Origin of the sequence: Psychromonas sp. MB-3u-54 (assembly GCF_002836415.1) — a bacterium.
Taxonomy (GTDB): domain Bacteria; phylum Pseudomonadota; class Gammaproteobacteria; order Enterobacterales; family Psychromonadaceae; genus Psychromonas.
Genome location: NZ_PJBP01000183.1, coordinates 1 through 57671 on the forward strand (window position 1 = coordinate 1; position 57671 = coordinate 57671).

The following is a 57671-nucleotide window of genomic DNA, read 5'->3' on the forward strand; positions in this document are numbered from 1 at the left end:
GCGTAATAAATTATCCACGTTTTAAGTCAAATACCACCCAGCATTCTTAGCGTAATAAATTATCCACGTTCAAATTAAATACCATCCCGCATTCTTAAATCAATAAATCATCCATGTTCAAATAAAAATATTTTATTATTTATATTGCCATACTTGGGTTTATCCCCATCTGGAATTACTAATTTTTATTATCAAGGGCTTAGCCTTTATACAGCAAGCCATTTTACAGCCTTTATACAAGTCTACTCATTATATTGCTTTACGCTGTATTGTTAGTTTCTTTTCATAGAATATCGGGAAGTGCAGCAAGTCTGTCATTTTATTAGCGCCGTGATTTAAATTCATCCTTTGCATTAATCCTGATCTTTGTCATTTTTTTGTTGTTTCTTGTCAAAAACACCTGCAAAAATTTTGATATCTTTAAGGCATAAGTTAAAATCCGTTAAATTTTTTTTTGGGTCAACAATAGAGAATCAAATGGATTTAATACAAAATCACGTCACAGCCTTAGTCAGTAGTGCAGACACGTTATTTATTTTATTAGGTGCAATCATGGTTTTCGCCATGCATGCAGGATTTGCTTTTTTGGAAGTTGGCACTGTCCGTCATAAAAACCAAGTGAACGCGTTAGTTAAAATCATGTCTGATTTTGGGATTTCAGCTTTGGTTTATTTTTTCTTTGGTTATTGGCTGGCTTACGGTGTTACCTTTTTTGATAGTGCCGCAGTATTAGCTGAAAATAACGGTTATGAATTAGTTAAATTCTTTTTCTTAATGACTTTTGCTGCCGCAATACCGGCGATTATCTCAGGTGGTGTTGCCGAGAGAGCTAAATTTAATCCGATGCTAATTGCAGCTGCATTGTGTGTTGGTCTGGTTTATCCTTTCTTTGAGGGCCTGATCTGGAATGGTAATTATGGATTCCAAGATTGGTTGGCAGCGAACTTTGGTGCAGTATTCCACGATTTTGCCGGCTCGATTGTTGTACATGCAGTGGGTGGGTGGATTGCATTTACTGCCATTATTGTTTTGGGCAGTCGTAATGGCCGTTATCGGGCTGGTAAGCTCGTCGCTTTTGCGCCCTCTAATATTCCCTTATTAGCATTGGGTGCTTGGATTTTATCCATTGGCTGGTTCGGTTTTAACGTTATGTCTGCACAAGCTATTGAAGGTATTAGTGGTTTAGTCGCAATGAACTCTTTAATGGCAATGGTTGGCGGCATTATTAGTGCTCTCGTTATTGGTAAAAAAGATCCGGGGTTTATCCATAATGGTCCGTTAGCCGGACTCGTTGCCGTGTGTGCAGGTTCCGATATAATGCACCCGATGGGCGCATTGGCGACAGGTTTAGTGGCTGGTGCTTTATTTGTGTGGTTATTCACTTACGTACAAAAAAAATACACCCATTTTGACGATGTATTAGGTGTGTGGCCTTTACATGGTGTTTGCGGATTATGGGGCGGTATCTCCGCGGGTATTTTTGGTCTGGAAAGCTTCGGTGGTTTAGGCGGTGTCAGTTTTACAAGTCAATTAATAGGCTCGCTTGCCGGTGTATTAGTCGCGCTGATTGGTGGTTTTGCTGTTTATAAACTCGTCAATCGCTTTATGCCCCTTCGCCTCTCTGAAGAAGAGGAGTTCAATGGGGCTGATGTTTCAATACATAAAATTGGCGCAACTAATGTAAACAACCAATAGATTGATTGCTCTGCAGGCAATTATTGTTATAAGCATAGTCGGCTAATGATGGAGATTATGCCTAAAAAAGAGTGACCGAGACTCTTTGGTCTAGGATTCTGTACAAATATATTTTTATTTTATGATTAGGAATAAAGAACATGAAAGTAATTGAAGTAAAACATCCGCTAATTCAACACAAAATCGGCCTGATGCGTGAAGCCGATATTAGTACTAAACGTTTTCGCGAAATTGCGCGCGAAGTCGGCAGCTTACTAACCTATGAAGCAACCAAAAACTTGGAACTTGAAACAGTAACAATTCAAGGTTGGAATGGAGAGGTCGACGTTCAGCAGATTAAAGGCAAAAAAGCCACTGTAGTACCTATCTTGCGTGCTGGTTTAGGCATGATGGATGGCGTGTTGGAACACATGCCAAGCGCAAAAATTAGCGTTGTTGGTATTTATCGTGATGAAAAGACACTTGAGCCAGTGCCTTATTTCCAAAAATTAGTGGGCAATATTGATGAACGCTTAGCCATTGTTGTTGATCCAATGCTTGCGACCGGTGGCTCTATGATTTCCACTATTGATTTAATCAAAAAAGCCGGGTGCACTAGAATTGTTGTACTTGTTTTAGTGGCTGCACCAGAAGGCTTAAAAGCATTAGAAGCCGCTCATCCGGACCTTGAAGTTTACACTGCGTCTGTTGATGATCACTTAGATGAACAGGGTTATATTGTACCGGGTCTTGGTGATGCTGGCGATAAAATATTTGGTACAAAATAACTGATTAACTAATACCAACTTCACTCATTTATACGCATTAAACTGAATGCCAGACAGACATAAAACGCTGTTTTAGTCTTTGTCATCGATTTTATAATTAGAACATTCAGTTATTTAATCAGTGCCTTGCTTATCTGTTTTCCCCTGCGCCTAAATAGACAGCCTGATGAGTGGAATTGGTATAATTTAACCCTAGTCTGAACTTGATTGGGGTGATTTTTGAGTATTACGGAGAAATAGATGACTGCTCGTACAGGTTCTGAATTGGGATCACCAGAAAAAGAAACGGTTAAGGACGTGACTGCTGACTTTAATGTATTTCAGCAAGCTCTGGCGGGTTCACAAATGTTATTTGTAGCATTTGGCGCCTTAGTATTAATGCCATTAATTACCGGACTTGATCCAAATGTTGCCTTGTTTACCGCGGGTTTTGGTACTTTATTATTCCATTTAGTGACCAAAGGGCAAGTTCCAATATTTTTGGCATCTTCATTCGCCTTCATTGCACCCATTGCTTATGGCATTCAAACCTGGGGAATTCCCGGCACTATGTCGGGATTGTTTGTAGCCGGCCTTGTTTATATGCTGATGTCATACGCGGTTAAACTCCGCGGTGTTGATTTTATCCATCGCTTATTACCGCCTGTTGTCGTTGGACCTGTGATCATGGTGATTGGTTTAAGCCTTGCCCCTGTTGCTGTTAATATGGCTCTGGGTAAAGCGGGTGATGGCAGTTTTGTTTTAATAGAACAAAACACTGCAATGATCATCTCTTTCTCTTCACTTGCCTGCACTTTATTAGTGGCGACTAAAGCAAAAGGCGTTTTTAAACTACTGCCTATTCTCTCGGGTGTAGTGCTTGGTTATAGCTTGTCATTGTTCTTTGGCGTGATTGATTTTAGCCCCATCGGTAATGCAGCTTGGTTGAGTATACCCAACTTTGTCGCGCCGGAATGGAACTGGCAGGCGGTCTTATTTATGATTCCGGTGGCAATCGCACCTGCAGTTGAACATGTTGGTGATGTACTTGCCATTAGTAATGTAACGGGTAAAGATTTTCTGAAAAAACCAGGTTTACATCGTACTTTGTTTGGTGATGGTCTGGCGACCAGTGCCGCTTCATTATTTGGCGGACCGCCTAATACTACTTATTCAGAGGTAACTGGTGCGGTGATGTTAACCCGTAACTTCAATCCTAAAATAATGATTTGGGCGGCTGTTATCGCCATATTATTAGCTTTTATCGGAAAATTTGGGGCCATATTACAAACTATTCCTTCGGCTGTGATGGGAGGGATTTTGATCTTATTATTTGGGACTATTGCGTCTGTTGGATTAAATACCTTAGTGCGTCATCAAGTTGATCTCTCCAACTCGCGTAATTTATGCATTGTCTCTGTCGTTTTAGTTTTTGGAATCGGCGGAATGGCTTTTGATTTTGGTGATTTTAGCCTGCAAGGTGTCAGTTTATGCGCGCTTGTTGCGATATTTCTAAACATGGTTTTACCCAAGACAAAATCATAAATTAGATCTTATCCCTATAAAACGTAATATTCTGGAAACAGGATATTACGTTTTTTTTTAGATTATCTTTAAATAAAAAATATTGAATCAATCAGTTACGATTGTAAGCCAGGGTAATTCCTGCCCCTTATATTAAACCTGCCCTAAAAAGTCTGCAGCACTCCCTAACTGAACTATTATTAAAATATAGTGCAACTTCGGAGGGGTGGTAATGAATAAATTGCCTATCTTTTGGTTATTAATTTCAACCTTTTTTTGTTTTACTGCCAGTGCTAAAGAAGTTTGGGTTATTCCCATTCAGGGGGCTATTGGCCCTGCGACCTCTGATTATATAGAGCGGGAGTTTGAATTAGCGCAGCAGCAAGATATATCTTTACTGATCCTTAAAATGGATACGCCGGGCGGCTTAGATTCAGCCATGCGCAGTATTATTCAAAATATCACTTCCTCTACTGTTCCCGTTGCTACTTGGGTTGGTCCTAATGGAGCGCGCGCAGCAAGCGCGGGTACCTATATATTATTAGCCAGCCACATTGCCGCAATGGCAAATGCAACCAATCTTGGCGCAGCCACTCCCGTTGCTATTGGCATTTCCGGACCGGAAAGTTCGCCTGCAGGTGAAAGCTCACCGTCAAGCCAGAAAGACGCACAGGTCAGCGCCAAAACGACACTTGAGAAGAAAGCTATCAATGATGCAAGTGCCTATATTAAAGGCTTGGCAAAATTGCATGGGCGAAACGAACAATGGGCTGAGAAAGCCGTTAGAGAAGCTGCCAGTATCGATGCACAAACAGCATTAGTGGAACATGTTATTGATTTTATTGCAGATGATCTTGAACAAGTCATAAAGCTTGCCAATGGTCGGGAAATTTTATTATTGGGTAATAAACATAAACTTTCGTTAGATGAGGTAAACCTTATCGAGCGCGTGCCTGATTGGCGTTATAGTTTTCTGGCCACTATTACCAACCCTAATATCGCTTATATATTAATGTTAATAGGTATCTATGGATTAATACTTGAATTTTACAGTCCGGGTGTTGGTTTGCCAGGTGTCTTGGGCGGGATCTGTTTAGTGCTGGCTATGTACGCGATGCAGATGTTACCGATAAATTATGCGGGATTGGCGTTTATTTTACTGGGTCTTTTACTGCTTGTGGGTGAAGCCTTCAGTCCCAGTTTTGGTGTGTTAGGTCTTGGGGGGATTATCTCATTTATACTCGGTTCAATTTTTCTTATGGACAGTGATTTACCCGAATATCAAATTGCCAAACCCCTTATTATCGCCGTTTCTTTGTTATCGGCTGCCTTTATCCTGTTGATGATTGCGCTGTTATTAAAAATCAGGCGGAAAAAAGTCACGACGGGTATTGATTGTTTGGTGGGTCGATTCGCTATTGTAAAAGATGATTTTGATACCGGTCAGGGATGGGTTGAAATTGCCGGTGAAATTTGGCACGCATCCAGCACTGACAGTTTACTGGCAGGGCAGAAAGTGCAAATTCAACAAGTGTCGGGATTGAACCTTATCGTCTGCGCGAATGGGATCAAAAGCCGCGTGGAATAAAAGCAGCATAAAATGTGTGTCCATTAATAAGGAGAAAGGTAATGATGATTTATAGTATAACCGGCGCTTTTATTTCCATCTTGGTACTGGCATTACTCTTTAGTATGTTCAAAGTATTACGTGAATATGAGCGTGGTGTGGTTTATTTTCTTGGGCGTTTTCAGGAAGTAAAAGGCCCTGGGTTAGTTATTTTAATTCCTGTTATTCAGCAAATGGTCAGAGTTGATCTACGGACAATTGTTTTAGATGTGCCCACTCAAGATTTAATCACCCGTGATAACGTGTCGGTTAAAGTTAATGCAGTTGTCTATTTTCGAGTCGTTGATCCGCAGATGGCGATTAACAATGTCGAAAGTTATTTTGAGGCAACCAGTCAATTATCACAAACGACCCTAAGGTCAGTGTTAGGGCAACATGAGCTTGATGAGTTACTGGCCGAACGGGATCGTTTGAATAAAGACATACAAGTTATTCTGGATAAACAAACGGATAATTGGGGTATAAAAATAGCGACAGTTGAAGTTAAACATGTGGATCTTGATGACAGTATGATTCGTGCTTTAGCTAAACAAGCGGAGGCGGAGCGTGTCAGACGGGCAAAAGTTATTCATGCAACGGGTGAATTCGAAGCATCTGAAAAATTACAGCAGGCTGCAATGATTTTAAGTAAAGCGCCTAATGCGATGCAGTTAAGATATATGCAGACGTTAACTGAAATTGCTAATGAGAAAACCTCCACAATTATCTTCCCGATGCCGATTGATTTGTTGGATAACTTAAAAGAGATTGTTAAACAAAAAAACACTAATTAGAAAACCTCCACTATTATCTTCCCGATGCCGATTGATTTTTTGGATAACTTAAAAGAGATTGTTAAACAAAAAAACACTCATTAGGATCTGTTGACCTTTGGAGTACAAATTTCGTTCAATATAAAAGTGTTCTGAGCAAGGCATGCCTCGTTCACATAGTTATTCTATGTAAACGACGTATAACGCAGCGCAGGACGCTTTTAGATGAACCCGAAGGGCAGCATTTGTGGATACTCGTACGTTATCGCCTACTTATTTAGAATAACGACAGGGCGCAGGCTCTGCCTTGTATAAAGCACCCTCAAATTGCTGAAAAAATGCACACAAAAGGTCAACAGACCCTAGTCTACGAAGGGGAAAGCTCATTAAACAGCGTCTTTAATATTGAAATAGTTTAAAGACTGATTCATAGGGCAGTATGACATTACTTGTTTTTTATATTTTTATTGCCATTGGCATCTCATTTTTATGCTCGCTACTGGAGGCGGTGTTATTGTCCATCTCACCGACCTTTATTGCGCAGATTAAGGAAAATAATAACCGTGCCGGGGTGGTGTTGGAAAATACCAAGTTAAAAATTGACCAGTCCATTTCCAGTATCCTCATTTTAAATACTTTTGCCCATACCATGGGGGCGGCGGGTGTTGGCGCGCAAGCAATTAGGGTTTTTGGTGAAAAATGGGAATCCTTAGTGGCAGTGCTCTTAACCTTGGCTATTTTGTACCTATCCGAAATTATTCCAAAAACATTAGGGATCACTTTTTGGCGTCAACTTGCCATTCCTGCCGCCTACACTATTCGCTCTCTGGTTTATCTCATTTTTCCATTAGTGTGGCTGTCGACGCGATTAACTAGGCTGTTCAGTCGTCATGAAAATGAAAACATCAGTCGTGAATAGATCTTAGCATTTGCTGCGTTGAGTTATAAAGAAGGGGGGATTGAAACGCAAGAGAAGCTGTTGGTTGAAAATATTTTTAAATTACGCGATGCCAAGGTAAAAGATATTTTAACCCCGCGTACTGTGATGCATGCCTTGCCTGAATCCACTACGGTTAAGTACGCATTAGGGTTAGAGAAAACCGCTATTTTTACCCGGATTCCCGTTTACTCTGATACTATTGATAACATCACCGGCCTTATTCTTAAAGGACAACTTTATGAGAGTGAGCGGCACGGGCAGGGTGAAATAGCACTAAAGGCGATTAAATCTCCTATTTATCGAATATCAGGAGAGTTCCCAATTTTGAATCTATTTGATATTTTTATTAAACGCCAGGAACACCTTTTTCTGGTGGAAGATAACTTTGGTCAAACATCGGGTGTGGTTACGTTAGAAGATGCAGTAGAAAGTTTACTTGGGCGAGAAATCTTGGATGAAAGTGATCAAGTTGCAGATCTGCAGAAACTTGCCAAAGAAAATTACAGGCAAAGGTTAGATAACAAAAAGGGGGGTAAAGAGCGCTAAAAAAAATGCCTATTAGCATCTAAAGTAAGTCATTTTAATAACCACTTTTTTGTGTTATTTTACTGAAAAATTTAATATTTTACGTGGCCTTAGTGCTCAGGTAACAGCGATAATTCTGCAATAACTTTTGCTGTTACAGCGAGCATTAATAAAGTAAACGGGCAATTAATAGAACCCGCCTTTATGCTTAAAAATGCCAGAATAACAGCGTATTTTCAACAACTTATTTTGACTGACAATAAGTTGTCCTGTGCAAAACCTATGATTTTGAATATTGGCGATAAAGTATTCGATCATGCTGATCAACATTCATTAATCTGCCCGTAGGAATATTTATAATATGCTTAGACTATTTAAACTAGGTTGGAAAAGATTCGTAAAAGCTTTTCAATCTTATCAAGCGTTCCAACAGCGAATTTGGGTCGTTAGTATACAAAAAGGTGATCAACAGAAAAAAAGTGTTTTTAATGATACCTGTTTGGTAAATGAAGATTGTTTCGATACGCCGATGCATTGGATGAGTGACAAAGGCTATTCAGCAGAAAGTATTAAAAAAGTAGATAAGATGAAATGTTCACAGGTACTCATAATAGAGTTTGAAAATTATCGGCATAGTTTGATGCGTGTTAAGTAAGACCGGCAGATTTTTTTGGTGCCGGTTTGATTTGAACTGTCGTAAAGCTCACAGCGCTGCTTCTAAGATTTTACGCGATCTGCTTAAATCATTATTACCTTTTTCCCCTAACGCAACCATACCATGCTTCTTTAAGCTTTTTAAGAGTACTTCAATCGAAGCTCTTTCAAGCCCGGCATGATTCAGGGTTGTTGGGACATTCATTATGGTGAAAAAATGAATCGTTTGCGCAATTGCCTGGTCAATGCGTTGATCTATTGAACCTTCAGTAATAGCAAAAACTCTTTCACCATATTGTAATAATTTATCCTCTTTTTCGATTCTACATATATTCATTACTGCGGGTAGAATAATACTTAAGCTGCGCGCATGGTCAATACCGTAATGACCGGTAAGTTCATGGCCAATACCATGCGATGTCCAGTCCTGTGGTACACCGGCACCAATTAAACCATTTAAGGCTTGAGTTGCACTCCACATTAGATTCGATCTTACGCTCAGATCGTCCGGTGTTTTTAACACTCTGGGACCCTCTTCGATTAAATTCAATAATAAAGCCTCTGCAAAACGATCTTGTACTTTTGCATTAACCGGGTAAGTGAGGTATTGCTCCATGACGTGAACAAAGGCACCAACAACCCCATTAGCACTCTGACGTGGAGATAAACTTAATGTTGTTGTGGGATCCAAAATAGCAAAAGCGGGGCAAACGAGTGGGGAATTAAATGCAAGCTTGTCATGTTCTCGCATAACAACCGCGTTTCCGTTACTTTCAGATCCTGTTGCCGGCAAGGTTAATATACAGCCCAGCGTAAGTGCACAATTAACCGCCGCTTTTGTTTCTAAAATGTCCCAAGGATCAGCACCTTCAAATTTACAAGCCGCTGCAATAAATTTTGTGCCATCAACAACGGAACCTCCGCCAACGGCTAACAAATAATCAAAATTTTCCGCTTTGATGATTGCGACAGCTTTAAGTAAAGTATCATATTTAGGGTTAGGCTCAATGCCTGAGAATTCACTCCAATTATGATCCGCTAAAGCTGCTTTAACCTGATCATATACACCGTTTTTTTTAATGGATCCCCCACCATAAAGTACTAATACTTTCTTGTCTTTTGGTATTTCAGAGGTGATTTTACTAATCTGACCTTGGCCAAAATGAATACGTGTATTATTAAAAAAGGTAAAATTATCCATGCTTATCTCCATTTAATAACATTGAAACTTGAGATAACACCCGTTGAGGATTAATGAACATTAGCAGTTAAGATCAAATAGTGCTGCATTGTGCTCAATCCTAATAAGGACTTGTTAGGATTCAAATGTCTTAATTTATTTACTTTAAATTTTTTGACCATTTGATTAAGCGGAAATATCTCGCTCGTTGTATTATAGCAAAGACATAATTAAGTGATGATATTGTAAAACAGGAAAAACTATTTAGCTGTTGATTTAAATGGGATTATCAGATTTTAATTCAGTGAACAATTTTATTTATATTGGCATTAGCTGTTTATTCTGTCGAAATGTATATAACTAATTGGAATAGATTGTGGTGGAAAAAGGCTAATGAACAGATTTTTATCATTAACCTTTCTCTGCAAATTTACAAATTAATCAGTATGACGTTCCTGCAATTTATCCGCAATATCAGAAAGTTGTAAACCTTCATTTTGTAGTAAGACGGTTAGATGATATAACAAATCAGCACTTTCACAAGTTAATTCATCCATATCTTTGGCCATCGCAGCAAGTGCAACCTCAACACCTTCTTCTCCCACTTTTTGGGCTATGCGTTTTGTTCCTCGCGCATAGAGACTTGCAGTATAGCTACTTTTAGGTTCAGCATTCTTACGGCCCGCGATTATTTTTTCTAAATCGGCAATAAAAGTGAGTGCAGGCTGTAATTTACCCTTAAAGCAGCTTTCTGTGCCCAGATGGCAGGTAGGACCAACGGGATCAACTATTGCCAGCAGCGTATCATTATCGCAGTCGGTGCTTAACTCCAGCACATTTAAAAAGTTACCCGATTCTTCCCCTTTACACCATAAACGCTGCTTGGTACGGCTGAAAAAGGTCATTTTTCCGCTTGTAAGGGTGGCAGTTAATGCCTCTTGGTTTACATAGCCAAGCATTAATACTTTGCCTGAGGTGCGGTTTTGCACAATAACCGGCATCAAGTTATCAACTTTTTCCCAATCTAATGTTTTAAGCTGTTCTTCATTCATTAACGCTTTGTTCATAATCTTATCTCTACCTGCTGTGTTTTAAGGTAAGCCTTTAACTCACCAATATTAATTATCTGCTTGTGGAATACACTTGCAGCGAGAGCACCATCAACATCTGCCTGCTTAAAGACTTCGGCGAAATGGCCCATTTCACCGGCACCCCCCGAGGCAATCAGGGGGATGTGGCAAATTGCACGCGCTTGGCTTAGTTGATCTATATCGTAACCACCACGAACCCCATCTTGATTCATCATATTCAGTACAATTTCACCTGCCCCGCGAGATTGTACTTCTTTGATCCAATCAAAAGTATTCCATTTGGTGGTCAGGGTTGCCTTTTCATTACCGGTAAACTGTTTAACTTGGTATAAACCCGTTTCCTTGTCAAAGTAGGAATCAATCCCGATAACAATACATTGCACGCCGAACTTTTCAGAAAGGCGATTAATTAAACTGGGATCTGCAAGCGCCGGACTGTTAATGGACACTTTATCTGCGCCAAATTCCAAAATACGTCGCGCATCATCGATAGTTTTGATACCACCGGCCACGCAGAAGGGAATATCAATCACTTCGGCAACGCGGCTTACCCAGCTTTTATCAACCACACGTGCATCTGAGCTGGCCGTTATATCGTAAAAAACTAATTCATCCGCGCCTTCTTCTGCGTAACGTTTAGCGAGAGGAACAATATCACCGACAATTTCGTGATTACGAAATTGTACGCCTTTTACAACTTGCCCGTCCTTGACATCAAGGCAGGGAATTATGCGCTTTGCTAACATGATGACCTCTTATCTAGTAATTTTATATATTTCAAAGTGTTATCCAATATTTTTTGGTTTAATTTAAGTAGCATCATATTTGCATACAAAAATATTAGTTAGCGACAATATTATTGCTTAAGTATTTGTCCAGTATATAATTATTCATCATTGCTTTGTAGGCTTTTGGGGTACATTTAATGACTTATTTCTTTTAATCAGCACTGTTTCAGTTCTTTTATCAGCACCTTTTTAATTGTTAAAACTGCAAACGAGCCAGCTTCAAGTAATTGGGATGTAAATGTTTAGTTCAACAGTTAACCGAAGTGTATCAATGGTTGAGCTGAATTTCACGGTAATAAATTCACCCGGATAGTTTTTGGGGCTAGGATCTGTGATGTTTGATCATATACAAGGTGGGAATGGCTTTTTCTGTGATTACTTTGTCTTTATTAAAGAAAGGAAGCGTTTGCTTTATCAAAATTAAAGATTTGTTTCTGACTTAATGATTGATGGGATGTTGTTGTTTATCATTATTCTGCCATTATAAAAAATGAAAAATCCGTCGGCGAGAGACAAGCTAGCTTCAATATGAAGCTGGCTTGTCATTTCCTGTGTGATAACAAGCCTGTTTTAGTGATGATATGAGTTGTTATTTTGCATATCCGTTAATTGTTCTTTTTGCTGATTATTCAATAGTTGAAAGATTTGATGCTGCATTTTTAACATGGCAAGCATTCTTTCACCCATCTGTTTATGATGCTCTGCCATTAATGTTTTAGCTTTATTTTCATCAAAAACAGTATTATTGAGTAATGTCTGCATATCAGCATGATGCACTTGCATATACCCCATGTTCTGATGATTGCCATTGATTGAAGCTACTGTGATCGCTTGTATCTTCTGTTTCTGCTGGTCAGTCAGGTTTAGCTGTGAAAAATTCATCGACATTTCTCCCATACCCATATCCTCTCCATGCATATATTCCCCATGCATATCCTCTCTGTCCATATCTTCCCCATGCATATATTCCCCATGCATATCCTCTCTGTCCATATCTTCCCCATGCATATATTCCCCACGCATCTCCTCGCTATCCACACTCCCCATACCCATCATGCCCATCGAAGAGCCTTCTGATGCATGTTGCTGTGCATGTGCAGCAACATAAGAGGTGCCTGTTACTGAAACGGTTAGCACTAGTAGCATTGTTTTAATTATTTTATTGTTCATAATATTCTCCAGATTGATCAAAATAAGTGTAATGTGCAGGCTTTTTTTATAAATTTTTCTTTATTTTGTTAAATTGCTGTTCATCTATTTCACCTTGAGCGTAACGTTTTTTTGCAATGTCTATACTGCTTTCCTTTTTAGTACCATAGGGTTGATAATTAATAATCAACATAAATAAACCAACCCAAAATAGCATCATAAAAATGTGTCCCCAAAAAGGGATAAAGTGCCAAGAATAGATCATAATCATTCCCCTTTTAATCATTCATTCATTTGTTCGTTCCATGTTTATATTTAAGCACTGAGTTGTGTCAGAAGTTTGTCTAAAAAAAGGAAGTTTGTAATAGTTTGTGGCGAAAAGGCGCTTTGACATACTTTGATACAATTAAGATAAAAAATAACGTAATCTCTTATTTCATCATCAAGTTAAAGGAATCAGCATGGAACAGCCTCATCTATTAATTGTCGATGACCACTATGAAATTCGTGAATTATTACAGCGTTTTTTTATACAACATAACTATCGTGTCACTGTTGCCAAAGATGGTAAAGAGATGAAGCGTTGTTTAAGCCTTTCAAACATCGACTTGATAGTGTTGGATTTAATGTTGCCGGGTGAAGATGGTTTAAGTTTATGTCGCGGATTGCGTGCGTCATCTGATATCCCCATTGTGATGCTCACTGCAATGAGTGATGAAATGGATACCATTATAGGTCTTGAGATGGGCGCGGATGATTATCTGGCTAAACCTTTTAATCCTCGCGAGTTATTAGCGCGTATTAAAGCCGTCTTACGCCGTGTAAACAGTTTAAATTCCCCGCTCTCTGACATTAAACGTTACCATTTTTCACACTGGTCTATTGATCTTCATAAGCGTGAATTAACAGACAAAGAAGGTGTGATGGTGGTCTTAAGCAGTGCTGAATTTGATCTGTTACGGGTGTTTATTGCTCATCCTCAGAGAGTATTAAGTCGTGACCAATTGTTAGATTTAAGCAAAGGACGTGATGGAGGAGTCTATGACCGATCAATAGACACGCTTATTAGTCGCTTACGTAAAAAACTGGAGCTAGATGCCAAACACCCTGAAATAATTATCACCATTTGGGGCGGGGGATATCAATTTACCTGTGAGGTCACACATGATTAGGAAAATATCCCCTAAAAGCTTAGTCTCTCAGATCTGCCTGATTATGTTAATTGGGTTAAGTCTAGTGCTGTCGCTTTCTCTGCAAATTTATTCCGATGAACGCGAACAAGTACTTAATTATGTTTCTAGTGACAGCACACTTGATCGCCTCAGCTCTTTGATCTTTATATTAAACAAAACACCCTTCGATTTACATGAAGATATTATCAGCGCAAGTCAAGGCGTAGGCTTTGACTTGTCACTGGATCGCAAGCCGATAGTGATCGAAAATAAAAAAAACCTTTTATCAAAGAAGCTGCACGACTTGATTGCCCCGAGTCAAATAAAAGATATTCGTATTGTATCGGTTAAAAGTGAACGGCTAGATGCTGGCATGGCGGGCATGGGTAAAATGCATGCAATGGTCAGTGATAATCCAATGCATGCAAAAATGAACAATAGCTACAACTTACAATTAACCGGCTCTATTTTATTAGCCAATCAGCACTGGTTAAATTTTAATTCTGCCATTGATCAAGAGATAGTACAGCTCCCGCTAAAAGCAGTTATTTTAGTCTTTGTTTTCACCCTGCTAATTCTGATCAGTATGACCTGGACGGTAAAGCGCGCATTAAGGCCGATTGACGAATTAGCCGTTGCAGCCAACAAAGTCGGCAGCGAACGGAATTTTAAAGCACTCCCCGTTATTGGACCGAGTGAAGTGATACCCACTATTGTTGCGTTTAATCAAATGCAATTTAACCTCTCTAAATTCATTAATGATCGCACTAAAATGTTATCTGCAATATCACATGACCTGAGAACCCCTTTGACCAGTTTGCGTTTACGACTTGAGTTTATAGCGCCAGGCGAGGATCAGGCGAGAATGCTTGATACGGTGGCGCAGATGGAAGCAATGTTGAAAGCCACGCTCGAGTTTTCAAAAAGTAATTGGCAGAGAGAGGAGAAACAGGAAACGGAAATAGTGAGTTTATTAACCACTATTTGTGACGATTATCGTGATCGCGGCCTCAATATTCAATTAAAGAGTAATAACAAATTGGTTTTCCGTTTATGGCCTATCGCATTTCGCCGAGTGATTGAAAATTTAGTTAATAACAGTATTGCTCACGGGGAAGATGTTCAAGGTAACCTGTATATCTCTATTGAAGCTTTTTTGACCAGCGGAGTCTTGACAATTTATGTAAGAGATACTGGCAGGGGAATAGATCAAAGTCAGTTTGAAGAGGTTATTAAACCCTTTGTTCGTTTAGATAAAGCACGTGCTACCCACAATTCAAGTGTTGGTTTGGGGCTAGCAATTACCCACAGTATTATACAGGAACATGGCGGTAAATTAACCTTCAGCAACCAAGAAAAGGGCGGATTGGAAGTCAAAATTTCACTGTCTGAAAAGTGAGTGTATTTAGAATCACTTATTTAACTGTCTGAAAAGTGAGTGTATTTAGAATCACTTATTTCACTGTCTGAAAAGTAAATGTATTTAGAATCACTTATTTCATGAAATATTTTACTTTTACTTTTGACATTACCCTAGGGGGAGGATCTATGATTCTGATAAATGACCTAATGTTGCAAGTTATGAAACGAACTTTAAGTAGTCTATTAATATTACCCTTGATGTTTGCTGTTTTTTCAGTTCAAGCTGAACTGGCAACTGAGCATTCGATGTCGGGAATTGAAAGTTGCTTGTGTAATGAGGTCGTCGATAATAGTGTGAATAACCCTTGTTCAACAGCCTCGGTTTTATTTTTTGCGTTGGAACCATTAAATGTTTCAAATGACACTCTCTTTTTTGATCGTGCCGCTTTTGTTGATTATAAAAGTTACCTGCTTAGCCAACATAAGTCGCGTTTATTTCGTCCTCCGATTATTTATCTCCGGGCATAACAATTTACAAAATATACGACTTATTATTAACATTAAAATGGACAATATGATGAATAAATTTAAAACACTTTTTATTACCCTTTCTCTGTTCGCGGGCAGTGCCTTGGCAACCGAAATGACCTTATACAAATCACCCTATTGCGGTTGCTGTAAAGCTTGGGCTGAACAAGTTGAAAAAGCGGGTTTTGAAATAACAGTGATAGAGCAAGCCAATAATAATGAACTGCACAAAGCTCATGGAATAACACGCCAGCTTGCAGCTTGCCATACCGCAACGGTCGACGGGTATGTGCTGGAAGGGCACGTGCCCGTTGATGATATTCAGCGCTTACTAAAAGAGAGACCGGGTATTACAGGAATAGCTGTTCCGGGTATGCCAGCTTCATCACTTGGCATGGACGTACCTAACAATACGGATCCCTATCAAGTTATCGCTTTTAGAAAAGACGGGAAAACGTCTGTCTATAGCCAGTATCATTTTCCTAATAAATAATAGCGTTGAACTGCAAAACAGCGCTTAGTGCGCTGTTTTCATTTATAACAGATAAGCATTTAACCGATAGAGCGCAATAGTTGCACAGGCCGGAGACAGTCAATATCTTAGGGTGATGCTGCTAATGCTCTGTTTATTTTTTTTTGGGGCTTCGGGCTGGTGGTCGACTGCAACAAGATGCTTTATGTGTGCTATTTTCTATCATATTTTGATCGACGAATTTATAATAACCTTGTTTAAAATTGTTCCTCCAACCCCCTGAGAATTCTGCACCATGCTTAACTACCAGGCGTTTAATAATGTCTAAATCGATATGCGTCACGTCATAAGCAATCTGCAGCAGGCCGTCTTTAATATCAAGTGTTACGTTCTCAATGCCAAAAGCTTCATCTATTTCTGAGACGATTTTAGCTTGGTTAAATTCAGTTAGTCCTTTTAGTTGAAGTTTTCGAATAACTAAATTCACTTCCGTAACACCTACTCGGTGCTCGAGATTATTCATGATTTCTTCCTTATCTTTTATATTTTACATAGAAAATACTGCAAATATTTCTTATTTATTACCCTTATTATTATGGCTCCCGTGCAGGTCAGACTATATGTCGATCATTTTAAGCTTGCGGACTCCGGCATCGGGTCACCTTAAGAACAAGTTTAACCATTACCCTTGGGGGAAGGTCAAGCTGGAAGGTGGATTGAAATTATTTAGAAAGATTTTTTCAACTTCTCTAAAGGGAAAATATTTCATCAGTTTTTGAGCAAGGATACCTCCCGCTAAAGCAGGAGGTATCCTTGCTCAAAAACTGATTACGTCGCTCCTTTAGGGGCGACGTAATTGACAAAAATCAATTCACAGAGACGCTTATATTATCATTTGGATTTGAGAAGACGATCAAATCAGGATTCTTTAAGGTATCAATGCAATCACTATTAAGTTTAATCAATGCTGAACTTAATGTAAATCAGGTAAAAAATGTCTTAGTTAACTTTTGAACTTGGAAAGCCCTTCAGCGTCATGTTAAGGCATCTGCAGCGAAAGCATTCGTAGGTTATAGCAGCTTGAAATCAGGCGAGAAAAGCCTGATTACTTAATATCTGTGTCTAGACTACAATAAATAATAGTCCTGTAGCATTACGTTGTTTGGCTTGTTTTTCAATGTGTCGTTCACTTTTGGCCTCTCACCGTTGATATGAGCTATCAAATCTTAAATCTATATTAGATGGTCTGGAAGTTTGAGCGAATAAGGGGCAACCAATATGTGAGTTGGTAAGGCGGTAAGTTATTGACTCAGTGTATTTTAAACATGCGGTTTTTGCTAAAAGAAAAGCTGTCTCCGTATACACAGCAGTGGGCAATGCATTGGCGCATTAAGCGACTTGCAGGGCTAAAATATCTCATCACTCTAAATGGCCTGTCGCTGTTTCAGATAAATTATTCGAGGCTATTTATGTGCTTTTCGGCAACAGCAAGTATCAGTCTGGGGTTGGTGTTAGTCCCCGTGGGTATCTACTCAATCAAAAGGGCAGGCGCGCTACCTGCTGGTTTTAGAGTGTTGGCGTTAACACCTTTACTGTTTGGCCTGCAGCAAACTTTAGAAGGTTTTGTCTGGCTAGGTCTCGCGTCGGGGGATGTATTCGCTACTCGATTATCAGCGCTGGGGTTTAATTTTTTCTCCCTTTTTTTCTGGTTGGTATGGATCCCTTTATGTTGTTATTCCATCGAACCAAGCGCACTAAAAAGAAAGCTATTTTCTCTACTGTTTATGTTGGGGCTAGCGCACGGTTTGTCTCTGTATGTACCATTACTCCTCTACAAAGATTGGTTGACGGTCGAGATTGTTGGTCATTCCATTAACTACAGCGCACGGCTGCTGCATGACGGTCATGTGCCGATTATTTTTCTGCAGATTTTGTATCCCCTGATTATTATTGCGCCTTTGTTATTGAGCAGCAATGGTCATGTCAAGATTTTGGGTGTTATTACTTTGTCCTCGTTATTACTGACCAGGCTGCATTTTGATTATGCACTTATTTCGGTGTGGTGCTATTTTGCTGCGGTATCTTCTATTTATATTCTCTTTATGATTATTCAAACCTTAAAACGTGCTGAAAAATCAGCCGTCGGCATCACCATCTAGTCAGGTCGTTCTGTTATAAGAAAAGCATTAAGTTTATGATCATTCGTTTCAAAGGATAAATTGACGCTAACAAAGCCGTCAGGATGAATTTGAAGAGTAAATATGATCACTTTATAATGCGTTTGGTATTATTGGTAGAGTGCATTCTACGCATCGCAAACAGGAAATAGGTGCACGGAGTGCACCCTACGGGTTATTAATAAATGTAGTCGAGCGTGGAATATTTTTATTTGTGATGTAGAGTGAATGTAAATACTCTGTTCAATGGATTGAGTCGACATGATAAGTTAATTAATGGAATTGCTATTATGTGATCGGTAGGGTGCGCTCCGCAAGCAGCGGCAATCGGTGCGCGGAGCGCACCCTACGGGCTATTTCATTGCCAATGTATTGCACCAGTCAGGCAATTACATTCGATAATCTAGCCAATTTTGTATTTAAAGATGATGAACATATAGTTGTTAAGGTTAGTCGAGAATAGAATAACTATCCTTCACTTATCCTGCCTTACTTAGAACGAAATTTTTACTCTAAAGGTCAACAGACCCAGTATTATGATGCACTATACAGTGCATCAACTTCTCCATTTTTAATGCCTTTATTGACGCGCAACAAACTACTTTGTGCAATCGATAATACTTCCTGCATATTCTCATAACAGCGTCGTTCATTTTTACCGTAAGCAAAAAAGGTCAAGGTCACTTGATGGCCGATACCGCCAGTATCAGGTTGATCACCCAAGACTAAATAACAGGTCGGTGATTGTGATAAACAAATAGCGCCGGCTTTAAATCCGGGTTTAGTTTTAGTTACATGCTGCAGTATATTTTCCACCAACCAATCAATACTTTTCGCCTGACAGTTCTCCGGGATATCACGAAACAAGATCATTAACCGTGCACTGCACTTTTTCGCGTAAGGATATTGTCGATCAGTATTGTCTTCCGCCGGATTAAACACGCAATCGTTACTTTCCAATAATGAACGCGGACCGTTTACCCATTCTATCAGCGCATAAAACTGTTCGACAAATTCCCATTTTTTAAAGGGGAGAAGATCTTCGATGGCGCTGCGGATAAGCTTAGGTTGTTGCTTAAAGTCGATATATACACTGCTATCATCGGATACCATACTCGTCCATGGGTGTGATCTTAATGCTGAATTATCAATCTTCTTGGAAATAAAAGCGTCCACAGTTTCTGCCTTTGTTGAGTTATGTACTAGGGTCTGTTGACCTTTCGTGTGCATTTTTGCAGCAATTTGTGGGTGCTTTATACAAGGCCGAGCCTGCAACCTGTCGTTATTCTACATAAGTAGGCGATAACGTAGTCGATCGTATCCACAAATGCTGCCCTTCGGGTTCATCTAAAAGCGTCCTGCGCTGCGTTATGCGTCGTTTACATAGAATAACTATGCTGCATTCCTGATGCCTTGTTCAGAACACTTTTAGATTGAACAAAATTTGTACTCCAAAGGTCAACAGACCCTAATGAGAGGGCTGATTAAAATGCCGATGGTTTTTGGTTTTTAATTTAAATATGGCTTGGTTATTTTTGTGTGTTATTCGCTAATTGGAGGTGGTTTGCGGAGTACCAATCCTGTCATAGAGCTGTGATCCCTTTATTTTAAAGGGATCACAGCTGTGCTGATAGTTAGTTACGCAAAAGGCAAAAAATTATGCGTTTTGCCAACAGGCGATTGCTTCTTTAACGTTAAATTTTCCTTCGAGCAGCGCGCGACCGACAATCATGCCCGATGCGCCGGAGCGGGCAACCGCTGCGATATCATTCAATGAGCCGATACCACCCGATGCCTGCCAAGCTACTTGCGGGTAGGCTGCGGCCATCTCTTTATAAAGAGAGACATTTGAGCCGCTTAAGGTACCGTCTTTGGAGATGTCAGTACAAAGCACATGTTTTAAGCCAACGGCTAAGTAAGTCTCCAGCAGAGATTCAATTGTTTGACCACTTGCTTCCTGCCATCCGGAAACGGCCACAATTTTATTACCTTGTGCGTCTATGTTGATATCCAGTGCGAGTACAATATGCTCCGCACCGTATTTTTTCATCCAACCAGCTACCATTGCTGGTGCTTTAACGGCCGTTGAACCGATAACCACCCGCTGTGCGCCGGCATCTAACAGATCTTTTACGTCCTGTTCAGTGCGTACTCCGCCGCCAATCTGAATTTTAGCGGGGGTGTTAGCAATCAGGCTGGCGATCACTTTTAGCTGGCGTTTAGTCACATCTTTCGCGCCGTCTAAATCAACCAGGTGTAACCAATCGGCTCCCTGCTGGTTATAAATAGTAAACTGGCTTTGCGGATCATCACCGTAAACTGTTTTTTGTGCGTAATCGCCTTGATATAAACGCACGACTTTGCCATCGATAAGATCGAGTGCTGGAATAATCATTTTAAAGCTCCAGGAAGTTTTTAATCAGTTGTGCGCCGGCTTTACCCGAGCGTTCAGGGTGAAACTGTACCCCGTAAAAATTATCTTTATTAACGGCCGCTGTAAACGGCGTACCATACTCGCAACTGGCGATGGTATGTTCATTGACCGGCAGGGCATAACTGTGCACAAAGTAGAAGTAACTGCCCGCAGGAATATTCTTAAATAAAGGTTCATCAAGTTTAGGGGTGATTTGATTCCAGCCCATATGGGGAGAGCGTAGCGGCGCAACATCCATCTTTTCGATATGGCCTTCAACTATTCCCAGTGTTTCAATAATAGGTTGATCACCAAAACCTTCTTCAGAAGCGGTCGCTAACATCTGCATGCCTAAACAGATCCCTAAAACAGGTTGGGTCAGGCTTTTAATTGGTTCAACTAAATTACGCTCAATTAAATTAGCCATGGCTTCTTTAGCGGTGCCGACACCGGGTAAAAAAAGCTTATCTGCCTGCTGTAAAATGGCCGGATCTTTACTGACGGTGACACTGTAGCCTAAACGTTCGATGGCAAACCTGACCGAAGAGAGGTTAGCGCAACCCGTATCAATAATGACTATGTTCATAAAACACCTTTGCTTGAAGGTAAGTCAGTTCCTACCACTTTTATACATTGGCGCAGGGTACGGCCAAATGTTTTGAATAAACCTTCAACCATATGATGCGCATTACCCTTTTCAACTTCAAGGTGTAAGGTTGCACCCATCGCTTGTGTTAGGGAATGGAAAAAATGTTGAACCATTTCCGTTGACATAGTGCCGACTAATTCACGCGGAAAATCCGCTTGAAATTTAAGGTACGGACGACCGGATAAATCCAAGGTACAACTGGCTTTTGCTTCATCCATGGGCAAGACAAATCCAAAACGGCCAATACCGCGTTTGTCTCCCAGGGCTTTTTTAAATGCTTCGCCAAGCGCAAGCGCAGTATCTTCAACCGTATGATGATCGTCTATGTGTAAATCACCTTTAACCTTTACATCCATTTGGAAACCACCGTGGGTGGCGATTTGATCTAACATGTGGTCAAAGAAGCCCATGCCGGTATCAATATGGTTTTCACCGCTATTGTCTAAATCTAAGGCGACATTAATATCGGTTTCTTTGGTTGTACGGGTAACGGATGCAGTACGGCCTTGACTGGTTAACTGTTTCACAATCTTATTCCAGCCACAGGTTTCTTTGTTGTATAGTATGCCGGTGATACCCATATTTTCAGCAAGCTGGGTATCGGTAATACGATCGCCAATAACATAGGAATGTGCAAAATCGATGCGTCCTGATTTCAGGTATTCACTGACCATCCCTAAATGGGGTTTACGGCAGCTGCAGTTATCCGTGGTGAAGTGTGGACAAAGCAGAGTGGCTTCGAATTTTACGCCTTGAGATGCAAAAATTTCGATCATTTTATTCTGCGGAATATCAAAATCAGACTGCGGATAACTGTCGGTTCCCAGACCATCCTGATTTGATACAATCACCAAAATATAACCCGCATCTTGTAATGTCAGTAAGCTTGGGATCACATAGGGTTCAAAGATTAATTTCTCTAAACTATCAACCTGTTTGTCGCTGATGGGCTCATCAATCAAAGTACCATCACGATCGATGAATAGAAATTTTTGTTTGCTCATTATTTATTTCCTATAGCGAGTTTAAGGTGGTTAATGTTGCCTGCATTTCAGCTTCTGTGCCGATAGTAATGCGAATACAGTTTTCTAAACGTGGCTTGCCCGCAAAGTCGCGCATAATGATGCCATCTTTGGCAAAGGCTGCGAATACTGTTGCCGAGTCTTTAAAACGCACCAGTAAAAAGTTACCGGTTGCCTGAAAAATCTCTGTGACACAATCAACGTCCTGCAGTGCATTCTGTAACAGTTGGCGGTTGTTATTAAGTATTTTAACGCGTTCATACATAACCGTTAAGCCGGCGGTTGAAAGGGCTTGTGTTGCTATCTGAGCAACCGGCGCCGGCATTGGATAAGGCGCAATTACTTTTGACAACATTTCAATAACCGCTTCCTGTGCCAGAGTAAAACCACAGCGAATAGCGGCCAGGGCAAAAGCTTTTGACAGGGTGCGAGTGATAACCAGATTTTCATATTGTGCAATCAAATCTGCCTGGCTTAATTCGGGACAAAATTCGATATAGGCTTCATCTGCAACAATTAACGCTTTGCCTTGTGTTGCCTGCAGCAATGCTTTCAGTTTCTGCCGGTCAAGCATATTACCTGTGGGATTGTTAGGCGCACATAGGAAGACTAATTTAACCTCACTGCCGACTTTTGTTACCGAATTTTCAACTGCTTGATAATCAACATCAAAGTTATCTGCTAAGGCGACCTCTTCAATTGCAACACCACAGGTTTCAGCACTGATTGCATACATACCGTAGGTTGGCGGGCAGATTAAAATACGGTCTGCTCCGGGCTCACAAAAGGTGCGGATCAGTATTTCAATACTTTCATCGGCGCCGCGGGTGCTTAAAACCTGGCTGTGCTTAACACCGGCATAATCGGCATAGGCAGTGATTAATGAATGAGGTTGAAATTCAGGGTAGCGATTGAGTTTGCTGGAATCCAGTTGATATTCATTACAGTCTGGAGATTCATTTGCGTTTAACCAAACGTCTCCCGTCCCTCCAATACGACGTGCAGAAAGGTAAGGTGTTAACGCTTGCACCGTTTCACGGGCAAGGTGTTTAATGCTGCTCATGTATTTTATTCCCTAGCGAATAATTCTGATGTCCGCGAGCAAAGACTCGCGTGCCTGTTTTGCAACACGCAATATTTGCCCAAAATTATTAAAAGTTAACTTTATTACAGGCGATTATTTTGTACTGTTTAATTTATCCACACGGATAGTGACGGCGCGTTTATGTGCCGTTAAGCCTTCTGCATCTGCAAGGCAGGTCACAGTAGGCGCTAAATTAAGCAGACCTTCTTTGGTTAGCTCCTGCACAGTATAACGTTTAACAAAGTCTGCTAAGCCTAAACTTGAATAGGTACGGGTATAACCATAAGTGGGTAAAACATGGTTTGTCCCACTGGCGTAATCGCCCACTGACTCAGGTGTCCAGGCGCCTAAAAATATGGAACCGGCATTTTTCAGTTTCGGCTGCAGCGCGCGTGGTGAGTTAGTTTGTACAATCAGATGCTCGGGAGCATAACGGTTAGATATTTCAGCCGCTTGCTCAAGATTTTCACAAATAATACTGACACTGTTTGCGATCGCTTTTGAAGCGATATCTCGGCGTTCTAAAACAGCTAACTGCTGATTAATTTCAATGGCAGTTTGCTGTGCGACAGCAAGGCTTGGGGTCACTAATATAGATTGTGAGTCATGGCCATGCTCAGCTTGAGAGAGTAAATCTGCCGCGATAAAAGCGGGATCGGCATTCTCATCTGCAATGACCAGTACTTCCGAAGGGCCTGCCGGCATATCAATGGCGGCACCGGCAAAATCATTACTGACCTGACGTTTTGCTTCGGTAACATAGGCGTTGCCGGGACCAAAAATTTTATCAACGGAGGCAATGGTGTCAGTGCCATAGGCTAAAGCGGCAATTGCCTGCGCACCACCCACGGTATAAATTTCATCTACGCCGCACAGTGAGGCGGCAAATAAAATTTCATCAGCCACGGGAGGCGGGGTACAGAGTACTAAGCGGCTGCAACCGGCAATTTGTGCGGGTGCTGCCGTCATAATGACGGTTGAGGGCAGCGGGGCACTGCCACCCGGGATATAGAGCCCGACTGACTCAATGGCTTGAGTATGCATTTCGCAGACCACACCCGGCATGGTTTCAACGCGGATCACATCCTGCACTTGTGCTTGATGAAATTTAACCACTTGGTTATAAGCGGTGCGGATAGCTGTTTTAATATCATCGCCTAAACGTGCGCTCGCCTGCTCAATGTGCGCTTTCGAGATGGTGAAATTTTCGCCATCTAATTTATCAAAACGTTTAGTGTACTCTAATAGAGCGCGATCACCTTTAATACGAACATCAGAAATAATGTCAGAGACGGTTGTTTTTAGTCCGGCAGAATCCGCCATTGCAGGACGAGCAAGCAGCAACGCTTGTTGTTCATCGGATAAATCTAACCAGTTAACTGTCCGCATTTTAGTTTGCATGACTACTCCATCATTTTTTCAATGGGTAACACTAGAATAGAGCTCGCGCCTAAGGTTTTAAGCTGCTCCATTGTTTCCCAGAATAAGTTTTCTTTGCTTACCACGTGCAGCGCTACATGGTCACTGCTGCCTGAAAGTTGCATTACGGTTGGTTGCTCTGAACCCGGTAATAGTGACTTGATTGCTTCTAAATTAGCCGTTGGCGCATGCAGCATAATGTATTTACATTCTTTAGCCGATTGCACACCATCAATACGGGTTAAAATACGATTGACTAAATCTTGTTTTTTGGGGCTTAATGGTTCAGCCCGCTGTATTAAAACAGCCGTTGAACGATAGATAACTTCAACTTCTTTAAGGCCATTTGCTTCCAGTGTTGCACCGGTTGAGACCAGATCACAAATTGCATCGGCAAGGCCTGCGCGGGGAGCCACTTCAACAGAGCCGGTTAACATACAAGATGTATAAGGGATATTTTGTTCTTCCATAAAACGCTTAAGGATATGAACATAAGTCGTTGCGATACGTAAATTCGCCAGTGATTGAACACCTTGATAGTCAAAATCATTATCAACCGCAAGTGAGAAACGACAGGCACCAAAAGCGAGTTCTTTAACTACTTTATGTGCGGTTGGCTCTTTTGCCACCGTACGCATCATGTTTTCTTCTTCAAGTACATTTTGACCGATAAAACCAAGGTCAACCACGCCATCCATTATTAAGCCTGGAATATCGTCATCGCGCACGCGCAGAATATCAATGGCCATATTGTCACTGTGTGCAATCAAGCGTTGGGTATTGAGGTTAACTTTTACACCACAAGCTTTTAATAACTTAACGGTATCATCACTTAAACGACCTTTCTTCTGTATTGCAATTCTTAAACGCTGTTCTGGCATTATTATTTTCCTTGTCCTAAAAACTAAAAAACCCTCGGGAGGTATGACTTCCGAGGGTTTATTTTATTGGTAACCTTTGGAAGAACGTAAAACTTCTCCCAAGAATAAGATCCTGAAAGATTAGATAATATGATGGTGATGTGATTTCAGGATGATTTTTTTCATGGTTACATAATTCTCTATTTATTAAGTGGCTATAGACTAACAATCTCGTTATTAAAAGTGAACTGTTTTTTCCCTATATTCACTATAAATGAATAACAATTCTGATTATTGTTCAGTTACGACTGTATTTTGTGATTCGTTGTTCTGCTCTAATGCTTCTATTCTTGCACGCTCGGCTTTAGAAATATATTTAGGTTTTGAAGCCGTATTTTTTTTAGCATTCATTCGTTTGATGCGTTTATCAAAAATACTGTTTAATTTTTTCTTTCTGTTCATCTCTTTTTCCGTACTTATCTGTAATACATGCATTGTAAAGATCTGCCTAAATAAACACAAGTTAAAGCAAAATATTGTGGATATTAAATAACCGTGCAGCTGCTCAACCGGCATTCTAGCAGTGCGTGAAATAAGGGCTGAGAAGGGGGGGCTATTGCAATAATAAGTTGAACAGCATTTAAGCATATATCGCGTTGATCTTTCCCGATATAATACCAAGCATATAATACCGAAAATACAATGCAGGAATAGGCTGTCGCGGTATATCTTTGAGCTTCGGCAAAACACAGGAACTGACTATGGCTGTCAATAACAGTAAAACTTCATGCCCATTTTGCAATGGGGTTAATAAATGTATGGCTGAAAGTGAATCACCTTGCTGGTGTTTTGAGGTGCAGATACCCAAGTCATTGATGGCTTTACTGCCGGTAGGGTTTATTAATAAATCATGTATCTGCCAAGCCTGTATTAATGCTTTTAAAGAAAATGAACTTTTATTTAAGGAAAAGTATGGGCCTGCAGCAGTGCTGAAAAATAATGATGACTGAGCAGCCAGCAGGGTATAAATCTGAATAGGAGGAAAAGCGGTCAAAATGCCTGAATTTGCATTATAAAACGATCTTGAAGCAGTTTATGATTTTTCAATGACTGCGATTCAAATCGCAGTCATCCTCTGTCAGTTACAAAGGCTTAGTACTCTTACATCAATTTTCCGGCATTTTTGAGCCGTTTACTCAATAAAGGGGCCCTTTAATATAAGAAAACTTTCGGGTGAGTACTTAGCTATTTTATTGCTTTAAATTCAACCGTGTATTTACCCAAATTTTTATATTCAATTTCTGTTAGTTGATCAAATTCTAGTTTTACAACTCCTGCGTAGGAACCTGTGATGATGGCCTGTCCGGCTTTAAAGTCCGTGCCGCGTTGACTCATGAAATTAATTAACCAATAGAGTGGGTTTTGCGGCAACTTATTGGGGTGTTTACCGCTAAATTGCTGACCCTGCTCTTCCTGTTTAAAATTAATCTCGATTTGGCTTGCAGTATAAGCCTGTGATTTGTGAATTTCAGGACCAATAAATAAACCTTGATTTGCTAAACCATCGGCTAATTTTTCATAAAATGAGGGCTCACAATCATTCGCAAAACGGTGCTGTATTAATTCCAATGCCAGATGGCAACGGGTTATGGCTGCATCTATTTGAGCTTCGCTGCGATCTTGTTGCTGTGCGGGTAAATCTTTGCCTAATATAAAGGCGATTTCCGGTTCAACGGAGGCCTGTGCATCATCGGCAAATAGGCAACATGGTGCGGCCCGTTGGATAGTGTCGGCAAAGATAGGGGCGACAATAAATTGATCTTTCCCTTGAGGCTGCAGACATTTCCATCCGCCGACTTTAGCTGCACGTTGAGCAATCATTTGTTGCTGTATTTGTAATGCATCATCGCTTGAATTTGGACGTATCTGCTCTGCAAGTCTGGTCATTTTTGTGCCTGCTGTACGTCTGTTTAATAACTCTGTTGCTGCCTGCGAAAATTTAATATTGGTCACGTTCTTGGCCTTGAGTGTTACTGAATAATGAGTGTACAAGGTCGATGTTCAAAGCACTTCAGCAGGGTGAAAACTGACAATAGAAATGCTTTGATTAGCCTGTCGCAAAATTATTTTTTAGTTTTTAGCACCGTGCCGATGGCAAAAATCACAAATAATAAGGTATAGATTGAAAAGCTAACAATTAACCATTGCGGCATAGAGTAATCTAAAAATTGCCAAACGATATCGGAGCAGTCACCCGTTGGATTAAATAACCATGGCAGCCATTCATGTAAAGGTGCCCATGCAGGGAAATCAGGAAAAAAATCACAGGTAAAAAAGGGCGAAGGGTGCAGTTGATAATCCGTATGCTTTATTGCTAATAAGGTTCCCCAAACGGCACTTATCCCCCATAATAAAAAAGCACACAAACGGATAAAAACATTATTTGGCGCACTGGCGCCTAGTAAACCTGCTGATAAAATGCCAAGCATGGCAAGACGTTCGTAAACGCACATGACACAGGGCTCAAGGTGCATAACGTGCTGAAAATATAAAGCAGATAATTCAAGGGATAGCGCGCTTGCTGCCAACAATAACCAGGACCAACGCTGTTTGGGGGCAGCTTTTAAAATTGCTAACACAAAGATTCCTAATATAGCAAAAAAGAGTAATATAACTTTATCATTTAGAAGGGATAAATGATAATAAATTCAGCTGCGTAATGGCAAGTTTTTGGGGCCGTATCATTGGGCTGTGGTGGTCATTCGTCTCTTTTAAATTATAACCTGTGATTAAAAATATAAAATCCACTGTCACCTTAATATTGTTAAGTCGTTAAGCAACTACAATAAAGCGACGAGGGTGTTAGCTAACAGAGCCTTATTTTTAGTTTGAGCATCACATTTGACTGTTGATGCTTGATTTACAAAGATAAACGACCTGTTTTGTCTATTAACCTCTGTGTTACTATAGAAAGCTAAATGCAAGGGGGATTTTAAATGGTAAAAAACGTAAAAGGGCCTGCAGACATAGCTGAGCAGTATTTGATAGAGTCTATTTGGAATGGCACTATTGCGATACATTCAGCATTGCCCGCTGAACGAGTGCTTGCTGATAAAATAGGCGTGACGCGCACTACCTTGCGTGAGGTTTTACAGCGTATGTCAAAAGATGGCTGGATTACAATTTGCCATGGTAAGTCAACGAAAGTAAATGATTTTTGGGAAACCTCAAGTTTAAATGTTTTAAGTACTATTACCCGTCTTGATATTGATAGGCGGGCAGATTATATTGACCAACTGATGTCAGTACGTACTAATGTTAGCGCCATTATTTTACGCATGGCCGCAAAGCATAATGCCAAAAGTGTGCTTTCTTTTTTAGATAAAGTGCCTTCTATTGACGCCAGTAGTGAAGCGTTCACGGAATTCGATTACCGTTTTTATCACCATGTTGCTGTTTCCTCCAATAATATGATTTATGTTTTGATTCTTAATGGGTTACAGGACTTGTATCGTCGGGTTGGCTATTTTTATTTTTCAAATACTGAGGCTAAATCTATTGCTCTGGCTTTTTACTCGGACATTAAAATTGTACTAGAAAAAGGGGAGATACATCAGATTATGCAAGTTGTTCGCGATTCGGCTTTCGCCAGTGGTAAAATTTGGCTGCATTTACGTCACCAGCTTCCCGATGACTTTCTGGATGAAATAAACTAAATTAATGTTTCACTACTTTTTTATAACAGGATAACTCTTTTGTCGAAAAACAACTTTCTTAACCGGCTCTCCGGTGTACAAAAATTATTAGAAGTCGGCATAATTGGCTGTGCGTTTGCCGTTATTTTTATCAGCATTTCATTGTTTACCTTTTCACCCGTTGATCCGAGTTGGTCACAGCAACAGTGGGTGTCAGAAATTCAAAATGCCGGTGGTATGGTGGGTGCTTGGATAGCTGATATTCTATTTTATGGTTTTGGATTACTCGCTTATTTTATCCCTGTACTGATCGCTGTTTTTGCATGGTTTTTTTTATGGAAACCAAAATTCAGTTTTGATATGGATTTTTTAAACCTGGGATTACGTATTATTGGGTTTATTTCCACTGTCTTTAGTACCACGGCATTAGCTTCTCTGAACTTTGATGATTATCACTATTACCCTTCCGGTGGATTGGTGGGTGATATTATCGCGCAAAGTATGTCAGGTTTTTTTAGTTTGTTAGCAATGAATTTTATCCTGTTAACCTTGTTTGTTTCAGGCATCACCTTTTTACTCGGTTTTTCCTGGCTTAGTTTAATTGATAGTACGGGCGCTTTTGTTATTATTTCTTTTACTTGGTTAATGTCATTGCCAGAACGATTTACCCTGTGGAGAGAAAAGCGCAATGCAGAAAAAAACGCACGACTTAATGAAAAACAGCCGGATTGGGGTGTTACAAAAAACCAGCGGAAGACGGCGGTTGAACAGCCAGACTTAGAGGCTAAAAAAATGCCTGCTGAGAAGGTTTATGACAGCCCTGATGATTCAGATTTTAATTATTCGAATATTGATGATTTGGATATTGATGAGCAGTATTTTGATGCACCCTTTGATATCGATGCTGTGGAAGATGATCAAAAGATTGATATCGATGCTATCGATGATGATAAAAAAGATTTACACAGTTTTTCATCTGCCGCGCCGGAAACAGAAAATATTCCTGCTTTTATCACTGAACCCGCCGTACAAAAAGCAGTCAAACCACAACCTGCCGTAGCCAAAGGCCCATCTTCTGAAGTCCAAACGCGCCCTTCTGAAGTCAAAGCTCCGCCTGCTGCAGCGGCGAAAAATAATTTTGACCATCTGCCTGAACATGCCAAACCCGCTATTAAACGGAAACCAGTGGAAGAAAATATGGCTGCCTTTCCAAGTATTGATCTGTTGGATCGGCCCGATAAAAAAGTTCATCCCATCTCACAGGAAGAGCTAGACACTGCGGCGCGTTTAGTTGAAGCTAAATTGCTTGAATTTAAAATTAAAGCGGAAGTGGTTAATGTTTTACCCGGACCTGTTATTACGCGTTTTGAACTTTCTTTAGCACCCGGAATGAAAGTGAGCACCGTCAGCGGTCTGGAAAAAGACTTGGCACGTGCCTTATCGGCAATGAGTGTGCGAGTGGTTGATCAAATTCCCGGGAAGTCGGTCATTGCCTTAGAGCTACCTAACAAACATCGTGAAATTGTTTATTCCTCGGAAGTCTTGGGCAGTGCAAAATTTATGGAAAGTAAATCACCCTTAAGTATGGTGCTTGGGGCAGATATTTCCGGACAACCTGTGGTGGTTGACCTGGCTAAAATGCCGCATCTTTTAGTGGCAGGTACAACGGGCTCGGGTAAATCCGTGGGGGTCAACTGTATGCTGGTCAGCTTGTTATATAAATCAACGCCTGAAGATGTACGTTTGATTTTAATTGACCCAAAAATGCTCGAATTAAGTGTTTACGAAGGGATTCCGCATTTATTAGCGGAAGTGGTTACTGATATGAAGGATGCGGCAAATGCATTACGCTGGTGTGTTGGCGAAATGGAACGCCGTTATAAACTTTTGTCTGAAATTGGTGTCCGTACATTAGCAAGTTATAATAGTACGGTAAAAGAAGCCGCTGAAGCGGGCACGCCATTAACCGATCCTCTCTGGAAAGAGGGTGATAGTATGGATTTGACTGCCCCGGAATTAACAAAATTACCCAGTATTGTGGTGGTGGTTGATGAATTCGCCGATATGATGATGATTGTTGGTAAAAAATGTGAGGAGCTAATTACCCGTATTGCACAAAAAGCACGTGCAGCCGGCATTCATTTAATTTTAGCGACACAGCGTCCATCGGTAGACGTTATCACCGGCTTAATTAAAGCTAACATTCCAACTCGAATTGCATTCCAAGTCTCGAGTAAAATCGACTCAAGGACTATTTTAGGCATGCAGGGTGCTGAGACCCTGTTAGGTCACGGTGATATGTTATATATGCCGCCCGGGGTTGGGGTGCCGACGCGTGTCCACGGTGCTTTTGTTGATGACCATGAAGTCCATCGCGTTGTTGCGGATTGGAAAAAACGCGGTGAGCCCAATTATGTACAAGAAATCATCGATGGTGACAGCGGCTTGGATATGTTGTTACCCGGAGAGGAAGCTGAAGGTGCTAACGAGATTGATGCTTTATTTGATGAAGTAGTTGAATTTATTACTGAAACTCGTAAAGTCTCAATATCCAGTATTCAGCGTAAATTTAGAATTGGTTACAATCGCTCGGCGCGTTTGGTGGATCAACTTCAAGCACAAGGTGTGATAAGTGCACCATCAGGTGCCAATAGCAATCGCGATGTTCTCGCTCCGCCTCCCGTTAAGGATTAAAGTATGAAAAAAAGTGTTATTGTCATTTCCATGTTGTTAAGCTCATTGTTGCCTTCTACCGTTTCGGCAGCGACAGATAGTCAATTATTAAAAGAAAAATTAGCCAAATTTAGTTTTATTAATGCTGAATTTTCACAACAAGTGAGCAGTTCGGAAGGCAAGATATTAGATGATAGTCGAGGCACGTTAGCCATTTCGCGTCCGGGTAAATTTCGCTGGGAAGTGCTTATGCCCGAAGAGGAATTAATTGTCTCCAATGGTCAAACCATGTGGATGTACAGCCCCTTTATTGAACAGGTCACTCTGCTTAACTTAAGTGATGCAATACAAGGCACTCCCTTTATATTGCTTTCGGGGGCTAATGAGTCGCAATGGGCTGACTATCAGGTAAATAAAATGAATGATCAATTCACCGTCAAGAATATTGCCGGCACCGTTCAGGATAGATCTTTTATCTTTGAATTTAATAACTCGGGGCAGGTCAGTAAATTTGTGGTCATTGAAGCGCTTGGACAACGCAGTGAGTTTAAACTGAACCATAAAGCCTTAGCGAAACCCTGGCCGGAAGCCTTTTTTGATTTTAAAATCCCGGCGAATATAGACATAGATGACCAACGTTAATGAAAGATCTTTTTGAATTTAATAATGATTTTCAGCCATTAGCGGCGCGTATGCGGCCAAAATTTTTTGCAAATTATATTGGCCAGTCACATATTATCGGTGCCGGTAAACCGTTACGCAATGCATTGGAAAACGGTGCTGCGCACTCCATGATCCTATGGGGTCCACCCGGCACGGGTAAAACAACCTTGGCAGAATTAATTGCTTCCTACTGTGATGCCCATGTAGAGCGTCTTTCGGCGGTGACCTCGGGCATTAAAGAGATACGTGCTGCGATTGAAATTGCCCAACAAAATCGTAGCAATGGTACTCGTACCTTGTTGTTTGTTGATGAAGTACATCGTTTTAACAAGGCTCAGCAGGATGCTTTTCTACCCTATATTGAAGATGGCACCCTCTTGTTTATTGGTGCAACAACGGAAAATCCTTCCTTCGAGCTCAATAATGCACTGTTATCCAGAGCGCGAATCTATTTATTAAAAAAACTCAGTGAAGCTGAAATTATTGCTGTGATTGATCAGGCTTGTTCTTCAGTCGATGGACTCGCCGATAAAAACATTAAATTTGTGGGTGATGTAAAAGAAAAATTAGCGCAACTTGTACAAGGAGATGCCAGAAAAGCCCTTAATTATCTTGAATTATTGGCTGATATGGCCATTGATTCCGAGCAAAGTTTATCCATTAATCTGGATCTTCTAAAGGAGATTGCAGGCCGTGAAGGTGTTAGCTTTGATAAAAAAGGGGATCTTTTTTATGACTTGATATCGGCCTTCCATAAATCGGTGCGTGGTTCAGATCCCGATGCTGCACTTTATTGGTATGCGCGTATGCTCGCTGGTGGATGTGATCCGCTGTATGTGGCGCGCAGGTTATTAGCAATTGCATCGGAAGACATCGGTAATGCCGATCCGCGGGCGATGCAAATCGCAATCAATGCCTGGGATTGTTTTGCGCGCGTTGGCCCCTATGAAGGTGAGCGGGCAATTGCTCAGGCGATTGTCTACTGCGCCAGTGCACCTAAAAGTAACGCCGTCTATATTGCTTTTGCCAATGCTAAGCAAGCCGTTAAAGATTTTCCTGAATATGAAGTACCATTACATCTTCGTAATGCACCGACTAAATTAATGAAGGAACTTGATCATAGTTTAGGTTATCGTTATGCCCATGATGAAGATGGCGCATTTGCGGCCGGTGAAGTTTATCTGCCGGAAGCATTACAAGGCACTAAATTCTATCAAGCAACGGATCGTGGTTTTGAAAAGCAAATTTCCGCTAAACTCAATTATTTAGATGGGTTAAACCAGCAAAGTAATAATAAACGTTATCCGTAACTATATTGTTTAGCGAATGATTTTTGTAGGGTGTTAATAGTGCAACAGAGACAAAGTATGAGTCATTTTTATGAATAGTATGGTTATAAATCTAGCCTTGGTAGCCAGCGGGGGAGCAATTGGGGCTGTATTACGCTATTTAATCGGAATTGGTGTGATAAGCCTCTTTGGAAAAAGTTTTCCATTTGCTACACTCTCGGTCAATATCATTGGCTCGTTGATTATGGGTTGTATTTTTCAACTTGTTCAACAAGAAAGCATTCCGGCATCTCCCTGGTGGCCGTTAATTGGGGTTGGATTTTTAGGTGCATTAACCACCTTTTCAACGTTTTCAATGGATAATTTACTGTTATTGCAGCAAGGTGAGTTATTTAAAGCGATGCTCAATATCGCATTAAATGTTGTAGTCTGCCTTTTCGCCGCATATGTTGGCACATTATTAGTCTTTAAAAGTTAGGAAGAAGCATGTTAGATCCAAAATTTTTACGTAACGATATAGAACAAACTGCATTACGGTTAGCTTCTCGTGGATATACTTTGAATGTTGAATTATTAAATCAACTGGAAGAAAAAAGGAAAATTCTACAGATTACCACTGAAACCTTACAAGCCGAGCGTAATAGCCGTTCCAAAGAGATTGGCCAGGCTGCAAAACGGGGTGAAGATATAACCCCGCTGCGCACAGCAATGGGGTTATTAGGCGAAGATTTAGACCGGGCTAAAGAAGATTTTGCACTGTTAGCTGAGCAGATTAAAAGCCTCGCATACAGTATGCCCAATTTACCGCATGAATCTGCACCGCTTGGTAAAGATGAAAGTGAAAATGTAGAAATATTAAAATGGGGTGAGCCGAAGAAGTTTGCTTTTGAAGTCAAAGATCATGTTGATTTGGGCGAAGCCTTAGGCGGTTTAGATTTTAAATCAGCGGTGAAAATCAGCGGCTCTCGTTTTATTGTTATGCGCGGTAAAATCGCTAAATTACACCGCGCTTTAGCGCAGTATATGTTAGATCTTCATACTGATCATCATGGTTATACTGAGATGTATGTCCCTTATCTGGTCAATGCTGATAGTTTATACGGTACCGGGCAGCTGCCTAAATTTGGTGATGACCTGTTTAATACTAAGCCTGCAACGGAAGAGGGCATTGGTATGTCACTTATCCCGACGGCTGAAGTCCCGCTGACTAATATGAGCCGGGATATGATCTATGATGAAACTGAGTTACCGCTTAAATTAACGGCCCATACTCCCTGTTTCAGAAGTGAAGCGGGATCCTATGGTCGTGATACGCGCGGCCTAATTCGCCAGCATCAGTTTGATAAAGTTGAAATGGTGCAGTTAGTACATCCAGACAAAAGTTTTGCAGCATTAGAAGAGTTAACCGGACATGCGGAGCAGGTCTTAAAAAATCTGCAATTACCTTACCGTAAAGTGATTTTGTGTACCGGTGATATGGGCTTTGGCGCAACTAAAACCTATGACTTAGAAGTGTGGTTGCCTGCACAAGACCAATATCGTGAAATCTCATCTTGTTCAAATGTGGGTGATTTTCAGGCGCGCCGTTTGCAGGCTCGTTTCCGCCCTACGGGTGCGAAAAAGCCGGAGTTATTACATACTCTAAACGGCTCCGGGTTAGCCGTGGGTCGTACTTTAGTTGCTGTGCTGGAAAACTATCAACTTGAAGATGGCAGTATTGAAATCCCGCAGGTGTTACTGCAATACATGGGTGGCTTGACGCACATCGGCTAAAGATTCTCACCAACTCAACCTTTGAACAGGTGCAGGGCGCATTCTCGTCGGCTTTAACGGCGAGGCCCTGCAGATCATGACATTTTGTAATGGCCTTCTTTTTTCGGGTCAAGCTAAACGGATTCTTTCTAAAAGTTTCTTTCTAAAAATAACCTGTTCAATCATGTCTATCTCACCCGCATAAGAGTGCACTTTTAATTTCCTTCAATTTCTTATTCTTTGCGTTTTTTACTGCTGTGTTGATCAGAAACACGGTCAAAGAAGTGACGTAATGAATAGAGCATAATCAAGCTCGGTATAACCATTAAGGCGGTGATAATAAAAAATGTTGACCAGTCATTGAGAAAATCGATCAATTGACCGCTAAATGACGCGAGCGTAGTACGCCCCAGATTACCTAATGAAGCCAAGAGAGCATATTGAGTGGCAGAAAATGCGGTGCCGGTCAACAGGGTTAAAAATGAAACAAAAGCAACCGTTGAAAATGCCGTTGTAAAGTTATCAACCAGAATGGTGGCTAAAAACAGATGCTCATTAGGGCCCACATGTGCTATCCATGCAAACATCAAGTTACTTGCAGCCATTGCCGTGCCGCCAATCATCAAACCACGCACAATACCAAATTTAACGTTAAATACACTGCCCAACAGGGTGAAGAAGATAGTTGCTCCCCAGCCAATGAGCTTTGAATAATGACCTATTTGCTCATTGCTAAAGCCAATTTCTTTATAAAAGACAATCGACATACGGCCAAGAAAAGCTTCACCAATTTTAAATAAGAAGACGAATAATAAAATAGTAAGTGCCACTTTAAGACCATTACGTTTAAAGAAGTCCCAAAAAGGCTCAATAACAGTGACACTAAACCAGGTGGCAGCGTGAGATTTCATCACCTTGTTATATTTACCCTCGGCTTCCTGCTGCAATTTTTCTCGCTCAGTGACAGGCTCCCCGACAAGCAGGGTAAACACCATTAATATTGCAACAACAATCGCCATTGCGTAATAGACGCCATTCCAACCCATACCGTCAGCATTCATAAAAGCGAAGTAGCCTGGCAGGGAATAACCTGTCCACCAACCTATTACCGCCATCGCGGCAGCTTGCGGTAATTTACTGGTTTGTTGTCTTGGAAAGGTATCTATTCGGTAGGCGTCAATGGCAATATCCTGCGTGGCAGAAAAGATAGCAATACCTAATGCAAGCATTGATGTCAGCATCAGATTCGTTGCCGGATGCGTACCTGCGATCAACAGTGTTAAGACCAAAATAAATGACTGGCAAAGGAATATCCAGCTGCGCCGTTGCCCCAGAATAGGATACAGGATGGGTATTTTTACGCGATCGATCAACGGTGCCCAAAGAAAATTAAAGGCGTAGACAGTAAAGACTGAACCAAAATAACCTATTGCGGCACGTGTTAACCCGGCATCTTTTAACCAACCGGACATATTAGAGCCAATCAAAACCCACGGAAAACCGCTTGAACAGGCAAGCATAAACACCCATAACAAGCGCTTATCTAAATAACTACGGAAGGTGTCCTTCCAAGATAGCGTTGTGCTCATTAAGTTTTCCTTTTGATTAAAGCCATACAGATAATGACTATCTGCATAATGTTCTAATTTTCACAGCGATGAGTCTGGTTATATATAACTGCCAGAGAATGAACCTGATTGTAGGTTATTACAACTTGATTTTAGTGTTCGAACTGATGCCCTATTAATTCAAATCTCCAGCCGGTTAACAGCTTGGGTTTATTGGCAGTTTGTTTTTGCAGATCGGTTAATTTCCATAACCAGCTTAAATATTCGTTAATAACACGTTTAGAGGCGATTAACTCAAGGGGTAAATCATATTGTTCGGCGCAACCTTGAATTTTATCACGCATTGATTTCATTGTACTTTTGTAACCGGGGAAATCGACTAAGCGTATCACCAGAGGGGGATAAGTACTTTCATCTTGACTGATTACTCGCGTCATAATAGTTAGGATTTGCTGCCCATGAATACGAATTTCATTGGGTAATAAATTTAAACGACGCAGATCGTCGAAAGAAGTGGGTTGATAATAGGCCAATAACCACAAGTGATCAGCTTTTACGACAAAGTTAAGCGCAAGATTACGTTCCTGCGCGGTTTGTAAACGCCATTTTGCTAATGCTTTTATAATAGCCAATCCCTGGCGATCCAATTTAAATAAATTGTTAAGCGATTTATAGGCTTTATCGGGATCTTGTTTTACCATTTTTTGAGCAAGTACACTTTGGCACTCCTGCTCAAAATAAGGGATCATGTTTTTATTTTCAAGTTGTTGCTGCAGCTTTTCTAAGCAGGGTTGTAAATATAGAACATCCACGCCGGCATAGTTTATCTGCTTTTCGCTTAAAGGACGCGCACACCAGTCTGTTCGTGATTCACCCTTGTCAACGATAACGGCTTCTAATGTTTCAACCATTTTAGCATAACCAAGAGAAGCGCCCATATTGAGAAAAGAGCATGCAATCTGGGTATCAAAAAGGGTAAAATTAAGATCACCTTTATGATCGCGAATGATTTCCAAATCTTCACTGCTGGCATGCAAAATTATATTTTTATTATCAATCGCCTGCCAAAAACTTGATAGGTCGCCGACCGCAATAGGATCGATTAGCGTGATGCGCGTATTTTGAGATATTTGTAACAAGCCTAAATTGGCTGAATAAGTGCGGGTGCGGACAAATTCTGTATCAAGTGAAATCGGGCTGCCATCAAGGGTTGCTATAAAATCGTGCAATTGTGCTGTTGTTGTAATTATTTCAAATTGCATCGGTGCAACCTATATATTATTGATTTAAGAAGGGCCTATATTACGGACTTAATTGCTAATCTACCATTGAAATTCACATTTTCCGCGCAGTTATCAACATTTTCCGTGCAGTTATCAACATTTTCTTTAAATGAATATGTATTCTTAATAATTGCATAGGAAAAGTCTTTAAGAGTTAAAAAAGTAATAATAAGACCATTAACATGGTATCATTATTAATCAAATGTAATGTTAACACATTGATTTAAAATAGGATTGCATTCGCTATCCTTTGATCCGATAAATTGAATACAGATTTCATTAGAATGCAGTATTTGATATTGTTGTATTGTTATATTGAGATCGATCATTTAGAATAAATTGTTCTAAACGTAACTAAACAACTTATATCTGCTAGTAACTGTTATATGGTTTATCTCATAGATAGTAGGGCTTAATAGTAAAAGCATAGAGGGTGGTAAGGAAAATAATGACTAAAACAATGTATGAAAAAATTTGGGATGCGCATTTGGTTTATGAACCAGAGTCAGGCTCTCCACTTCTGTTTGTTGACCGACACCTAATGCATGAAGTGACCAGTCCACAAGCATTTGAAGGCCTTAAACTGCAAAATCGTGGTGTGCGCAACACGCACAGTATTTTAGCCACCATGGATCATTGTGTGCCGACAAAAGGGCGCGCCGAAATTTCTGATCCTGTCGCAGCAAAACAGATTCAAACGATGGCTGTTAACTGTAAAGAACATGGTATAAACCTTTACGATATGAGCAGCGCTAACAACGGTATTATCCATATCGTGGTGCCGGAGCATGGTTTTGTTCATCCTGGCATGGTTGTTTGTTGTGGTGATAGCCATACGTCAACACACGGTGCATTTGGTACACTCGCATTTGGTATCGGTACTTCTGAAGTTGAACATGTAATGGCAACACAAACATTACAACAACAAAAATCAAAAACCTTGCTTATAAATGTAGAAGGGAAACTTTCTAAACATGCAACGGCTAAAGACATTGCATTGGCTATTATCGGTAAGACGGGTACCGCTGGCGGTACAGGTTATGTTATTGAATTTGCTGGTGATGCAGTTGTTAACCTGACGATGGAAGGTCGTATGACCCTCTGTAATATGGCAATAGAAGCGGGCGCTCGTGCAGGTCTTATTGCACCGGATCAAAAAACCTTTGATTTTCTTGAAGGGAAAGAGTTTGCACCTAAGGGCAAAGATTGGGATGCGGCTCTTGCTTATTGGAAAACACTGCCTTCTGATAAGGGTGCTGATTTTGATAAAGTAATCAACTTTAAAGCTGAAGATATCGCGCCACAAATTACCTGGGGGACTTCACCGGAACAGGTGATCTCAGTGAATGGACTCGTGCCGGCACCCACTGATTTTGATGATCCAATTAAAGCACAGGCTTGTAAAAACGCCCTTGAATATATGAAGATTAAAGCCGGCCAGAAAATGACCGATGTTAATGTCGATATTGTATTTTTAGGCTCTTGTACTAATGGCCGCATTGAAGATTTTCGTGCTGCTGCCGAGATGCTTAAAGGTAAATCGATTGCCCCCGGTGTTCAGGCCATGGCTGTACCCGGTTCCTACCCTGTAAAAGAACAAGCTGAAGCTGAAGGTTTAGATAAGATCTTTATTGATGCCGGTTGGGAATGGCGTGAGCCAGGCTGTTCAATGTGTCTTGCTATGAATGGTGATGAATTAACAGACGGTCAACGTAGTGCTTCTACTTCAAACCGTAATTTCGAAGGTCGTCAAGGTAAAAATGGACGTACTCACCTTGTTTCACCTGCAATGGCGGCAGCGGCATCTATTGCCGGACACTTTGTAGATATTCGAGATTGGGCATAAAGGAAACAATAATGGAAGCTTATAAAAAACATACTAGCATTGCGGCATTAATGAATCGCAGTAACGTTGATACAGACCAAATTATTCCAACGCAGTTCTTGAAAAAAATAGAGCGTACGGGTTTTGGTATCCATCTTTTTCATGATTGGCGTTTTCTGGCCGATAATGTCACTCCTAACCCTGAATTTGAGCTTAATAAACCTGTCTTTAAAGGTGCTAAAATCTTAGTGACCGGTGCTAACTTCGGTTGTGGCTCTTCGCGCGAACATGCTCCCTGGGCAATTGCTGATTACGGTTTTAATACGGTTATCTCAACGAGCTTTGCTGATATTTTTTACACTAACTGTTTTAAGAATGCGCTTCTGCCTATTAGAGTAAGCAAAGATGAACTTGCTGCATTAATGGCTGAGATCGCGGCGAATGAAGGTGTTGAATTTACAGTTGATCTTGAAGCTGAAAAGTTAACCACGCCAGGCGGCATTGTTATTCATATTGAAGTGGATCCGTTTCGTAAGGAATCTTTATTGGGCGGTCTTGACGATATTGCTTGGACATTAAAGCACGAAGATAAAATCACTGCTTTTGAAGAAAAACAAAAACAAACTTTACCTTGGTTATGGAAATAGTCGTTTTTAACTTCTAAAAAAGAAAGAACAATTATAAGGCGCATTTATTGCGCCTTTTTTATAAAAAACTTATCTGCTTTTCTATCACCTATTTTGAATAGTTTCAGCTCGCCACTCAGTGGTGAATAACAGGATGTTATTGATTTTAACAAGCATAAATGAATAGAAAATGAGTGGATTTGGTATTAGACTACGTAAAAAATCAGATCAGTAACAGAGAAGGAAATAATAATGCGAGTTTGTGGTGTAGAGTTAACAGGTAATGAAGCTATTATCAGCATATTACAGTTAAAAGATGGTTTATATGATGTCCCTAAAGTACGCGCGGCTAAATTCAGTCTGCCCGATGCGATTAATACCGATCCCCTAAAAAAGTTTCAATTTGAATTTTCACAACTAATGAAAGATTATCAGGTTGATACTGTTGTTATAAAGCAGCGTGATTTAAAAGGAAAATATGCCGGTAATCCTCTGAGTTTTAAAATAGAAGGTGCATTACAATTGATACCGGATGTAAAGGTGCACGTTTTATCAAGCCATTATATTAAAGAAGGTTTATCTTTCGCCCAGGTAAAACCGGATGTGCGTGAGTTAGGCTTAAAACAATTTCAAAACCAGGCAATGCTGACCGCATTTGCTTATTTGGAGCAGCAAGCTGCTTTATCCCGACAAAGTTAAGAATATAATCTTGAATTAGCAAGGAAGGCCGCGGATTGTTAGCAGGCTTATTCCTCTGTTATTTTAAGCAATAAAAAGCACTGAACGGTTCACCTTCAGTGCTTTTTTTGATTATTATATAACCTTTTTAATTAAAATAAAGATTACAGCGTAGTGAGCACATCGTTCGCAGCTAATCGCGCTTTTGGCAAACCATAGTTATAATCTTCAGTCTCTGAATGATAACCCATAGCCAAAGCAAATTGACAGACGTAACCCTGCAGGAAATTATTCGGATCGACCACGGACAGTCCCGCTGTATCGGGATAATGGAATGCGATAAGGCATGTCAATATGTCTTCAATGGCCGATCGTGCTGATATGATAGGAACATCTTCATAAATATTAGCCAGAATCAGATCCTTGTTTTCTGTCGATGCCGCCATTTTTAAACTTTTACCTAAACCTTTCTCTGGAATACTTGCTTAGGTGATCTCTCTTATACCAATGTCACTTTGAAGGCGCGTTGTCATCTAGGTTTTATCCCTGGCATAGGGTGAGATTGTAGCGGCGTGACGAGATAGTCTTCATGCCGTGTTATTAACTCGTAAGCTGAAATAGACAATGTGTTTATGAACCGCGGAAAAGCCGCAAGCCTATTGAAAGATAGGTGCGGCTTGTAGTTAAGCGTTATTTTGAGCTGTTATTTAAAGACAAATTTACCATTGCTGTTTTTCCTATCTGCGGCTGTGGGAATGTTTTCAATAGTATCCCTGTGCTCAACAATCTTGACATTGTGCAGACGGAGCAGGTCATAAAATGCAGCGGGTTTGTTGAGGAATAGGCCTTCGCTGATAGCAAGTACAAAGTTACCTTCGCCTAAAATTTTATGATTTTGGCTGTAAACCAAAGGCATGACCATCTTTGCAAGATCGCCCAGCGCTTTACCTAAGCCATTAAGTCCATCTGCAATTCCCGGGTTATGTTGCAGATAATCATTATCCTCGGGACCAATGAAGGTTGGAATTTGAGACATATCAGCTGGATCAGGATATTTCCAACAAAGTTGGCAATAATTGTCTTGTTCTGCTCGGTTTTATGCACATCTTTGATTTTAATCTGACCGTCAAATTGAGTACGACCACTGGTATTTTTGGGTGCTATATCTTGTAGATTATCCCAGTGCTCAACAATTTTACCTTCTTCAAAGCGGAATATAGCCAACCCCGCTTTTGGACCGAAGAAATTATACTCAGTATAGGTTCTGACATATTGGGCGGCCTGCAATGAGCGCTTAATCTGCGCTTTAGCACTGTCTTTTGGCAAGATCTGTAAAACCTCCGCAAAACCTACCGGGATGATTTTGAATAGTAAATCGGATCACTTTATTAATGCATTTGGCATGATGTTATCGGTAGGGTGCATTGTATGCACCTCGGGCAGGCACAGAATACACCTACGAGCTATGCGTTTTTTGTTATGATGGGTGCTACTTGGTGTTCAAATAAGACCGCCATTAAATTTATGATCAGTTGCTTCAAAGAAAAAATTTACGCTCACAATTAATGCATTGGCTCTAAGAATAATCCTGATCTACGCCTAACGTAAAAATGTCTCGATTCACAAACTTTATGCGCTTAGTAAAAAAATTATCACTCCAACATTTTTTTTGTCAAAAAATGAAGATAATTTATACATTTTAAATTTATATATTCATATGGAATTAATAGCCATTCTTTTAGATTAAAAAGAACTAAAAAATAGTGTTTTTTTACTTTACTAAAAACAGGTTTAACTGCGATTATTAGGAATTGAAAGCGTCAAGTATTTCATTGCAATACTGACCAATATTATGAAAATTAATTTATTTTGGAGATTTATATGGGAAGTGAAAATTCTCAGAAATTTGATGTTGATAATGAAGCCCAAGACGAATGGGAAGATAATGATTGGGAAGAGGGTGACGTTGTCAGTGAAGATGACGTTCTCAGTGCAAGTGAATTGAAAGAAAAACAAAAAAAAATTGATATCGAAAAAGCGAAAGTTCGTCGCAGTATTGAAGAGTTTAGGGAACAAAAAAGATTAAAGGAGTTATTGGGTGATGACTTTGATGATTAAATCGCATTAACCTTCTATCAACCTCATAAAATAAACCTCTATTTATTTAAACGCTGTTATATGCAGACGATGGCGTTTTATCAAAATTTATTACCTGTTACTTACTGCCATTGACATATTCTTGTCATCTAACTCTGTTATAAATATTAAGTCAACGCGTTAGGTTGATCTGCTAATCTAGCAGTGTATCGAGAATAGCTTGGGGTAGTTAATATGCAAAAAAGCATCATCAATAAACAGGTCAATAATGAATTACAAGAACAAGCCTTATTGGAAGAAAAAGAATGGGAGTTAGCCGTTAATAAATCCAAGGAGAAATATAAATCAGCCGCCCGTCGAAAGGATAAAGTTGTTGGTGACAAAAGAGAATATTTCAAGGATAAAAAAGCCTACGAGGAAATTAAAGGGAGTGATTTTGACGATTATTACAGCTGAGAAAAATGCTTTTTATCAGCTGTAATCGCTGTAGTAGAGCAATCTGACGTTTTTTTTAAAAGCGTATTTGCACCTGATAACGGCTTCCTTCAATCTTTTCACGATATGACCAGTGGTAGTTGGTTGCTATTTTTTCGATTAAACGCAGTCCTAAACCAAAACCCAAATCAGCGCTATCAAGTATTTTATCTTCACAGGTATTATTAATCGATACGGTTGATCCAACTTGAGAAATAACCACGCTTCCTTCGCTAGTATGTTGAAAAGCATTGCGAATTAGGTTGGCCAGTATAATTTGGCAGGGAATTTCAGCTGTATTAATGCAGTGGGGGACAATATTTACCGTTAGCTGTACCGGTTTATTGTCTAATAAATAAGTCAGTTCATCGACCAAAGTCACAACTAACTGGTCTATATAAACCTTCTCACTGGCCAGCTGGTTAGCATCATCTCTACTTAACCATAAAAGGGTATTGGTCAGATTTATCATTGTCTTACCAGCACGATCAATGCGAGCTAACACATCGGACTGTTTCGCTGTGCTGCCCTGTTTTACCTGTAATTTTGAGAGTAATTCAGTATTAGTTCTCATTACTGCCAGTGGCGTTCTTAATTCATGACTTGCATATGAAAGAAATTATTGCTCTCTTGCAAGGCTTTCCTGAACAGAGCTGAGACTCATTTTTACTATTTCAGCGAGTGTATTAAGTTCACTGTATTGAAAATCAGGTATAGGTTGTTTTAACTTATCTTCATCTAAAGATTTAGCCCAATCTTTCAGTGATTCAACGGGTTTAGTCACTTTATGAATAATAAAAAGAACAATTAATAAGAACAGCCCGATGGCAGCAAGGGCAAAAATACCTACCCATGCAATATGCGGCAGTCCATGATGCATTCCGGGACGCGCATCGGTTTTATTAATCACTTTTGATATATACCTTAACTGCCCGGATTTATTAGCAATTAACATAGCCACCCATAATTATTAGCGAATAGCAATTAATATAGCCACCCATAATTATTAGCGAATATTTGCGCACTGGTCTAGTCTTTAGTTACCTTTATTTACTTGCAGGTAATAATTATGGCCAATCCAAGAAAAACGATAGTGAGCTTAGATGACACGCCTTACTATCACTGCTGTTCACGTGTTGTGCGTAAAGCATTCTTATGTGGCATTGATAGCACAACAGGTGACAACTATGAACATCGCCGGGAGTGGGTTGATTCTCGCATTATTGAGCTTGCGTCCATCTTTGCGATTGATATTTGTGCTTATGCCGTCATGAGTAATCACCTGCATGTTGTCCTTAAAGTGAATGCTGATAAAATCGCAAGCTGGTCTGATAAAGCAGTACTTGTTCAATGGCATAAAGGCTTTAAAGGTACGTTACTGACGCAGAAGTTTGTTAAAGGTGAAGACCTTAATGACCTTGAACTCAAAACCGTTAATGACTGTATTAGCGAATATCGTCGACGTTTAATCGATATTAGCTGGTTTATGCGCTCACTCAGTGAGCCGATTGCTAGACAGGCGAACAAGGAAGATAGGTGTACCGGCAGATTTTATTCGCTACCATCCATGGCGCTCACCCTTCGGGCCAGCTAAAGCTGTTCTCATTTATTCCTTATAAATGAGTGGGAAGGGCGCTTTAAATCCCAGGCATTACTTGATGAAGCTGCCGTATTAGCTTGTATGGCGTATGTTGATTTAAACCCCATTCGTGCCAAGATGGCGACAACCCCTGAAACCTCCGATCACACCAGCATCCAGCGAAGAATTCACTCAGCCATAAAAGGTGAGCAACCAGCAGAATTACTGCCGTTTGTAGGTGATGAATGCCTGAACATCCCTGACGGACTGATGTTTAGCGTCAAAGATTATATCGAGCTTGTTGAAGATACTGGTCGAATCATACGAGAAGATAAGCGCGGTACCATTAGTTCAAGCAGTCAAAATATCCTAAATAGACTTAACATTCCCGCAGACAACTGGCTTAAAATTACTCGCGAATTTGGTCATTTATTTAAAGGGGCGGTAGGTGCCTTACCGGCATTAACTGAATACTGTGAACATTTAGACCGAAAGCGACGCCACGGTGCAGCAAACTGCGAACGTTGGTTGCGTGCTTAAAGCTTGATTCTTCAACTACCCATAAGTCATTTCCCGCTTGATTGATATCAAGCTGCTTCTGCTGGTTTGAAACGGCCATACTCCTCATATTTCACAATCTAAAGCCGTATAAATTTAAAAAATTTCAATTTATACGTTTGAATAACTATAAAAAACTACCGCAATGAATGCTGAAAGAGGCTATTTTATTTTTTAGAAGAATGGGTGGTAGAAGAATGGGTGGCATGCTTATTTCTTGTCATGCTTATTTTTGTCATGCTTATTTTTGTCATGCTTATTTCATGCTTATTTTTTAGAAGAATGGGTGGCATGCTTATTTGTTTGCTTATTTTGTAAGAATGGGTGGCATGCTTATTTTTAGCGCATTCAAAGGCTTTTGCAGCGCCTGCGGTGTAAACTGTTTTGCTGGGGATAGACAAATCACCTGTTAAGGAAGTAAGATTGTGGTGGGTTTGAAAAATGTTTTTACAAAAAAATGCGATTAAGTCGTATTCAGCCCAGTATCAGCATTTATAACCCCAAGTCTGATTGATTCTTAATAAATCAAGGAGAATAAAATGCTAGAAGTACCACATGGTTTTGTTAAAGGGACGGTAACAGATCGTATTGATTGGACCGAAAATGAATTTAGCTTGATGATTAATGCACCTGTCGATCCCTATTCGGCTGGTCAATTTACAAAATTAGCGTTGCCCGATGCTGCCGGTGAATGGGTACGGCGAGCCTATTCTTTAGTCAATTATCCGCACCATAAAGCCGGTCATGAACAGATGGAATTTCTCTTTATTACGGCGGATGAAGGGCAGTTAAGCCCGCGTCTGCAGCAGTTAACTGCGGGCGATCCCGTTTATGTTTCCAAAAAATCCAGCGGATTTATGACCTTAGCCGAAATACCGGACAACATGACCAATTTATGGCTACTTTCAACCGGCAGTGCTATCGGACCCTTTCTTTCTATTTTAGATGAATTAGAAACGGCCTCTCGTTTTGAAGAAATTGTCTTGGTTCATGCCGTAAGAACGGAGGCTGAGTTAGTTTATCAATCTAAAATTGCACAAATGATTGAGCGCTACAAAGGCAAACTTCGTTATATTCCTATTGTTTCAAGGGAAGAGTCTAAGGGGCTTTTACAGGGGAGAATTCCTGATTTATTGCTGTCAGGTGCACTGACCGAAACAGCCCGAGTGGCATTAAATAAAGAGAGCAGTTTCTTTTATATCTGCGGTAACCCTGACATGGTTAAAGACACCAGTGCCGCTTTAAATACACTTGGTTATATCAAAAACTTAAGGCGTAAAGCCGGCAATTTCAGTTCAGAGAATTATTGGTAATTTTTCCCATACCCACGCCTTGAAGACGTTTTCGGTAAATGATGCCGGTGTTTTCAAAAGGCTTGGCTATACTCCCGCGCCGGCAGGGAAAAAGCGGCTTTCTACAATTAGGCTTTTTACTCTAAAGGATAGAAAGGCGCTAAGATACTTGTGCAATACATTGGCAATGAAACCGCTCGTAGGGTGCGCTCCGCGCACCGATTTTCGCTACTTGCGGTGCGCGGAGCGCACCCTACCGATAACATAATTCCAATTCATCCTGACGGCTTTGTGAGCGTAAATTTTTCCTTTGAAGCAAGTGATCATAAACGTAATAATTTTGGTATTAGTTAGGTGCGCAACAACAGTTCCTATGCCGTTTTTGTCTATGTAATTAAGCGTAAATATATTCAAATAATTTAACGCAGCCACTCAAGCAGTTCCTGAGTCATGATAGCGGCAGCTTTGTTCAGTGCTGCTACCGCGCCACCGGCATTGATCGGCGATGCCATCGGCACGCTTGAAACAAAATTCCGACTTTTGATAACCCTGCTGGTATTATTATCGATAAGGTTAAAGTGTATTCTTATCAACCCATCGGATGTTCCGTCATCATTGAGTCTGTGGCTGAAATCAAGCAGGGTACTTTCGAGCAGAAAGTCCGATTGCGACTGTGATGAGTCAGGAACAACCGCAATGTAACGCCCGCTTTTTTCAAGTGCTTCCTGAAAAATAAGGCGCAACATGATAGTTGGCGAATCACTCCAGCGGCTATAAGCGTAACTGTTCTGCCCGTAGCGCTGATCGCGATAGATTATCGCCCGGCCATTAAAGACATGCGAGCTGCGCATTCGGCTTAACATAAGAATACCAGCAGGTTTTGCTGCTCTGATCTTAGAAGTATCCAGCGCGGGAGAAAGGGTATAGGTCGAAACGGGCGGCAATTTTTCGCCGGCACAGCCTGTTATTCCAATCAATAACAGTGCTAATAAAAAGAAATCTCTATTTTTCATGATAACCTTCCTCACCGGGTCCCGGATTTGCCTGCCTGCGTTTAAAAAGCAAATCTGCAGGGCTGTCTTGAATGCCCTGCAGGGTTGTCTGCAGCGTGCTGGTGAGAATATCAAGATCGCTTAAAAGCTGGTTCAATGCACTAAAGTTCGCGCGTATTCCCCGGGTCATTTCCTGACTAAGGCCGGTGGTGTTTTTTTCAATATTATCAGCCATGCGCTTGATACTTATTGAGGCTGCAGTAATTTTTTCAGAGGTTGCAGCTATCTGGTTCTCCATCACGATGCCATTATCAATCAGAGTGCGAATAGCGCTTAATTGTACGCGCAAATCTTTAACCAGTTCTTTACTTTCAAAGAGCAGCAGTTCAACATTATTTATATTTTCATCTCCGAGTAAGCGGTTGATGTTTTCCAGTGTTTCAATCGATTTTTCTGCTAATTGACTCAAAGATTGATCAATTCGTCTTAATGTTGACGGTCTTGACGGGATGATGGGTATGGTATTATTTATCCTCTTTAATAATGGGGCATGTTTGTCTATGCCTTGCAGCTCGACATAGGCAAGCCCGGTAATACCGTAAAAATTGAGCGCCGCAGTGGTATCCGTCTTGATAGCTGTGTCCTGCTTTATTTTGATCAGTAATTCCACCACTTCCGAGTTATCTGCTTTAAGTCCAATTTTTACCACCCAACCAACGTCCACGCCTCGATATTTAACCGTGGCATCGGTGTTCAAACCTGCAACGGATTCTGATAAATGCACCAGGTAAGTATCATAGCTTTGTTGTCCGTGTTGCCTTGTCAACCAGAAGGTAATACTTAATAAGGCCGTCGTCAGGATAACCACAAAGAGTCCGACAATGGTGTAATTTATTTTACTTTCCATGACCATTCCTTAAGCGCCCGCGGGCTCCTCGAAAGAACTGCTCGATGACCGGATCAGGCAGCTGTATGACCTCCTTCAGAGTACCTTCCGCAATCACTTTTTTATTTGCCAGTACGGCAAAACGATCCACAATGGTCCAGATGGAGTCAAGATCATGAGTCACCATCACAATAGTAAGATCCAGCATATTGCGTAATTCAACAATCAAATGGTCAAATTCTTCAGCACCAATAGGATCCAGTCCGGAAGTGGGCTCATCTAAAAATAATAAGCGTGGATCCATCGCCAGAGCTCTCGCCAATGATGCGCGCTTGACCATGCCGCCGCTTAACTGAGCAGGGTAGAGATCGGCACTGTGGTAAGGAAGGCCGACCAGATTTAACTTCATATGGACAATCTCTTTAATCAGTTTTGCCGGTAGACTTGTATACTCCTTGAGACTGATTGCCACATTTTCCATTACCGTCAGTGAAGAATAAAGTGCCCCTTGTTGAAAAAGGACACCCCACTGACCCCGCAGCTCGGCAGCTTCAGCTTGGCTTATATTGACTAAATCATAACCGAGTACCTGTATTTTTCCCGATGCAGGCCGTAACAACATGATCATCTCTTTCATTAATGTCGATTTTCCGGAACCGCTGCCGCCGAGCAGGCCATAGATTTCACCGTGTTGAACGCTCAAACTAATACCGTTATGAACCACCTTATCAGCAAACCTAGTCACTACATTATCAACACGGATAACGTGGCTCATAGTCCGAGCTCGCTAAAGATAACGGAAAAAAGTGCATCACAGGCAATGACCAGAAAAATAGCGTTGACCACACTGATTGTCGTGTAACGGCCAAGACTTTCCGTATTGCTGGAAACCTGAAACCCGCGAAAGCAGCCGGTGACGGCGATTAACCAGGCAAAGAAAGGGCCTTTAAAAATCCCTATCCAGACGTGTTTTATATCGAGTACATTTGGCAGACGATGAATGAATTCGGCATAGGAAATATTGAGGTGGATATTAGACACAACCATGCCTCCCGCAATACCAATAACATCCGCAAATAATATCAGCAGGGGCATAACAATCATTAAAGCAATAATGCGCGGCAGAACAAGAAAGCGATGCGGATCGAAGCCCATGGTACGCATCGCGCTAATCTCTTCTGTAATAATCATCGCGCCAAGTTGCGCGGTATAGGATGAGCCGGTTCTGCCGGCGACAACTATCGCTGTGATCAGCGGGGCGAGCTCTCTGGTAATCGAAATGCCTATCATATCGACGATAAAAACATTGGCGCCAAACTTCTGCAGCTGTAATGCGCTCTGATAGGTTATCACCACACCAATCAGGCAACTTGTCAGGGCAACAATAGGCAGCGCACGAACACCCGCTTCTTCGATATTTTTGACAATGGATGCATAGCGGATGGATGCTGGATGCCGTAGAGAGGAAAGTAGGGCGGCTGAATGCTCACCGATAAAGCTCAGAAAATCGTTAATATCCTGCCGTAAATTTTCCACAGACTGGCCAATATGAGTGAAGGGGAGCAGCATTTGAGGTAATAAGCCGGATTTTGACTTCGCTTGCTGTGAAACATGCGCATTCAATAACTGATAAAGATTTTGATACTCAGCTCCTGCACCGGTCAGTTCGATGGTGCAGTGCTGTAACTTGAGCAAATCATGGTAATGGATATAAAGCATTATACCGGCAGAATCTACCTTTCCTACGCCTGACACATCCCATTCTACGGACATATTAAAAAGGGAATCGGCCTCTTTTTCTAAATATTTCAGCACATCTTTAAGAGATTTAGCCGTCCAGTCACCCTGACATCGAAATAATATCGCGCCAGCAGTGACTTGAATCTTCTCAATCTGAGCCTGTTGTCGTTTCAAATAGGTATCCATTTAATATCAATCACTTTTATCCGTGACCGCTGTCAAGCAGCCACCCTGCAAGAACATAATGCTTTGTGTTTGAGTATAGTAAGAATAAAAATGGGTTACCCAAAAAAGGTGCAATATTTGCGAAGCATTTTGGATCGCTAATAATGCTGCCCGTTGTTTAATTTTGAATACGTCTATCGGTGGTTGGTTTTTTGAGCCATTGGCAGCTTTTAATAACAGCAATATTAAGAGCGTTATTATTTTTGCAGGTCATAAGTTAAACAAATGGCGCAAGGGTGACGCGGGATCAGTGATTCAGGGCTGTCTATAGGCGAGTTAGGCGGTTTAATTTTAACTATCCGGTTATGACTTAGATTGTTTTAGTATTTCCTTTGTAATGACCGATAGAAAGATAATATCCCCTCCCACAGTTGAGCAAGGAATTCGAATGCAGTCTAAAAATTTACTTATTATGGCGATTTTATCTTGTATCGCATTTTCAATTATAAGCTCGGGTTTACTGTCCACTTTATTTGATCTCGGTGCTTTTGTATTACTTGGCTATATTTTATTCACTCAAAAAAAGGGCGCTAAAGAGCGTGCCGAAAAGTAGCGCCTGTTTGTTTTGAAAAATATTCAAAGCATTGCGTTTTACATTATTAACTGAATATAAGCCAGTGAGCCCGTTGCGGTTATTATCCACAGAAGAACCCCTAAAACCATGGGTTTAGCTCCTGCCGATTTGATTTTATTAAAGCTGATCGCAGCACCGATTAAAAATAAACTCAGCACCAGAAAACGTTTAGAAACTGAAAAAAAAATTTCATAGAGAGAGGAAAATTGCGGTAAATAATAAGCGACCAGTATCGACAGGCAGTAGAATAAAATAAAGCTTGGAATTGTGATTTTCTTATTATCTCCTTTAAAAAGCAGGGCGCTAATAAAGGCAACGGGAATGATCCATAAGGCGCGTGCCAGTTTTAGCGTGGTCGCGATTAACAATGACTGATCACCATAGGCCGAAGCCGCGCCAACAACCGACGATGTATCATGGATTGCGATTGCACACCAAACCCCAAAGGCATGTTGCGTCATACTCAGTAAATGGCCGATAAAGGGAAATAAAAATAATGCCACTGAATTAAGCAGAAAAACCGTGGCCAGTGCAATGGAGGTTTGATCCTTGCTCGCATTAATGGCCGGCGCGACCGCTGCAATGGCACTACCGCCACAAATTGCCGTACCCGATGAAATTAAATACCCGGTTTTTGAATTGATTCCTAAGCGTTTAGTCAGCAGCCAGCCAATGATCAAAGTACTCAGCAGTGACAATACAATCAGGCCAAAAGCCTCTTTGCTGGCGGTAATGGCCTGGTCTAAATTAATCCCAAATCCTAACCCGATGATTGAATAGGCTAATAGTTTTTTGGTTAATAAGTTCATATTTATCTGTTTAGGGACTAATCCAAGCATCGCCAGCGTAAAGCCGAGAAGTAATGCAATGGGGGACGAAATCAGCGGTGATAAACATAAAATGGCGGCAGCAATAAAAATCAGATTCTGTTTTTTCCATTTTTCATTATTTAATAACTTTTCCATGTGCGCTTCCAGTATTAAAATCTAATCGGTTATAAATAAATGTCTGAGTTCAGTGTATTAGAGCAATGTTATCAGTTTTATCAATGAGCTTCGAGCTTCGAGCTTCGATCTTTCGAGCTTCGAGTTTTCGAGCTGAGAGTTTCGAGCTGAGAGCTGAGAGCTGAGAGCTGAGAGCTGAGAGCTGAGAGTTTCGAGCTTCGAGCTGACAGCTTTCCCACTTTCCCAGCTTTCCTCGATTATTTTCACCGTTATTCAGCCTTGAAAATTATTTAGTATCGGGTGATTGTGTAGGGGCTGATACCTGTGTATATTGTTCACCTGCCAACCTTCAACAGATTGATTTAAAAAATGAAGCAATTTTAATGTCTAAGCAGCATAAAAACGCAACCACCACTAAAGAGATGCGTGTTTTTATATTTGAATCGGATTTGTCCACGGCAAAATTATCCCGCCTTTTGAATGTTTCTGAAGCGACGGTACGTAAATGGCGTAAACGTCAGAATTGTGCCGATCTTCCTCATACTCCCAAGCAATTAAATACAACCCTAACAGTCGCTCAGGAATATGTTGTTGTCCAACTGCGCATCCGTTTGCTGTTGTCACTGGATCAGTTACTGAGCGTGTGTAAAGAATTTATCAACGACAATACATCTCGTGCCGGATTACAACGCTGCTTAAAAAGACATGGTGTATCGCGCCTTGCAGACATGGAACCCACACCTAATGATTTAGTGCATGTGGTTGTCGATATTGAAGAAAATCAATCTAATATGGTGTTCAGTTCAAAGATATCTCCGCAGGCTATGACCGATGTACTCAATCAACTGCGGGAAAAAGAGTTAACCATTGATAATTTAAACAGCCCGCTCACGGATCATGCGCTTAATGCACAGTCAACCAGTCTTAACTGTCTGGATGTGGTGCAGGTGAATGTCACTACCTTGCCCGAATTTGTCAATCAAACTGAAAATTATCGCCTTCTGGTGGCCAATGATCCAAGCGGTAGCTGGGTTTATGTTGACCTCTATTGCGATCAGGAAATAAACGCGGCCCGACGATATATGAAACATGTGTTAACTAAAGGGCCGTTTCACATTCGCCGCGTACTGGCGGCTAATTACAATGAATTTTTAAGTCATTTTCGGTTGTTAGATGACAACACGAAAAAATAAATAGGTCACTGCGCAATAACAGAACCCGTTTTCTATGTGCAGAAAAGTGACAGATAATAACAATGACTAACGCAACAGCGGAGTAATAAAATGTCTACAGAGCAAACCCAGAACAACGACGATATGGCCGAAGAAGAGCAGTTAAGTTCACGGATGCAGGAATGTCCTATCGCGATTGTTGGTATGTCTTCGGTTTTTGCCGAGAGCAAAAATCTTGACCAATTTTGGGATAACATTGTTGAGTCAGTGAACGGCATTAGGGATATACCCGAAGATCGTTGGGCGATTGATGATTATTACTCTGCCGATAAAAAAGCGGCGGATAAAACCTACTGCAAACGCGGCGGTTTTTTACCTGAAGTTGATTTTGATCCGATGGAATTTGGTTTGCCGCCGAATTTGTTAGAACTGACCGATATTACTCAGTTGATGTCTTTAGTGGTTGCGCGCGATGTACTGGCCGATGCCGGCATCTCCGATGAAAACAGTTATGATCGTGATAAAATTGGTATCACTCTTGGAGTTGGCGGGGGCCAGAAACATATCTCGCCCTTAACATCCCGTCTGCAGGGACCGGTGTTGAATAAGGTATTAAAAGCATCGGGTGTCGATGCTGCCGACCGTAATATGATCATTGAAAAATTCAAAAAAGCCTATATTCCCTGGGAAGAAAATTCCTTTCCGGGCATGTTGGGTAATGTTATTGCCGGACGTATCGCCAACCGTTTCGATTTTGGCGGCACTAACTGTGTGGTTGATGCTGCCTGTGCAAGCTCCTTAGCGGCGATTAAAATGGCGGTCTCGGATCTGCTTGAGTATCGCTCGGAGATGATGATCACCGGCGGGGTCTGTTGTGATAACTCCCCCTTTATGTATATGTCATTCTCAAAAACCCCCGCTTTTACCGATGGGCAAAATATTCGTCCCTTTGATGATCAGTCCAACGGCATGATGATCGGTGAAGGGGTGGGCATGATAGCGCTGAAACGGCTAGCCGATGCCGAGCGCGATGGCGATAAAATCTATTCCGTTATTAAAGGCATCGGCAGTTCATCCGATGGCCGTTATAAATCTATTTATGCGCCGAGTCCTGCCGGACAAGTAAAAGCGCTTAAACGTGGCTATGCTGATGCCGGTTTTGATCCCTTAACCTGCGGTTTGATTGAAGCGCATGGTACCGGCACAAAGGCCGGAGATGCCGCCGAGTTTGCGGGTTTAAACGCGCTCTTTAGTGAAAACAACACACAAAAACAACATATCGCCTTAGGATCGGTTAAATCACAAATTGGCCATACCAAAGCCGCAGCCGGTACTGCAGGGATAATTAAAGCGTCTTTAGCGCTTTACCATAAAGTGCTGCCGGCAACTATCAATGTGGAGCAGCCTAATAAAAACTTGGATATTGAGAACAGCCCGCTGTATATCAATAGTGAAACCCGGCCCTGGATGCCGCGTGCCGATGCGATTAAGCGTCGTGCCGGGATCAGTTCCTTTGGTTTTGGTGGTACTAATTTCCATATTGTCCTGGAAGAATATCAAAGCAAACAAAGCGGCCAATACCGTTTAAATGAAGTGCCGCAAACTATTGTTATCAGCGCAGCCGATAAGGCCACTTTAAAACAAAGTTTAACCACCTGGAAGACGAAACTTGCGGTTAATGAGGATTTACAGGCCTATGCATTTAATGCTTTAGTGGTTGAAAATCCATTATCAACACCCGAGCACGAGCTCGCACGTTGTGGTTTTGTGGCTAAAAATGCGCAACAAGCAGTGCAATTAATTGAACAGATAATAAAAGAATTTAACCTGAATGACGCAATCGCGTGGTCTAAACCGACGGGCATCTATTACCGTGAAAGCGGGCTTAAAACACCGGGGAAAGTGGTTGCACTGTTCTCGGGGCAAGGTTCTCAATATGTTAATATGGGCCGTGATTTAAGCTGTAACTTCCCGTCAATGTTAGACACTAATGCATTGATGGATACCCAGTTTAGTGATAACGGTTTGCAGCAGTTGTCAGCCGTTACTTATCCGATCCCTGCCTTTACGGCTGAAAAACGTGTGGCACAGGAAGAAAACTTACGTTTAACCCAGCACGCTCAGCCTGCAATTGGCGCTTTTAGCGCGGGATTATATAAAACCTTCCAGCAGGCCGGCTTTAAAGCTGATTTCACTGCCGGTCATAGTTTCGGTGAATTAACCGCTTTATGGGCCGCGGGTGTCTTATCCGAGCATGATTATATGTTACTGGCCCGCAGCCGTGGTCAGGCAATGGCTGCGCCCGATGATGTAAATTTTGATGCCGGTACTATGATCGCCGTAATAGGTGATCCGGCTCAAGTCGCGCTGGAGATCAAACCGTTTGCTGGTCTTTCAATTGCCAATTATAACGCTAATAATCAAGTGGTTGTCGCGGGTCCAAGCAGCGAGATAGATGTTGCTTTTGCGCAGCTTAAAGACAAAGGTTATAAAGTGATCCAGCTGCCTGTTTCTGCGGCTTTTCATACGGAATTGGTAGGACATGCACAAAAGCCTTTTGCCAATGCTATCAACGCCGTTGAATTTAAATCGCCGGTCATTCCGGTCTTTTCCAATGGCAGTGCAAACGCGCATTCAACGGATGCCGAGGTGATCAAAGCCAGCCTGAAAAAACATATTTTACAACCTGTTCATTTTAATGATGAAATTGATAATTTATATGCCGCTGGTGGACGTATCTTTATTGAATTTGGTCCTAAAAATGGTTTAACAGGGTTAGTTGATAATATTCTGCAGGATAAATCCGATGTGACTACTATTGCAGTCAATGCCAACCCTAAAAAGTCAGCTGATTTGCAGCTGCGTTTAGCCGCCGTTGAAATGGCCGTATTAGGGGTGCAGTTGAATAATATTGACCCTTATAACGCGCTACAACGTCCAACAACGCCGCCTAAAAAATCACCTCTGGCAATGAAATTATCCGGTGCTGCTTATGTCAGTGACAAAACTAAAAAAGCCTTTACGGATGCCTTAAGTGACGGTCAAAAAATCAACTCTCCACAAGCCAACACTGAGCAAGCTAAGGTCATTGAAAAACAGGTGATCGTTGAGAAAGAGGTGATCGTTGAAAAAATTGTGGAAAAGATTGTGGAAAAGATTGTCTACCTCAATCCCGACGGGACACCCTTTGATCCTCAAGCTGTCAATATGGCCAGCGTCAGTAGGCAGCCGGACAATAGCGCCGCGTTAGTTGCCTC

At 41.0% G+C, this 57671-nt stretch carries 55 protein-coding genes, 2 pseudogenes and 1 other annotated feature (1 of these 58 running past the window's edge); of the genes and pseudogenes, 30 read left to right on the forward strand and 27 right to left on the reverse strand.

Features of this window, described 5'->3' with window-relative positions:
* The first annotated feature begins 477 nt into the window (after positions 1 to 477).
* The 8 genes from CXF72_RS17970 to CXF72_RS18000 all read left to right on the forward strand — a co-directional run bounded on the left by CXF72_RS17970 (position 478) and on the right by CXF72_RS18000 (position 8464).
* Positions 478 to 1695, forward strand: coding sequence for an ammonium transporter (locus CXF72_RS17970; protein WP_101041163.1), 1218 nt, complete (start codon positions 478 to 480; stop codon positions 1693 to 1695).
* Between the two features lie 140 nt (positions 1696 to 1835).
* The gene (upp, locus tag CXF72_RS17975; RefSeq protein ID WP_101041164.1) at positions 1836 to 2462 is read left to right on the forward strand and encodes a uracil phosphoribosyltransferase; all 627 of its coding nucleotides are present in this window, start codon (positions 1836 to 1838) and stop codon (positions 2460 to 2462) included.
* 240 nt (positions 2463 to 2702) lie between these two features.
* Positions 2703 to 3986 carry a uracil-xanthine permease family protein gene (locus tag CXF72_RS17980; protein ID WP_101041165.1) on the forward strand — a complete coding sequence of 428 codons (1284 nt, stop codon included), beginning with the start codon at positions 2703 to 2705 and terminating at the stop codon, positions 3984 to 3986.
* A gap of 211 nt (positions 3987 to 4197) precedes the next feature.
* Positions 4198 to 5553, forward strand: a complete 1356-nt coding sequence (locus tag CXF72_RS17985) for an NfeD family protein (RefSeq protein ID WP_101041166.1) — start codon at positions 4198 to 4200, stop codon at positions 5551 to 5553.
* Between the two features lie 41 nt (positions 5554 to 5594).
* Positions 5595 to 6365 carry a slipin family protein gene (locus tag CXF72_RS17990; RefSeq protein ID WP_101041167.1) on the forward strand — a complete coding sequence of 257 codons (771 nt, stop codon included), beginning with the start codon at positions 5595 to 5597 and terminating at the stop codon, positions 6363 to 6365.
* A gap of 418 nt (positions 6366 to 6783) precedes the next feature.
* Positions 6784 to 7263 carry a DUF21 domain-containing protein gene (locus CXF72_RS19645; RefSeq protein WP_198552664.1) on the forward strand — a complete coding sequence of 160 codons (480 nt, stop codon included), beginning with the start codon at positions 6784 to 6786 and terminating at the stop codon, positions 7261 to 7263.
* A gap of 18 nt (positions 7264 to 7281) precedes the next feature.
* Positions 7282 to 7830, forward strand: coding sequence for a CBS domain-containing protein (locus CXF72_RS19650; protein ID WP_198552665.1), 549 nt, complete (start codon positions 7282 to 7284; stop codon positions 7828 to 7830).
* Positions 7831 to 8170: 340 nt separating this feature from the next.
* Positions 8171 to 8464, forward strand: coding sequence for a hypothetical protein (locus CXF72_RS18000; RefSeq protein WP_101041168.1), 294 nt, complete (start codon positions 8171 to 8173; stop codon positions 8462 to 8464).
* 48 nt (positions 8465 to 8512) lie between these two features.
* Here CXF72_RS18000 and CXF72_RS18005 read toward each other — a convergent pair whose 3' ends face one another.
* From CXF72_RS18005 to CXF72_RS18025, 5 genes are all read right to left on the reverse strand, one after another.
* Positions 8513 to 9664 (reverse strand): iron-containing alcohol dehydrogenase, encoded by a 1152-nt coding sequence (locus CXF72_RS18005; RefSeq protein ID WP_101041169.1) that lies wholly within the window; start codon positions 9662 to 9664, stop codon positions 8513 to 8515.
* Between the two features lie 416 nt (positions 9665 to 10080).
* Positions 10081 to 10710, reverse strand: a complete 630-nt coding sequence (hisIE, locus tag CXF72_RS18010; protein ID WP_101041170.1) for a bifunctional phosphoribosyl-AMP cyclohydrolase/phosphoribosyl-ATP diphosphatase HisIE — start codon at positions 10708 to 10710, stop codon at positions 10081 to 10083.
* Positions 10707 to 11480 carry an imidazole glycerol phosphate synthase subunit HisF gene (gene hisF, locus CXF72_RS18015; protein ID WP_101041171.1) on the reverse strand — a complete coding sequence of 258 codons (774 nt, stop codon included), beginning with the start codon at positions 11478 to 11480 and terminating at the stop codon, positions 10707 to 10709. The genes hisIE and hisF overlap by 4 nt, the downstream gene beginning before the upstream one ends.
* Before the next feature lie 612 nt (positions 11481 to 12092).
* Complete coding sequence (locus CXF72_RS18020) at positions 12093 to 12692, reverse strand: Spy/CpxP family protein refolding chaperone (RefSeq protein ID WP_101041172.1); 600 nt, start codon at positions 12690 to 12692, stop codon at positions 12093 to 12095.
* Between the two features lie 46 nt (positions 12693 to 12738).
* Positions 12739 to 12936 carry an SHOCT domain-containing protein gene (locus tag CXF72_RS18025; RefSeq protein ID WP_101041173.1) on the reverse strand — a complete coding sequence of 66 codons (198 nt, stop codon included), beginning with the start codon at positions 12934 to 12936 and terminating at the stop codon, positions 12739 to 12741.
* A 196-nt stretch (positions 12937 to 13132) separates the two neighbouring features.
* Between CXF72_RS18025 and CXF72_RS18030 the strand changes: the two genes are divergently transcribed.
* From CXF72_RS18030 to CXF72_RS18045, 4 genes are all read left to right on the forward strand, one after another.
* Complete coding sequence (locus CXF72_RS18030) at positions 13133 to 13843, forward strand: response regulator (protein WP_101041174.1); 711 nt, start codon at positions 13133 to 13135, stop codon at positions 13841 to 13843.
* A complete protein-coding gene (locus CXF72_RS18035; RefSeq protein ID WP_232785019.1) occupies positions 13836 to 15242 on the forward strand; it encodes an ATP-binding protein in 1407 nt (468 codons plus the stop codon). Before CXF72_RS18030 ends, CXF72_RS18035 begins: the two co-directional genes overlap by 8 nt.
* Before the next feature lie 182 nt (positions 15243 to 15424).
* Positions 15425 to 15733 carry a hypothetical protein gene (locus tag CXF72_RS18040; protein ID WP_157823291.1) on the forward strand — a complete coding sequence of 103 codons (309 nt, stop codon included), beginning with the start codon at positions 15425 to 15427 and terminating at the stop codon, positions 15731 to 15733.
* Between the two features lie 46 nt (positions 15734 to 15779).
* Positions 15780 to 16226, forward strand: a complete 447-nt coding sequence (locus tag CXF72_RS18045) for a DUF411 domain-containing protein (protein WP_232785020.1) — start codon at positions 15780 to 15782, stop codon at positions 16224 to 16226.
* Between the two features lie 133 nt (positions 16227 to 16359).
* Here the strand turns inward: CXF72_RS18045 and CXF72_RS18050 are convergent, their stop codons facing one another.
* Entirely contained in the window at positions 16360 to 16728 is a 369-nt protein-coding gene (locus CXF72_RS18050) for a hypothetical protein (protein ID WP_101041177.1), read from the reverse strand.
* Positions 16729 to 17674: 946 nt separating this feature from the next.
* Between CXF72_RS18050 and CXF72_RS18055 the strand changes: the two genes are divergently transcribed.
* Entirely contained in the window at positions 17675 to 18364 is a 690-nt protein-coding gene (locus CXF72_RS18055) for a DUF6629 family protein (RefSeq protein ID WP_101041178.1), read from the forward strand.
* Between the two features lie 552 nt (positions 18365 to 18916).
* On the opposite strand, the gene CXF72_RS18060 is transcribed toward CXF72_RS18055, so the two are convergent.
* The 8 genes from CXF72_RS18060 to CXF72_RS18100 all read right to left on the reverse strand — a co-directional run bounded on the left by CXF72_RS18060 (position 18917) and on the right by CXF72_RS18100 (position 26324).
* A complete protein-coding gene (locus CXF72_RS18060; protein WP_101041179.1) occupies positions 18917 to 19558 on the reverse strand; it encodes a hypothetical protein in 642 nt (213 codons plus the stop codon).
* Positions 19559 to 20039: 481 nt separating this feature from the next.
* A complete protein-coding gene (hisA, locus tag CXF72_RS18070; RefSeq protein ID WP_101041180.1) occupies positions 20040 to 20777 on the reverse strand; it encodes a 1-(5-phosphoribosyl)-5-[(5-phosphoribosylamino)methylideneamino]imidazole-4-carboxamide isomerase in 738 nt (245 codons plus the stop codon).
* A 1-nt stretch (position 20778) separates the two neighbouring features.
* Positions 20779 to 21381, reverse strand: a complete 603-nt coding sequence (hisH, locus tag CXF72_RS18075; RefSeq protein WP_101041181.1) for an imidazole glycerol phosphate synthase subunit HisH — start codon at positions 21379 to 21381, stop codon at positions 20779 to 20781.
* Positions 21378 to 22448 (reverse strand): bifunctional histidinol-phosphatase/imidazoleglycerol-phosphate dehydratase HisB, encoded by a 1071-nt coding sequence (gene hisB, locus CXF72_RS18080; RefSeq protein ID WP_101041182.1) that lies wholly within the window; start codon positions 22446 to 22448, stop codon positions 21378 to 21380. Before hisB ends, hisH begins: the two co-directional genes overlap by 4 nt.
* 10 nt (positions 22449 to 22458) lie before the next feature.
* Positions 22459 to 23529: a histidinol-phosphate transaminase gene (gene hisC, locus CXF72_RS18085; RefSeq protein WP_101041183.1), complete on the reverse strand. Its 1071-nt coding sequence runs from the start codon at positions 23527 to 23529 to the stop codon at positions 22459 to 22461.
* Positions 23530 to 23643: 114 nt separating this feature from the next.
* A complete protein-coding gene (gene hisD, locus CXF72_RS18090) occupies positions 23644 to 24951 on the reverse strand; it encodes a histidinol dehydrogenase (RefSeq protein ID WP_101041184.1) in 1308 nt (435 codons plus the stop codon).
* A gap of 2 nt (positions 24952 to 24953) precedes the next feature.
* Positions 24954 to 25850: an ATP phosphoribosyltransferase gene (hisG, locus tag CXF72_RS18095; protein ID WP_101041185.1), complete on the reverse strand. Its 897-nt coding sequence runs from the start codon at positions 25848 to 25850 to the stop codon at positions 24954 to 24956.
* 22 nt (positions 25851 to 25872) lie between these two features.
* Positions 25873 to 25992: a sequence feature (His leader region), on the reverse strand.
* Positions 25993 to 26120: 128 nt separating this feature from the next.
* Positions 26121 to 26324: a DUF2986 domain-containing protein gene (locus tag CXF72_RS18100; protein WP_332870237.1), complete on the reverse strand. Its 204-nt coding sequence runs from the start codon at positions 26322 to 26324 to the stop codon at positions 26121 to 26123.
* A gap of 266 nt (positions 26325 to 26590) precedes the next feature.
* On the opposite strand from CXF72_RS18100, the gene CXF72_RS18105 reads away from it, so the two are divergent.
* Complete coding sequence (locus CXF72_RS18105; protein WP_101041187.1) at positions 26591 to 26839, forward strand: cysteine-rich CWC family protein; 249 nt, start codon at positions 26591 to 26593, stop codon at positions 26837 to 26839.
* Between the two features lie 235 nt (positions 26840 to 27074).
* On the opposite strand, the gene CXF72_RS18110 is transcribed toward CXF72_RS18105, so the two are convergent.
* Together CXF72_RS18110 and dsbB are read right to left on the reverse strand one after the other, a co-directional pair.
* On the reverse strand, positions 27075 to 27842 hold the full coding sequence (locus CXF72_RS18110) for a hydratase (RefSeq protein ID WP_101041188.1): 768 nt from the start codon (positions 27840 to 27842) through the stop codon (positions 27075 to 27077).
* Positions 27843 to 27952: 110 nt separating this feature from the next.
* Entirely contained in the window at positions 27953 to 28468 is a 516-nt protein-coding gene (gene dsbB, locus CXF72_RS18115; protein ID WP_232785021.1) for a disulfide bond formation protein DsbB, read from the reverse strand.
* Between the two features lie 357 nt (positions 28469 to 28825).
* On the opposite strand from dsbB, the gene fadR reads away from it, so the two are divergent.
* From fadR to serS, 6 genes are all read left to right on the forward strand, one after another.
* On the forward strand, positions 28826 to 29545 hold the full coding sequence (gene fadR / locus CXF72_RS18120; protein WP_101041190.1) for a fatty acid metabolism transcriptional regulator FadR: 720 nt from the start codon (positions 28826 to 28828) through the stop codon (positions 29543 to 29545).
* A gap of 39 nt (positions 29546 to 29584) precedes the next feature.
* Positions 29585 to 32218 carry a DNA translocase FtsK gene (locus tag CXF72_RS18125; RefSeq protein ID WP_101041191.1) on the forward strand — a complete coding sequence of 878 codons (2634 nt, stop codon included), beginning with the start codon at positions 29585 to 29587 and terminating at the stop codon, positions 32216 to 32218.
* 3 nt (positions 32219 to 32221) lie between these two features.
* Positions 32222 to 32839: an outer membrane lipoprotein chaperone LolA gene (gene lolA, locus CXF72_RS18130; RefSeq protein ID WP_101041192.1), complete on the forward strand. Its 618-nt coding sequence runs from the start codon at positions 32222 to 32224 to the stop codon at positions 32837 to 32839.
* Positions 32839 to 34170: a replication-associated recombination protein A gene (locus CXF72_RS18135; RefSeq protein ID WP_101041193.1), complete on the forward strand. Its 1332-nt coding sequence runs from the start codon at positions 32839 to 32841 to the stop codon at positions 34168 to 34170. The genes lolA and CXF72_RS18135 overlap by 1 nt, the downstream gene beginning before the upstream one ends.
* 70 nt (positions 34171 to 34240) lie before the next feature.
* Positions 34241 to 34627, forward strand: coding sequence for a fluoride efflux transporter CrcB (gene crcB, locus CXF72_RS18140; RefSeq protein ID WP_101041194.1), 387 nt, complete (start codon positions 34241 to 34243; stop codon positions 34625 to 34627).
* 8 nt (positions 34628 to 34635) lie between these two features.
* On the forward strand, positions 34636 to 35922 hold the full coding sequence (serS, locus tag CXF72_RS18145) for a serine--tRNA ligase (RefSeq protein ID WP_101041195.1): 1287 nt from the start codon (positions 34636 to 34638) through the stop codon (positions 35920 to 35922).
* Between the two features lie 212 nt (positions 35923 to 36134).
* Here the strand turns inward: serS and CXF72_RS18150 are convergent, their stop codons facing one another.
* Positions 36135 to 37490, reverse strand: a complete 1356-nt coding sequence (locus CXF72_RS18150; protein ID WP_101041196.1) for an AmpG family muropeptide MFS transporter — start codon at positions 37488 to 37490, stop codon at positions 36135 to 36137.
* A gap of 131 nt (positions 37491 to 37621) precedes the next feature.
* Positions 37622 to 38731, reverse strand: a complete 1110-nt coding sequence (rnd, locus tag CXF72_RS18155; RefSeq protein ID WP_101041197.1) for a ribonuclease D — start codon at positions 38729 to 38731, stop codon at positions 37622 to 37624.
* A gap of 469 nt (positions 38732 to 39200) precedes the next feature.
* On the opposite strand from rnd, the gene leuC reads away from it, so the two are divergent.
* From leuC to CXF72_RS18170, 3 genes are all read left to right on the forward strand, one after another.
* Positions 39201 to 40598: a 3-isopropylmalate dehydratase large subunit gene (gene leuC / locus CXF72_RS18160; RefSeq protein WP_101041198.1), complete on the forward strand. Its 1398-nt coding sequence runs from the start codon at positions 39201 to 39203 to the stop codon at positions 40596 to 40598.
* An 11-nt stretch (positions 40599 to 40609) separates the two neighbouring features.
* Complete coding sequence (gene leuD, locus CXF72_RS18165; RefSeq protein WP_101041199.1) at positions 40610 to 41224, forward strand: 3-isopropylmalate dehydratase small subunit; 615 nt, start codon at positions 40610 to 40612, stop codon at positions 41222 to 41224.
* 231 nt (positions 41225 to 41455) lie between these two features.
* The gene (locus CXF72_RS18170; RefSeq protein ID WP_101041200.1) at positions 41456 to 41902 is read left to right on the forward strand and encodes a DUF3010 family protein; all 447 of its coding nucleotides are present in this window, start codon (positions 41456 to 41458) and stop codon (positions 41900 to 41902) included.
* A 143-nt stretch (positions 41903 to 42045) separates the two neighbouring features.
* Here CXF72_RS18170 and CXF72_RS19655 read toward each other — a convergent pair whose 3' ends face one another.
* Together CXF72_RS19655 and CXF72_RS19460 are read right to left on the reverse strand one after the other, a co-directional pair.
* On the reverse strand, positions 42046 to 42327 hold the full coding sequence (locus tag CXF72_RS19655; protein ID WP_198552666.1) for a hypothetical protein: 282 nt from the start codon (positions 42325 to 42327) through the stop codon (positions 42046 to 42048).
* Between the two features lie 257 nt (positions 42328 to 42584).
* Positions 42585 to 42917 carry a nuclear transport factor 2 family protein gene (locus CXF72_RS19460; protein ID WP_157823292.1) on the reverse strand — a complete coding sequence of 111 codons (333 nt, stop codon included), beginning with the start codon at positions 42915 to 42917 and terminating at the stop codon, positions 42585 to 42587.
* 845 nt (positions 42918 to 43762) lie between these two features.
* Between CXF72_RS19460 and CXF72_RS18190 the strand changes: the two genes are divergently transcribed.
* Both CXF72_RS18190 and CXF72_RS18195 read left to right on the forward strand, forming a co-directional pair.
* The gene (locus tag CXF72_RS18190; protein WP_101041203.1) at positions 43763 to 43999 is read left to right on the forward strand and encodes a PA3496 family putative envelope integrity protein; all 237 of its coding nucleotides are present in this window, start codon (positions 43763 to 43765) and stop codon (positions 43997 to 43999) included.
* 213 nt (positions 44000 to 44212) lie between these two features.
* Positions 44213 to 44434 carry a hypothetical protein gene (locus CXF72_RS18195; RefSeq protein WP_101041204.1) on the forward strand — a complete coding sequence of 74 codons (222 nt, stop codon included), beginning with the start codon at positions 44213 to 44215 and terminating at the stop codon, positions 44432 to 44434.
* Positions 44435 to 44489: 55 nt separating this feature from the next.
* On the opposite strand, the pseudogene CXF72_RS18200 reads toward CXF72_RS18195, so the two are convergent.
* Positions 44490 to 45059, reverse strand: a pseudogene (locus CXF72_RS18200) (sensor histidine kinase); the annotation flags it as partial.
* Positions 45060 to 45071: 12 nt separating this feature from the next.
* Positions 45072 to 45407, reverse strand: a complete 336-nt coding sequence (locus CXF72_RS18205) for a HAMP domain-containing protein (RefSeq protein ID WP_101041206.1) — start codon at positions 45405 to 45407, stop codon at positions 45072 to 45074.
* Between the two features lie 114 nt (positions 45408 to 45521).
* Between CXF72_RS18205 and CXF72_RS18210 the strand changes: the two are divergent.
* Positions 45522 to 46571: pseudogene (locus CXF72_RS18210) on the forward strand (transposase).
* A gap of 557 nt (positions 46572 to 47128) precedes the next feature.
* Entirely contained in the window at positions 47129 to 47902 is a 774-nt protein-coding gene (locus CXF72_RS18215) for a ferredoxin--NADP reductase (RefSeq protein ID WP_101041207.1), read from the forward strand.
* 398 nt (positions 47903 to 48300) lie between these two features.
* Here the strand turns inward: CXF72_RS18215 and CXF72_RS18225 are convergent, their stop codons facing one another.
* Genes CXF72_RS18225 through CXF72_RS18240 form a run of 4 tightly spaced genes read right to left on the reverse strand, consistent with a single transcriptional unit; the run spans position 48301 to position 51673 of the window.
* Positions 48301 to 48894 carry an ABC-type transport auxiliary lipoprotein family protein gene (locus CXF72_RS18225; protein ID WP_101041209.1) on the reverse strand — a complete coding sequence of 198 codons (594 nt, stop codon included), beginning with the start codon at positions 48892 to 48894 and terminating at the stop codon, positions 48301 to 48303.
* Positions 48884 to 49780 carry an MlaD family protein gene (locus tag CXF72_RS18230; protein ID WP_157823293.1) on the reverse strand — a complete coding sequence of 299 codons (897 nt, stop codon included), beginning with the start codon at positions 49778 to 49780 and terminating at the stop codon, positions 48884 to 48886. Before CXF72_RS18230 ends, CXF72_RS18225 begins: the two co-directional genes overlap by 11 nt.
* Positions 49770 to 50534: an ABC transporter ATP-binding protein gene (locus tag CXF72_RS18235; protein ID WP_101041211.1), complete on the reverse strand. Its 765-nt coding sequence runs from the start codon at positions 50532 to 50534 to the stop codon at positions 49770 to 49772. The genes CXF72_RS18230 and CXF72_RS18235 overlap by 11 nt, the downstream gene beginning before the upstream one ends.
* The gene (locus CXF72_RS18240; protein ID WP_232785022.1) at positions 50531 to 51673 is read right to left on the reverse strand and encodes an ABC transporter permease; all 1143 of its coding nucleotides are present in this window, start codon (positions 51671 to 51673) and stop codon (positions 50531 to 50533) included. Before CXF72_RS18240 ends, CXF72_RS18235 begins: the two co-directional genes overlap by 4 nt.
* Before the next feature lie 439 nt (positions 51674 to 52112).
* Between CXF72_RS18240 and CXF72_RS19465 the strand changes: the two genes are divergently transcribed.
* A complete protein-coding gene (locus tag CXF72_RS19465; RefSeq protein WP_157823294.1) occupies positions 52113 to 52277 on the forward strand; it encodes a hypothetical protein in 165 nt (54 codons plus the stop codon).
* Between the two features lie 38 nt (positions 52278 to 52315).
* Here CXF72_RS19465 and CXF72_RS18250 read toward each other — a convergent pair whose 3' ends face one another.
* A complete protein-coding gene (locus tag CXF72_RS18250) occupies positions 52316 to 53263 on the reverse strand; it encodes a YeiH family protein (protein WP_101041214.1) in 948 nt (315 codons plus the stop codon).
* Between the two features lie 362 nt (positions 53264 to 53625).
* Between CXF72_RS18250 and CXF72_RS18255 the strand changes: the two genes are divergently transcribed.
* Positions 53626 to 54435, forward strand: a complete 810-nt coding sequence (locus CXF72_RS18255) for a transcriptional regulator (RefSeq protein WP_101041215.1) — start codon at positions 53626 to 53628, stop codon at positions 54433 to 54435.
* A gap of 90 nt (positions 54436 to 54525) precedes the next feature.
* On the forward strand, positions 54526 to 57671 hold the 5' portion of the coding sequence (locus tag CXF72_RS18260) for a type I polyketide synthase (protein ID WP_101041216.1). Its footprint extends 5101 nt past the window's final position; only the first 3146 of its 8247 coding nucleotides appear in the window; it begins with the start codon at positions 54526 to 54528; its stop codon lies beyond the right edge, outside the window.

Bases quoted from the DNA above. Each gene is read 5' to 3' on its own strand.
- CXF72_RS18025 (WP_101041173.1), bottom strand. From the start codon at position 12,936: ATGATCTATTCTTGGCACTTTATCCCTTTTTGGGGACACATTTTTATG.
- CXF72_RS18105 (WP_101041187.1), top strand. From the start codon at position 26,591: ATGGCTGTCAATAACAGTAAAACTTCATGCCCATTTTGCAATGGGGTT.
- fadR (WP_101041190.1), top strand. From the start codon at position 28,826: ATGGTAAAAAACGTAAAAGGGCCTGCAGACATAGCTGAGCAGTATTTG.
- CXF72_RS19465 (WP_157823294.1), top strand. From the start codon at position 52,113: ATGCAGTCTAAAAATTTACTTATTATGGCGATTTTATCTTGTATCGCA.
- CXF72_RS17985 (WP_101041166.1), top strand. From the start codon at position 4,198: ATGAATAAATTGCCTATCTTTTGGTTATTAATTTCAACCTTTTTTTGT.
- hisG (WP_101041185.1), bottom strand. From the start codon at position 25,850: ATGCCAGAACAGCGTTTAAGAATTGCAATACAGAAGAAAGGTCGTTTA.
- CXF72_RS18170 (WP_101041200.1), top strand. From the start codon at position 41,456: ATGCGAGTTTGTGGTGTAGAGTTAACAGGTAATGAAGCTATTATCAGC.
- CXF72_RS18215 (WP_101041207.1), top strand. From the start codon at position 47,129: ATGCTAGAAGTACCACATGGTTTTGTTAAAGGGACGGTAACAGATCGT.
- CXF72_RS18255 (WP_101041215.1), top strand. From the start codon at position 53,626: ATGTCTAAGCAGCATAAAAACGCAACCACCACTAAAGAGATGCGTGTT.
- CXF72_RS18135 (WP_101041193.1), top strand. From the start codon at position 32,839: ATGAAAGATCTTTTTGAATTTAATAATGATTTTCAGCCATTAGCGGCG.
- CXF72_RS18005 (WP_101041169.1), bottom strand. From the start codon at position 9,664: ATGGATAATTTTACCTTTTTTAATAATACACGTATTCATTTTGGCCAA.
- CXF72_RS18050 (WP_101041177.1), bottom strand. From the start codon at position 16,728: ATGAATAATCTCGAGCACCGAGTAGGTGTTACGGAAGTGAATTTAGTT.
- CXF72_RS18035 (WP_232785019.1), top strand. From the start codon at position 13,836: ATGATTAGGAAAATATCCCCTAAAAGCTTAGTCTCTCAGATCTGCCTG.
- hisIE (WP_101041170.1), bottom strand. From the start codon at position 10,710: ATGAACAAAGCGTTAATGAATGAAGAACAGCTTAAAACATTAGATTGG.
- upp (WP_101041164.1), top strand. From the start codon at position 1,836: ATGAAAGTAATTGAAGTAAAACATCCGCTAATTCAACACAAAATCGGC.
- CXF72_RS18205 (WP_101041206.1), bottom strand. From the start codon at position 45,407: ATGTTAATTGCTAATAAATCCGGGCAGTTAAGGTATATATCAAAAGTG.
- CXF72_RS18040 (WP_157823291.1), top strand. From the start codon at position 15,425: ATGAAACGAACTTTAAGTAGTCTATTAATATTACCCTTGATGTTTGCT.
- CXF72_RS19655 (WP_198552666.1), bottom strand. From the start codon at position 42,327: ATGGCGGCATCGACAGAAAACAAGGATCTGATTCTGGCTAATATTTAT.
- hisC (WP_101041183.1), bottom strand. From the start codon at position 23,529: ATGAGCAGCATTAAACACCTTGCCCGTGAAACGGTGCAAGCGTTAACA.
- crcB (WP_101041194.1), top strand. From the start codon at position 34,241: ATGAATAGTATGGTTATAAATCTAGCCTTGGTAGCCAGCGGGGGAGCA.
- CXF72_RS18235 (WP_101041211.1), bottom strand. From the start codon at position 50,534: ATGAGCCACGTTATCCGTGTTGATAATGTAGTGACTAGGTTTGCTGAT.
- CXF72_RS18030 (WP_101041174.1), top strand. From the start codon at position 13,133: ATGGAACAGCCTCATCTATTAATTGTCGATGACCACTATGAAATTCGT.
- leuC (WP_101041198.1), top strand. From the start codon at position 39,201: ATGACTAAAACAATGTATGAAAAAATTTGGGATGCGCATTTGGTTTAT.
- hisB (WP_101041182.1), bottom strand. From the start codon at position 22,448: ATGAGCAAACAAAAATTTCTATTCATCGATCGTGATGGTACTTTGATT.
- rnd (WP_101041197.1), bottom strand. From the start codon at position 38,731: ATGCAATTTGAAATAATTACAACAACAGCACAATTGCACGATTTTATA.
- hisD (WP_101041184.1), bottom strand. From the start codon at position 24,951: ATGCAAACTAAAATGCGGACAGTTAACTGGTTAGATTTATCCGATGAA.
- CXF72_RS17980 (WP_101041165.1), top strand. From the start codon at position 2,703: ATGACTGCTCGTACAGGTTCTGAATTGGGATCACCAGAAAAAGAAACG.
- CXF72_RS18225 (WP_101041209.1), bottom strand. From the start codon at position 48,894: ATGAAAAATAGAGATTTCTTTTTATTAGCACTGTTATTGATTGGAATA.
- CXF72_RS19460 (WP_157823292.1), bottom strand. From the start codon at position 42,917: ATGTCTCAAATTCCAACCTTCATTGGTCCCGAGGATAATGATTATCTG.
- CXF72_RS18190 (WP_101041203.1), top strand. From the start codon at position 43,763: ATGGGAAGTGAAAATTCTCAGAAATTTGATGTTGATAATGAAGCCCAA.
- hisH (WP_101041181.1), bottom strand. From the start codon at position 21,381: ATGAACATAGTCATTATTGATACGGGTTGCGCTAACCTCTCTTCGGTC.
- CXF72_RS18055 (WP_101041178.1), top strand. From the start codon at position 17,675: ATGTGCTTTTCGGCAACAGCAAGTATCAGTCTGGGGTTGGTGTTAGTC.
- CXF72_RS17990 (WP_101041167.1), top strand. From the start codon at position 5,595: ATGATGATTTATAGTATAACCGGCGCTTTTATTTCCATCTTGGTACTG.
- CXF72_RS18250 (WP_101041214.1), bottom strand. From the start codon at position 53,263: ATGGAAAAGTTATTAAATAATGAAAAATGGAAAAAACAGAATCTGATT.
- CXF72_RS18020 (WP_101041172.1), bottom strand. From the start codon at position 12,692: ATGAACAATAAAATAATTAAAACAATGCTACTAGTGCTAACCGTTTCA.
- CXF72_RS18045 (WP_232785020.1), top strand. From the start codon at position 15,780: ATGATGAATAAATTTAAAACACTTTTTATTACCCTTTCTCTGTTCGCG.
- CXF72_RS18195 (WP_101041204.1), top strand. From the start codon at position 44,213: ATGCAAAAAAGCATCATCAATAAACAGGTCAATAATGAATTACAAGAA.
- CXF72_RS18000 (WP_101041168.1), top strand. From the start codon at position 8,171: ATGCTTAGACTATTTAAACTAGGTTGGAAAAGATTCGTAAAAGCTTTT.
- lolA (WP_101041192.1), top strand. From the start codon at position 32,222: ATGAAAAAAAGTGTTATTGTCATTTCCATGTTGTTAAGCTCATTGTTG.
- hisF (WP_101041171.1), bottom strand. From the start codon at position 11,480: ATGTTAGCAAAGCGCATAATTCCCTGCCTTGATGTCAAGGACGGGCAA.
- hisA (WP_101041180.1), bottom strand. From the start codon at position 20,777: ATGATTATTCCAGCACTCGATCTTATCGATGGCAAAGTCGTGCGTTTA.
- CXF72_RS18100 (WP_332870237.1), bottom strand. From the start codon at position 26,324: ATGCATGTATTACAGATAAGTACGGAAAAAGAGATGAACAGAAAGAAA.
- CXF72_RS19645 (WP_198552664.1), top strand. From the start codon at position 6,784: ATGACATTACTTGTTTTTTATATTTTTATTGCCATTGGCATCTCATTT.
- leuD (WP_101041199.1), top strand. From the start codon at position 40,610: ATGGAAGCTTATAAAAAACATACTAGCATTGCGGCATTAATGAATCGC.
- CXF72_RS18230 (WP_157823293.1), bottom strand. From the start codon at position 49,780: ATGGAAAGTAAAATAAATTACACCATTGTCGGACTCTTTGTGGTTATC.
- serS (WP_101041195.1), top strand. From the start codon at position 34,636: ATGTTAGATCCAAAATTTTTACGTAACGATATAGAACAAACTGCATTA.
- CXF72_RS17970 (WP_101041163.1), top strand. From the start codon at position 478: ATGGATTTAATACAAAATCACGTCACAGCCTTAGTCAGTAGTGCAGAC.
- CXF72_RS18150 (WP_101041196.1), bottom strand. From the start codon at position 37,490: ATGAGCACAACGCTATCTTGGAAGGACACCTTCCGTAGTTATTTAGAT.